Raw genomic sequence first — 48,691 nt, 5'->3', positions numbered from 1 at the left:
TGGCAGTTTTCCTGGAATCGAATGTATCTTTAGAATAAATATCGCCGAAGTGAAGAACTCCCCCGAAGGCCGTCCGTAAAGGACGGGACATCCGGGGGAGTTCTTTTGTATCGGTTCCTGTAGGAGGAAGGCTACCGCTTTAGATTTTGGCTATTTCGTCGGCGGAAAGGCCGGTACACTCTGATATATCATCCATAGGGAAGCCTTTGGCTTTCATCTTTCGGGCAACGTCTATTTTCTCTTGTTTTATTCCTTTTTTCATTCCTTCTTTCATTCCTTCTTTCAATCCTTTTTCCATTCCTTCTTCCAATCCACTGCGTTTCGCACCGTTGAACAGCGTCTTTTCCACACTGATGATGTCCCAGAACTTCTCATACCCCAACAACTGCGCTTCGGTGAATGCAGACTCCTCCAATGCTGTGACTGCTTTCTTCACTTCGGGATTCTCCATCAGTTCCTCAGGCACTTCACGAGTCTGTTCATTAATCTCTGTCAGATACCGAAGCCATAGCACCTGCATTTTCTTCTCACTATAAGTATGTGGATTGAACTTAGGCAACTCCACGAATATCAGGTGCAGGCCGTCTATCACCTTTTCGGTATGTTCGGCATGTACCAGGCGGTAGTAGTGGTAGAACCCTTCCAATGACGGCTCGAAGACCTCGTTCACCAGATTGAGCGAATACACAGGCTGCAGCAGTTCATATTGCTCTCCCGTGCCTATCTGCCGCACATACGCCTTGGAAGCGTTGAACAGCACCCGTTGCCTGAATTCCGGCGACCATATCATCTGCATCTCCACGATGAACTGCCTGCCCGCCTTGTCGCGGCAGCGCACATCGACGATGCTGTTCTTCCGCAGCGGATTGTCCGGCACCATCTCGGCGGGAAGGTATTCTATATCGGTAATCTCCTGCCCGGCATCGAGCGGAAGCAAAGCGTTCAGCAGGCTCATCACCAGGTCGGGATGCTCGCCGAACACACGCTTGAATGTCAGGTCAGCTTTGGGATTTAAGTATCTCATAATCTTGTTGTTTTAGAGTTCCGTATGCAAAGATACGTTTTATCCGGTACTTCGCAAAGAATGGGACATGAATATCTGCAAAGACTCCGGAGACACGCCATGTCCACACGCTCCGGCAGAATATCCGTCCGTATGGTGGAATTGTCCCTCATCGGAGAAGCCGTCATGGAATGGGGCGAGGACAACGGACTCCAATATCACACAAAAAGGATGGAGATAGATAGCCTGCTGTGCGACGGGTTGTTTAGTAATATATTCTAAATTGAAATTGAAATATGATTAATGGTTTGCTTATTTGATAGATATTTGTTTCCTTTGCACATATAATATCAATCATATGGGAAACTGGAGTGAACAACAAGAGGAAAAGAAAGCAATAAAGGAAAATGACAAGACCAGGCGTGAGAAACTTGCCGGGTATTTCTTTGATATATCCAAATTGATATTTGCAGCCCTTGTTTTAGGTAGCATTACTCCTTTATTTACCAATATTTCCAATGAGATTAATTGGGTTACCATCATTTCCGGTATTTTTTCAACTTATATGTTTGCTAATTTTGCTAATCGGATTTTAAAATAAAAAAGATATGGATACATTGACTGCTATATTTTTAATTACGAGTGTTGTGGGAGTTGCATTGGTCTGTTGGTCTCATACCAAATCAGGCAAAAAATGGCTTGCTAATCTCTGACACAATAAACTGTCGCAGCGGATGTTCTTCATCCTTTGCCAACGCAATATATCTTCCATACAGAGGGGCATACGTGTAGGGAAAGAGGCAAAAACGAATGATATGAAAGCCTTGATGCAAAAACATTTGCAAAAGACTCGGCAGAGAATAAGAATTGCCTAATGACTGCACGCTTTAGAATAAGTATCGCTGAAACAAAGAACTCCTCCGGAGGCTGTCCGCAAAGGGCGGGGCACCTGGAGGAGTTCTTTTGTATCGGTTCCTGTAGGGGAAAGGCTACCGCTTTAGATTTTGGCTATTTCGTCAGCGAAAAGGCCGGTATACTTGGAAATGTGTCGGTCGGCAATCCTTCCGACTTCATCTTTCGGGCAACTTCTATTTCCTTTTGTTTCATTCCTTTTTGCATTCTCTGTTTCTGCGCTTCTTCCAATGCGGCGATGGCTTTCTTCACTTCGGGATTCTCCTGCAAGTCGGCAGGCACTTCGCACGCTTGCTCTTTGATTTCGGTTAGATAACGGAGCCACAGCACCTGCATCTTCCTTTTGTTATAAGCCTGCGGATTGAACTTGGGCAACTCCACGAATATCAGGTGCAGGCCGTTTGGCACCGATTTGATAAACACAAGCTTCTGAATCGTGGAGCGACACACTACACTCAAATTCCGGCGACCATATCATCTGCATCTCCACGATGAACTGCCTGCCCGGCATCGAGCGGAAGCAAAGCGTTCAGCAGGCTCATCACCAGGTCGGGATGCTCGCCGAACACATGCTTGAATGTCAGGTCCGCTTTGGGATTTAAGTATCTCATAATCTTGTTGTTTTAGAGTTCCGTATGCAAAGATACGTTTTATCCGGTACTTCGCAAAGGATGCAACATTTATTTGCTCTATCCCGCTTCACTCTATCCCCGTCTTCCCGAATCCGTAAAATTGGTCTTTTCTTCGGTAATCCGTCTATCGCCCGCCCGCAAAAAGCGTTGTACTTTTGTATCGGAAAAAAACACTGATATATGAAACGATTCTTACTTATCCCGTTCATGCTGCTGGCGATGGTGTCGCTGGCGGCATGTGGAGGCTCGGACGACAATCTGCTCCCTCCCGAAGAACCCGAAGTGCCGGTTGAGCCCACTCCCGGCGAAGACCCCGAACAGCCTGCGCCCGGCGGTGGAAGCAATGGCATCGAAACGTTGAGTGTGGCCGGTGATATGGCAGTGAAATTTGAAAAACCATAGTCGTATGAGAAAGTATCTTTTAATCTTTTTATTAGTTTTGATTACATCATTCCAATTATCAGCCCAAACGGAGCCATCTGCCCCGGCAGACGGTATGTTGGTCCGTATTTCTGAAATCGAAGTGCATCCGCAGTATTTAAAGGAGTATTTGGAATATGCCTATACCGTGGGAGCGACGTCAGTCAAGGAGGAATCGGGAGTCATTTGTATCTATCCCATGCAGATGAAGCGTGACTCTACTCAAATCCGCATCCTCGAAATCTATGCTTCGCCGGAAGCCTATCGGCATCACGTCAAGACGGCGCATTTCCAAAAGTACAAGACGGGTACGTTGCACATGGTGAAGCACCTCGACCTGGTGGATATGTACGCCCTCGATCCGGCAAGTATGCCGCGGATATTCCTGAAAATGAAAACAGAAAAATAAGTATAATATGAACTATCTATCAGATTTATTTGTGCGAAGACGGGCTTATAAAGTTATCTCTCTTTCATTTGCCCTGGTGTTGGCATTACTTGTCGCTTGTGGCAGTGATGAGCCATCCAATGATAGCGGCCAAACGCCACCTGCCGAAGGAATCGTCCCTTCTGATTCCGCCACTTCGGTTGTTTATATGACCACCGACATCTCTTCCGAGGGACTCATGGCCATCTATGAAAGGCTGGGAAGAAAACCTTCCGCAGGACAAAAGGTGGGAGTGAAAATCAGTACGGGAGAGGGAACCAATTCCAACTATCTGCGGCCGGCTTTCATAAGACCTCTTGTGGATGCCGTCAATGGAGACATCATAGAATGTAACACAGCCTATGGCGGCAGCCGCTCCAGTACAGCCTTGCACTATCAAGTGGCGCGCGACCGCGGATACACCGAGATTGCCACCGTGGTCATCATGGACGAGAACGGCAGTATGGATATTCCCGTCAGAAGCGGGTCTCACCTGGTAAACAGAAATAACCGTGTCGGCGCTCATTTTGCCGACTATCAATTCCACGTGGTACTTTCTCACTTCAAGGGGCACGCCATGGCAGGCTACGGAGGCGCTTTGAAGAACATGTCCATCGGCTATGCTTCTTCACAAGGCAAGAGTAATATCCACAGTGGCGGCACAAGCTGGTCCGGCTTTTCGGGCAGTCAGAATGCCTTTCTTGAATCCATGGCCGAAGCTGCGAAGTCCATTGTAGACTACGCCGGAAGCGAGAATTTCATTTACATCAACGTGATGAACCGATTGTCTGTGGATTGCGACTGCGATGCCCATCCGTCAGAACCGACAATGGCCGATATAGGCATCCTTGCCTCCCTCGATCCGGTGGCATTGGATAAAGCCTGCCTTGATTTGGTGGATAATGCTTCGGATGGCGCCGATTTAAGAAACCGGATAAGCAGCAGGAACGGGAAATTGTGTCCTACCCATGCCGCGGAATTGGGACTTGGCAAGCTGGAATATCAATTGGTAAGCATAGATTAGGATGTTTGAGATTGTAAGGAGAGAGGGGATTTATCTTTGGTATTACTTCGATATCCAGTTTAACCAAATCGTCTGGTATTGGGTGATAGGCATTCTCATCGGCTCGGCTATTTCGGTCTTCGGGAAGGCAAGGATACACTCCCTTATGGATGCAGTCAGCCGCAAGAATCTTGGCATTTGGGGCTTGGTTCCGGCTGCCGTCATAGGCATCCTGTCGCCTCTGTGTATGTACGGCACCATACCTATAGCCGCTTCTTTCTCCGGAAAAGGCGTAAGGGAAGACTGGCTTGCCGCATTCATGATGAGTTCCATCCTTCTCAATCCCCAGCTCATCATGTACAGTGCCGCATTGGGGCATACCATACTGGTTATTCGCATTGCAAGCTGTTTCCTGTGCGGCATCTTGGCAGGGCTTCTGGTGCATTGGTTCTTCAAGCGGAAATCCTTCTTCAATTTTGAAGGGTTTCAAGAGCCGGCAAGCAGAGACATACACCCTAATCCATTCATCCGGTTCGCGAAGAATGTATGGCGGAACATGAAAGCCACGGGGTTATATTTTCTAATCGGCATCGTGCTGGCTGCGATTTTCCAACGTTATGTGCCTGCCGATTCGTTTGCAACCCTGTTTGGTGGCGGGAACAGGGGATTCGGCCTTCTAATGGCGGCAACCGTTGGCGTTCCTCTCTATATGTGTGGAGGGGGTACGATACCGCTTCTTGCGGCCTGGCTGGAGCACGGCATGAGTTTGGGGTCGGCAACGGCATTCATGATTACAGGCCCTGCAACCAAAATCACCAACCTCGGTGCTGTCAAGATTGTGCTTGGCATGCGGCATTTCATTATCTATCTGATATTCGTCATGCTATTTGCCTTAGTAAACGGATTTCTTGTAAATGTGTTCTTTTAAACAAACTATAAACAGTAATCATCTTTAAAAACAAAATGAATATGGAAGCAACAACATTGAAACTTCAAACATTGGATTACAGTAACCTTAAAACTTATTGGGGCGCATCGCTTTTTATTGTAGGCAATCTACTACTTCCTCAACTTTGTCACCTTGTACCTGACGGCGGAAAAATTCTATTGCCCATCTATTTCTTCACGCTTGTAGGAGCCTATAAATATGGTTGGAAAACAGGATTGCTGATAGCCATTCTCTCCCCGCTAATCAATTCCCTGTTGTTCGGTATGCCGCCTGTAGCCGCACTGCCTGTTATACTTACGAAGTCCGTATTGTTATCCGTGGCTGCGGGATTGGCGGCTTACAAATTCAAGAAAATATCGATTCCTGTCTTTATAGGCATCGTGCTGTCTTATCAGATTGTAGGTTGTGCTGTAGAGTGGGGGCTGACCGGTAGCTTTATTGAAGGCGTGCAGGATTTTCGTCTTGCATTACCCGGCATGTTGATACAGGTTGTTGGAGGATATTTTGCGGTTAAGGTGCTCTCAAAAGTATAAAGACAGATGTCGAAATCATTTAATTTCCCAAATATACAATCAAATGAAAAAAAACTTATTAGCAATAGTGTGTCTTTCTTTTGTCGGCATCGTTCCGATGGTGGGGCAGACCGGAAAGACACCGGAAAAAGAAAAAACAATGGATAGAATTGAACTTTGCAAACAGAACTTCGCCGCGCTCTTTGGCGGAGAAGCATTGAATGGAAAGGGTTCGGACCCCGAGATGATGGAGATTCTTCAGAAATATATCTTTGGAGAGATCTTCCGCACCGGCAGTCTGGATACGAAGACACGCGAGTTGATTACCTGTGTCGTGTTGGCAACCATGCAACAGTTGCCGCAACTGAAGGCGCACTCGGCGGCGGCTCTCAATGTGGGTGTCACCCCGATAGAGCTTCGCGAGGCAATCTATCAGTGTGCCTCCAATATCGGCTTCCCGAAAACACTCAATGCGTTGGGCGCAATCAACGCTGTGTTTGAAGAGGAGAATATCCCGTTGCCTTTGGAGAGCCAAAGCACGGTGACCGAGGAAAACCGCTACGAGAAGGGCTATGCCATTCAGGAACCGCGATACGGAGACCGCATAAAGGAGATGCTGAAAGGACTTCCCGGAGGGATGGAAGAAACAGTGGCGCGCTATCTCACGGAAGTTCATTTCGGGGATTTCCAGACACGTAAAGGGTTGGATTTGAAGACACGCGAACTCCTGACCTTCTGTGTCATCACCACGATGGAGATGGAACCTCAAATGCGTTCGCATCTGACGGGAAACCTGAAGGCCGGGAACAGTATGGAGGATGTGACGGCGGCGGTGATACAATGTATGCCCTATATCGGATTCCCGAAAGCGTTCAAGGCGCTGAAAGTAATCAGGGACGTGGCGACGGAAACCGTTGCCAAGGAACCCTTGTTCGGCTTGGGAGAACCAAGCGACCAATTTACCGGTGCTGCCTGGACTCGGCAGCTTTCAAGCATGAAAGAATCCGATAGCAGGGTATATAATGTGACGTTCGCTCCCGGTTCCCGGAACAATTGGCATTCCCATAAATACGGGCAGGTCTTGTTGTGTACAAATGGTACGGGATATTATCAGGAAAAGGGTAAGGCTGCCCGACGGTTGCAGCCCGGTGATGTCGTGGAGATTCCGGCAGGGATTGTTCATTGGCATGGCGCGGCGCCCGACAGCCAATTCTCCCATGTTGGTTTTACGTCAAAAGCCTCTCTGAATACTTACCAGGATTGCGGGGCGGTAACTGATGAAGAGTATAAATCTGCCGTAACCAAATAATCGCGATGAGAAAATTTATATCCGGAGCATTGACTCTCGCGTTCCTGTTCGGAATGCTTTCAGCCTGCTCAAACGGCGGTAGTAATGATAATCAAATGAATAAAAATATGAAGAAGAATATCGGCAGCGTGTTGGCGCTTTATCCAACTCCGACGGTGGTAGTCGGTACGGTGATAGACGGAAAAGTGAATTGGATGCTGGCAGGGCATGTGGGCATCATGTGTCACGACCACATTATGGTGAGCCTCTTTCAGAAGCATTACACCAACAAGGGAATCAAGGAGAACATGAAGTTCTCGGTAAATATCGTAGACGAAGCGTTGCTTCCCAATGCCGACTATGTGGGCACGGTGAGCGGTGCAAAGACAGACAAGAGCAAAGTCTTCGACTATTTCATGGGCGACGGCGGCACGCCGGTCATCAAAGACGCCCCGGTGGTGATGGAGTGCAAGGTGGAAGACAACTATGTGCTGAACAACTTCGACAACTTCATCTGCTCCATCATCGACACGTATGCCGACGAGGATGTGCTGAACGAGGCGGGAAAGATTGATTATGACGAGCTGAAGCCCGTCCTCTTCGAGATGCCCACCTACACTTATCTGCGCACCGGCGAACGGATAGGGAAGTGCAAGACTATCGGCAAAAGAGGCGAATAATATAAAGAGAACTGTCACCATGGAGCGACGAAAATTCATAAAAAAATCTCTTCTCTCCGTTGCCGGTATCGTCGGGAGCATGTGGGGCGTGGACGCTTTAGCCGAATCCATGTTCAGCGATCATCAGGAAGAGAACATCAAACATCAGACAGAAAAAATGAAAATTGTAGTTTTGACAGGTAGTCCGCGCCGGAATGGGAATACGGCGTTCCTTGCGGACCGGTTTATCAAGGGCGCGACGGAGAGCGGACACGATGTGTTCCGGTTCGACTGCGCATCCCACAAGATTGAAGGGTGCTTAGGCTGCAATGCCTGCGGAATGAATGGCGCATGTGTGCTGAAAGACGATTTCGGGTTGGTACGTCAGCACATTGTTGATGCGGATATGGTGGTGTTCGTAACGCCGATGTATTATTTCGGATTTTCCGCACAACTGAAGAAGGTGGTAGACCGCTTTTATGCCATCAATGGAAAAATTAAAGGCGACAGCAAGAAAGCGGCTTTTATTATGGCGTATGCCAACAGCTCGCCCAAAGACGCGCAGCCGATGATAGTTCATTATCAAACGCTGGTTGATTATATGGGCTGGAAAGACGCGGGGCAGGTAATCGCTCCGGGAATGTGGACGGCCGGTGAGGTGAAGAACACGTCTTTTGCCGACAAGGCTTATCAATTGGGAAAAAAATTATAGTATATAGTTTAATAAAGCGGAATCATGAAAAAGAAAATATCACTTATAGTCATTCTGGCAGCGTTGCTTGCCGGTTGCGCCAGCCGTCAGGCGGCTATCTTTCCCTTGGAGGAACATGCCCCTTCGGCCAACAACACCGGAGAGGTAAGGATCTCCATGCTGAAAAATTCGGGCGAGACAATGATTGTCCACTTCCTGTTTGAAAAGGGAAGCCGCAACTTCTGGCACTATCACCCCGACGCCGAGCAAACTTTACTTGTACTCGATGGCGAGGGCTTCTATCAGGAGGAGGGAACGGAGAAAAGAGTTATCCGCAAGGGCGACGTCATTGTCACTCCTCCCAACGTGCGCCACTGGAACGGGGCCGCCCCCGACAAAAGAATCTATTGCATGACGGTCACCGAACATGCCGTGAAAGACCATGTGGTGCAGCTGCGCGGGGTGACGGACGAGGAATATAACCAGTAAATCGGGATGGCCTTGTCATGACAATGATTATTTCCATGGAAATGGTCCTATGCCGGGTGGTGGAACTGCTTTAGTAGAAAGGGGGAGGATTAGAAATGGGAGAAAGATAAATGTAAAAGAACTAAAAGATTTTATTTTTTCTCTCAAATATTTCATTCAATTTATTCTCGAATATAGCATATCTATAATAAATACTCTTTTTACGGATGTAGAAGGGGAGATGAGATAGAGTTGATATCAAGTTGAGGAAGACACCGTGAAATTCGATACGAACCTCATTTGTTTGTTTATGACTGTTATATATTCTTAGCCAGATTTTCCGGATACGCTGCCATGCTATATTTTTGCCAACGTTTTTTAATATATGAATATATGGCAACGATAAAAGCGAAATTGAATGTATGTAGAGTAACCAAAAGCGGGAAGTATCCGTTGGTTATTCAGTTTATCCACATGGGACAGCGCAGGATGCTGCGTACCGGACTGAAAATCGAACCTGAGTATTTTGACATGAAGCAGGAGTGTATGGTGTATCATCCTGGCTCGCCTTATCGCCGTGACAAGATAAGAGAAATGAATCGCCATTTGCAATCAATCCGGGATACTATTAATAACAGGATTGCCGCGCTTGGAACATCGCTCTATACGGCGGATGATATTGCAATATGGTTCAGGCATTGCAACAGTCGTAATTATCTGTTTCTTTATATGGAGCAGATGATAGAGGAGAAGAAGAACTCTAGAAAGTTCGGAATAGCACGCGCTTACCAATCGACGCTGAACTCTCTAAGGACTTTTTGTTGTTCGGAAGAAATCTCTTTTAAGGATGTCAATTCCCAGTTTGTACGTACTTATGAGCTGTACTTGCAGCAACGGAATGTTTCACAAAATACAATAGCCTACTATATGCGTAATTTTAAGACTGCATATCATAGGGCTGCGTCAGATGGCATCTTTAAGCTTCCGCAACAAGGCTCTCCATTCCAGAATACCAAGGTGTCTCCCGGTAAGACGATTAAACGTGCCTTGACCTCGGAACAGATTCGGGCTATTGTGGATCTGGACCTACATGCGCATCCGGATTTAGGGTTTGCAAGAGATATGTTTATGGCAAGTTTCTATTTACGTGGAATTCCTTTTGTGGATCTGGCACACTTGATGCGTAAAAATATTGTTAATGGAACCATCTATTATCATCGGAAGAAGACTGGGGCGTTGGTTTCGGTAGAGATTATTCTACCATTGCAAGGATTGATGGACAAGTATATTGTGGACGAAAACCCGTATTTATTTCCTGATTTGATGTCATGCAATGACTTGAATGAAGAAGAATCGGATGAAGAAATATTGTATAAAGCTTATCGCAGGTCTTTGTTTTATTATAACCGTCGCCTGAAGAAGATCGGCAAGTTGGCAGGTCTGGATATAACCCTGACTGGTTATGTGGCGCGCCATACCTGGGCAACGCTAGCTAAAAATAAGGGGGCATCTACTGCTGTGATAAGTGAAGGTTTGGGACATTCGTCCGAACGTATCACCCAGGTGTATCTGAAGAGTTTCGATGATCAGGTAATTAATCGTCTGAATCTGATTGTATCGGAGCTTTAACCAGTCTAAATTGTACGGCTTTTTCATTTGAATTTTTATTTAGTGATACGTTAGTGAAGCTTACCGATAGCTCCCTTATTATCCCAGCCGTACCCTTTTGCTTATCTGATATTTTTTTCCTTCTGTTCTTCCGAACGGCAATCAGTGCCAACACCATCCTTCGAATTGTGTCGAGGTTCCTAGCCGCCCGTTCAACCTTACGCTTTATGCTGTCCTGCCGGAGATTGCGTAAGCATTCGGTCTTGTGTGTGTGTTCGTCTTCTTTTACCTTTTATCTTTGCCTCTTCATTTAAATAATCAGTTATGTGTTCAGTTTTAGTATTCAATAATGAAAGTGACAAGTTACGTAGTCTTTTTTCCGAGTCGAATCACTTTGATTCCCTTCTTTTCATATTCGTACCGGGAGTGAGTATCATTTGGAATCCCGTCACCTGAATACAGGTTTGTACCGTCTGCACCGTGAAGAAGTCTCTGCCGGTTTCCTTCCCATCCCATGGAACCGCCTGAATGAGCTTCTGACCTTACACAAGCCTTCCAGAAAACAGGCGCGGTTTGATCCGTAGATAACATGTGGGATTACTTGTCAAATAACATTTATCAATCCCCGGTGTCAGTAAACCGTCCACCCGGCAGGGCTACACCTTTTCCCCCGGATGGCTACACCTTTTGGAGGCGATGGCTACACCATCCGCAGGGAAAGGTGTAGCCCTGGAAAGTAGTACCACAGCTATCTCCTGAGCGGATGCAGAGCTGTTCTACTATATTCCGCCCGACATCCTCATGTAACATTTTCATACTTCCGAAGAAAAAGTCCTATAGCCGCTTCCGCATCGCTGCGCACGAATGTAAGGATTTTTGCTACGACAACAAGCGATGGACAATATTTCTTAAATGAAAAAGCCGTGTTTAGCCAGTCTAAATTGTGTATAATTGGAAACATTCTTAAAGCTAATTGAAAAACAATTCTTAACTTTGCAACCAGATACATATTCAGTCTAGTCGATGCTCCATCTTACTTTCTATTGCATATAGAGCAACACAGAACCCCTCACACATTTTCTTCCAGTAAAGAAGTCATCAGTTTTTTGATGATATTCTTCACACGGCTCATGCATATGGGACAAAAAATGGAAAAAGGTACTATACGAAAATAGAAAAAATATTCTTTTTTGTTTTTTTTGCGTAGTAAAGGGATTTTTGCTGTTTTACTTCACTAAGAATATGAGACTAACAGCTGCTTTGGTAGGACCGAAATAGTGTTTATTGCCGGAATTCATTTTCTCTCCACAATGGTTACATCTGAACTTGTCGTATTTTAAATATGCATATCCGACACCTATTTCGGCTTCCAATTCCCATCGTTTTCCGAGAATCCAGTGATAACCGTAACTAATGCCGCCTCCGGCGAGCCATCCTTCGTAACGGTATTTTTTAGCAGGGGCGATTCCTCCCCAGTTGTATTGGGCATAATGCGTATGAATTCCCCAAAATCTGCCATTGAAGCTGGCGCAGTTCCAGAAACGAAGTTCGGGTTGAATGAGCCAATGCTTCATTTTCCGGTTATCGGGGTATGTCCAGTAATTATAATTTCCGGATACGTCAAGCGTCAAGGACTTTCCCAATCTAAACTCTACGCCCCAATTAAGCGTTGCCGTGGCATCGTACAACAGGTTTGTCTTAATCGCAAATTTCGGCACGGGTATTTCTCTCGAAGGCAATGGCAGTAGGGCTAAAGGCAATTGGGGCGGCATTGCGGTATGCGTCAATGGAATGCCGTTTATCTGGGAGAGGGGCATATGGAGTTTTGCCGTATCTTTGGGAGGTTCCGGCGGCTGTTTTTTTACGACGGGTTTTGTCACAGCTTTGGGAAGCTCCTGCCAATATATATAATAGTATCGCTGATTGACGTGTTTGAAAGCAAGGTTTGTCCCTTCCAATACTTTATTCAACACCTCGTTGAGGTCGCCTTTGATATTTATATTGGGGGGATAAATCTGATTCGTAAGATTCGGGCTAAAAGAAATACGTGTTTTATGCATGACCGACAATTCATTGAGTACGGCTGTCAAGGAGCGCCTGGACTGGCCTGTTTGTGCTTCTATCGGGCACAAGCATAGCAACATAGCTGTCAGAAATGATAGGGCAAACTTATTCATAGCCTTAACGATTCAAGATCAATTGATTATTTTTTTCTACATATTTCAGATTACATGCCCCGAACACGACTTCCAATGCTTCGTTCTTGTTATGCGTCGACACTAACCCGGAGAATAACAATCCGTCGCATAATTCGACATTAACGATTTGTACTCCGTATATTTCTTCGAGCGTCCGAACGATATTGACCAAAGGTTCGTCCGTGTAATCCAGATATTCCGGAGATTCTTTTTTGATTTCGGATTGTTGCATGCCGGCATCGTCACAATCCACTTGTTCTCCAGGGTGCAACGTCACTTTGTCTGACGGTGTTTCCACACGTACAGCCCCTTCGAAACATGCAACATGCAGGTTGTTTTCTTTCTGGGATACAAAAAACCGGGTTCCCAATACAGTGATTGTACCTGCCGGGGTGACCACCATGAAGTTCTTGCCTTTGGTTACATCAAATGTGGCATTTCCGTTTAAGTTCAACTGGCGGTTGAACCACCATTGAATTTTATTATAACGGATGGATGAGTTTGCATCCAGCTCCACGCTTGAGCCGTCCGGCAGTTGGATTGCAAGCAATTCATGGTCGCTTTTGAAGCTTACGCCTGAGTTTAACCCAGAGACCACGCAAATGAGAATGGCAACCGAAGCGGCAATTGAATAGCATATGCGACGCAGTGACTGCCTATGTGCCTTAACCTGTCTTTTCCGGCATATTTCTTCCCATGTCTCAGCTTTCAGATGAAATGTTTCATCCTTTAACGAGACACGTTTTAAAAGATCAATCATATTTTTCTCTTCCATAGTTTCCTTTATACAATATGTTCAACAAATAGGCAAGCTATTGCCAGCAAGAATACTTTTGTCAGCAGTTCGTTCTTTCTCAAACGGGCGATTGCAGTACACGCTACGTTCTTAACAGTCTGATGACTAATCTCCAGTACGGCTGCTGTTTCATCAACACTCAAATTCTTATAATACCTGAGGTAGATCACTTCACGCTGTTGTGGACTGAGTGCATCCAAGGCTGCCTGAAGTGCTTCCAGTTGCTCTTCTCTCAAACCGGTGTCTTCCATTGTCGCCGCCATGTCTATGGACAGGTTGAAAATGTATTTCTTATCTACCTGTTCCGACTCCATGCTTAGAAAAATGGATTCTTGCCGCTGTACCTTATACAACAAGTGTTTCATTGATGACACTAGATAACCGGCAAGATTTTCAGGTATAACCATACTTTTATGTTTATCAAACAGATAAATGAAAACGGATTGTATACATTCCCGGACTACCTGCGGATCGTCAACAATCTTCATTCCATACCCATATAACATATCAGCGTACTGTTTATATATATCGCTAAAAACAGCTTCTTCTCCATTTCTGAATCGTTTCTGAAACTCTTCATTCATATATTTGGGACATTAATATTGTTTGCGTACCATATTTAAAACTACAATGCTGCATTTTCTATTAACTATTAACAAAATTACGTTAGTGTTTAAATCTTGTTGCATACTAAGGACCTGTTTATCAATGGCCTGAAACGACGATCCTGCCCTGCGCCTTTTTTACTTCCTAACGAACTCCTGCATTCTAGTTTTCCTCATGAGCTATAACCATTTGTATATCAATTATTTAATTATAAATATTGTTGCACATATTTTCTCAAAATCATGCAGCCGTTATTCCGTAACATATACTGCTCGTAATCAATATAATCCGACCTGTGTTGCTCTATATGCAATAGAGCAACACAGGTCGGATTAAAAAGCTTGGTTATGTTATCGACTAAAGTGGTATATGCGATAGAAACAATTGCAGAGTTGGCGAGTTGCTTACCTGACAGAACCGGACGCTACGTTATGAAGCGCAGTGATTTGGAACGCAAATGTGAGATGGACCTTTTAATAGGTCGCTCAGTGATGAACGAATTGCATAAATACGGCTATATCTCCCGCAACGCTGTCGGATATACGCTGGTGAAGAAAGCGGAAGAAATATCGCTATATGAACTCGTCGAGCTTTTTCATGGCGGGGTAGTTATCGGCGAACTGCTTGTCTCTATGTTCGGCAGGGGTAATTATCAAGAGAATCCGAGGTACAGAAAACTGGCACGGTTTGAGCAGACACTTGACGAGCAGTTGAAAGAGAGACTCTTGAAAATAAAGGTCTCGGATCTGGTTATGGTGTCCGAATAAGATAAAACTAAAGATAAAATTAGATGAAGAAATTTTTCATACTGGCATTCTGTTTTTTGGGTACTTGTACCGGAGTATTTTCCCAGGAAGTGGCGATCAAGAGTAATTTGCTTTATGATGCTACTACTACTCTCAATCTTGGCGTGGAGGTTGGCTTAGGAAGCCGGACCTCAATAGAAGTCTCCGGAAATTATAACCCATGGACGTTTCCGGGCAACCGGAAAATGAAGCATTGGCTCATTCAACCCGAGTTCCGCTTCTGGACTTGTTCGCGTTTCAGCGGACATTTCTGGGGAATCCATGCACATTACGCGCAATATAATTGGGGCGGTATGTTGCCATGGGGATTTGATTCCGGCAAGATGTTCGGATCAATTGAAAATGAGGATATCATGAACCATCGTTATGAGGGTTGGCTTGCTGGCGGCGGTATCAGCTATGGTTATCACTGGATTATCGGGAAACGATGGGGGCTGGAAGCTGAGATAGGGGCAGGATATGCTTATCTTAAATATGACAAGTTCCGCTGCGAGAAATGCGGAGATAAATTGGGTAACAACCATAAGAATTATTGGGGACCTACCAAAGCTGCCGTTACGTTGATCTACCTTATTAAATAAAGATATATATGAATAAAAGTATATTTTATATAGGAATAGTGACACTTATGTTTCCCGTTCTGGCAGAAGCCCAGCAGGAAACGAATTATGCAGGGAAAGTCAATATTACCCCTAAGGAACTGGTACAACGGGGGGATTCTCTCTATTTGAGTATGAGTATCAACCTGAATGGGGCAAATGTGGAGACACAGAAATCCATGGATATAATTCCTGTACTTACTAACGGGGTACAAGAAAAGAACTTACCGAAGGTTTCAATCCAGGGAAAACGTAAGCATAAGGAGTATATCCGTCAGATGGCATTGATGGGTGAGAAGGAGAGAAGTGCTTATGTCGCTCCGTATGCTATAGAGAAAGGTTATGGAAAATCTGACAGAACACTGGATTACAAATATGTCACACTATTTGAACCATGGATGAAAGACGCTTGGCTGGATGCAAAGACCGACTTATGCGGATGCGGCATAGTTAGCCAGTTCGATGTCAAGCGTTTGGTAGACAATGTGTCACTTGAGGAAAAAGCCGCCTATGAATTTCAACCGGTATTGGCTTATGTGCCGGCTAAAATGGAAAGAACCGAAATGGAGAATGACGGTATGAAACAACGGGCTATGCAGGAAGAGTCGTTCCTTGACTTTGTAGTAAACAAAACCGATATACGTCCGGAGTTTGGCAATAATCCCCGGGAACTGGCAAGGATTCGCAGCATGATTGAAGATATACGCGATGACAGGGGGGTGACGCTCCGGAATATAGATATTACCGGATATGCTTCTCCTGAAGGGGCGCTGGCATTGAACAAGCGCCTGTCGGAAGGCCGTGCCAGAGCTTTACAAAGCTATTTGCAGAGTCATTATGATATTCCGGCCAAAGCTTATACCGTAAACTTTGGTGGAGAAGACTGGGATGGTCTGGTGAAGTTGCTTATCGGTTCTGATTTGGCTGACAAACAAGAGGTGTTGGATATCATTGAAAACTATCCCATTGAGAACGGGCGTGAAAAGAAGATAATGGATTTGGCAAACGGGCGAACGTACCACTATATGCTCAAGGAGATGTTTCCTTCCTTGCGGCGGGTGGTTTGTAAGGTTGATTATGATGTAAAACCGTTCAATGTTGAGGAAGCTAAGGAGGTGATAATGACTCGTCCCCAGAATTTGTCTCTGAATGAAATGTATGCTGTGGCGAATACCTATGAAGAGGGGTCGCAGGAGTTTTGTGACGTGTTTGAAATTGCTGTGAGAATGTTTCCCGAAGATGAGACGGCCAATTTGAATGCTGCCATTGCCGCCCTTTCACGAAAAGATGGAATGTTGGCTAAACGTTATCTGGACAAAATACAATCGACCATACATACGCAACAGTATGATAATGCAATGGGAGTCATGTATATGCTGAAGGGTGATTATAAGAAAGCAGCGGACTATCTTGAAACGGCAGCTGCTGCCGGTCTTTCTGCTGCGAAAGACAATCTGAAGCAGATGCAGGATAACGGATTAATGGATATGAAGAAATAATCATGGCAAGAATGAATAATTTCAGAATTAAGAGATATTATTTCCGGTGCATTACAGTGGCAGGTCTTGTCTTGCTGCTGACCGGATGTGACATGAAGGACGATTATTCAGACTGTCCTACGACCGGAGAGTTTGAGATCAGTGTGGATTACACCCAGAATATTGATAACCGTAACTATTTTGAAGATGAGGTTACGCGATTAGATTTCTTTTTCTTTGATGAGAATGGGTTGTTTAAAGAGCATGTAACAGATTCGGTTGGCCCATTTATTAATGGTTATACGAGGACTTTTAATTTCCCGTCAGGACGATATCAGTCCATCATCTGGGGAAATCTTTATGATGATACCCGCATAACCAGAGATTTGGAGAAGGATATTACTACTATGGACGAAGTACAATTGAAGTTGGTGACGGATGCCGATATAATTGCGGTGCCTGACGTGATGCCCAAACTTGAAAATTTCGTAGCTCCGGTTCCCACTACACTTTTCTGGGGAAAGACGGAATTGGCAGAGGTAATCACTGGACACAATGTGAGACAATCGGTTGATTTGCTGAAAAACACACATGATATTCATGTCACTTTACGGTGGAAGGATTATGATGGATATTACTGTTTTGGTACAGAACATCAGAAGCGGACCCGTGCTTACATTGCCGGAACCAACGGTGACATGACTTTTATGAACGAGCTTCCCCGTCAGCGTAACGTGAGTTATATTCCGATGTATCGCGATCCTGCTCATCCTGATATTTATGCCGGTCAGACGGGTTTAAGTTATATACCGCCCCAGTTGGTGATAGATGACATAGCCGCTGTGATGCCGGATGCACGTACCATGCGTTTGATGGCAGACGGAAGTACTGAGAAGCTGATGATAACTACCGTGCAGGATGACGGAACAGAAAAAGTGATGTATACACGAAGCCTTGTAGATCTGATACGACTGACCGGGCATTACAACACCCAGCAATCATTGGATTGGTGCAATGATTATCATGTAGTGGTGGATTTCCGTTGCATTGATCCCGAACATAATCATGGTTCTACATGGATAGCTATCACTATCTGGATTAATGGTTGGATAGTGAAAGAAATAAATGAAGAAATCTAATAATGAGAGATAATAAACATTTTTAGTAATTAATTTTATTCGAAAGTATGAAAATTAGAAATCTATTTGCGCTGACAGCCATTTCAATGGTGGCATTGACAGCATGTAACAATGATGACGTTGTTGGTGGAGAACCGGATAACGGAACCGAGATTCTCGAAGGCGAGAAGACTTATGCAGTGTTCAATATTGCAATAGGGGAAGGTGGAGAAACTCGTACGGAAACTCCTAGTGCTGGAGAAGAAGGGGCAATACGTAATGAGGCGAAGGTAGACAAGGCTGGTCTTTACATCTTTAAATGGGCAACTGAGAAAACGGGAGAGCCTGAAGTTATGGTAGATGACCTTGCTGCGACTCTTGAAACTTCAGGAGATTGGGATTTTCCGGCAGTCCCTGTCATGTTGACATCCGGAAAGAAACACGTGGTAGTCGTTACCAACATGACTGATGCTATTAAGGCAGAATTGAGGACGGCTTTTAGTGATAAGGCTAACGGATATACCAAGTTCTATCAGGTGGTTGCAAAATTAGGTGATAAGGTTGCTTCAACAGACAACTTTGATATCAGCAACTTGTTTTCTGAAAGTGATACTAAAGATTCGTCTGCCCCTTATATTATCATGTCAGGTGAGACTGATAAGGTTTTGAAGGCTGGTGTGACTCAAAGTGAAGCTGAGTTGGCTTCAAGCGACAACCATGTAATGGTTTTCGTTAATCGTTTCCCGGCAAAGATTGACGTAAAGTTGGGATATTATAACTCTTCTGCAGATCAGGCTATTTATACGGAATTACCTGTTCCCGCAACTGCAAATCAAGTGGGTACGGTTAAAAGTTTTGCTTATGATGTACGTAATCAAAACCGTGGGGAGTATGCGATGAAACACGTTACCGGTACTTTCGTAAACACTTTGTGGAGTGCTCCGGGTACTACTGTTGATGCAGATCGCTATTTCCCAATTGTAGATGAGACTTTAACCTTCCCGGGAAAGTTATTGACAAACGATACTCAAGCTTCAGCTGATAATTACCGGGAATATGTAACTTACATTCCTGAAAATACGAATGAAACAGCTCTTCGTGGAAACACCTCGTATACTGCTCTGAAAGCAAGCTATATTCCGACTGCAGACTGTTATGTGAGTGGCTATACCCATGATGCTAACAGGAAAAATGCTGTGACTTTGACTAAAGAAACATACCCGACTACAATTGCTGAGGGTTCTTACTCTTTGTTTAATTATAATTATAACATAGCATTCAAAATTGAATCTACATCAACTGCAGCTGCCAGCGATGCTAATATGAGAGCTTTGGCCGGTTATCATGTTGCTCAGGTAGCTGATGTTTTAGGTGATATTAAGATTGACAATGTTCAGATTGCAAACGCTGTTGCTGGTTTCCAAACTGGTCAGAAGATCACGACCGATGCCAATCAAAAGGCTTTGGCAGCTGCAACGAAAACTAGAGGTGCTGCAACGCTTTGGATTAAGATTGACCAGACGTTGAATGCAAGTGGAGATCTGGAACAATACATCATTACCGGTGCTTATTATTATTCTCCCAATGCTGACGGTGAGTATACAGTTAATGAAGGTATTAACTTCGGTTCTTTGACTTGTGGTCTTTACACTACCAACACAGAAGGTTTGAAGTGCTATTACCGTGTGAACATTTACGATCCGGCTTTAGGTGTTACCAACATGATGCATTATTCTGTAGTTCGTAACTATTCTTATCACATGACTATCAGCAAAATCAACTCTATCGGTTATCCGACTCAGGTGGACTTGACTGTTGATCCTGATGAACCTTTGACAAACAATACATTTGTTCAGGCTCATATCAAAGTCAACATGTGGACTAGAAAGGCAATGAATAACGTGGAAGTCGGTATGTAATCCCGAATTCTCCATACTACAACAGGCCGGGCGGGGTTGAATGTCCCTTCCCGGTCACTTATAAAAGATGAGAAGAAAGAAAAAAGATAATTTTAGTATGGGAATCAGAAACAACATAAGGTTCGGGTTTATCGTGGCAGTCTTATTGCTGTCGGGAAGTGCATGCTATACTTCCTGTAGCAACGATGAATTTGACGAACGAACATCATCAGAGGAGGAACTGTATCCTGCCGGCACAAACACTTACTACAACTTTGTGCTTCGGCTGGGCGATTCTGCCCAAACTCGCGGCGGTGCAGCGGGCGATACTGATGGAAGTGCAGAGGAGAATGCCGTAAAGAATGTGGCGGTCATTTTCTTTGATAGCAATGACTTGTTTGAGACGGCAGGCTATTTTAATGTTTCCAACCTTACTTCTGAAGATGGCAGTGGCAATCTGGGCAGTGGCATCACCGAAGGCATCACGTTTAAGAAAGCCATGCCTATCATGAGCGGAAGGAAAAGAGTGGTGGTTATAGCCAATTATGACCAGTATTCCGGTGCTTTCGAGAGTCAGCTTAAGGCTTTCTTGGTGAAAGGCGCCACTACGATTGGGGAACTCAACAACTATAAACTGGATTTCTTGTTAGGAACAGCTTCTTATCCCATTCGTCTGGATGTTCCTAAACAAAACTATACCGCTCCTGCGCCTGCAAATTCCATAGATTTGTCTTTGGCAGGAGTGGACTCTCATTTTGTTACAAATCCTGATGATGTCGGCATGCTTCCTCTCTCTACGGGAATGATGATGACCGGTTCCGGAAGTATCACTCTCGAGGCCGGGGTGACAGAAACAGAAGCCACATCCGGCAGCCGTAACCTGGTGACTATCTATGCCGACCGTGTGCTGGCAAAAGCTTCGTTGAAGTTTGATGACAGTATGGTCTATCGTGAGTTTAAAAGTCCCAATCCTTCTGTAGCTACATTGGAGGCTTATGAGGTGGGGACGGATAATATTACTCCAGTGGAATATGCTACTTGGTGGCTTGCCAATGTACCGGCTGAGATGTATCTGATGGAGCGTGAAACCGGAACGCCGCATCCTTATTACAATGAACACGCAGACTTCAGCATGTGGCAGAACAAGATGGCTGATTACTCGTGGAACAAGCCTCGTGTCACTAAGACCAACAGCTCGGTCTATACCACTGAAAATCTTGTCGGGACACCGGTGCGGGGAAATGTAACGTATGCTGTGGTTAAGGCTAAATTCTCTTTATATAATATTGATGAGGATCCGAATATGCCTGGATTTGAAATCATCAGTAACCGGACTTGGAATGGTCAGAAGTGGAGTGGCGTTTCTGTTACGCATCTGCCTTTCAGCAGTATGGACAAGAACCTCTGGATGTTTACGGACAGGGACGGAAAACGAAAATTCATCGCTTGTGACAAAACCATGAACAATCTGGCTCAGAACTTCCAATGGATGCTCTATTATCCGGAGGCTCCGGGTGATGTATTTGCCATTGATATGACAACCTACCAGCGCACCAAGCAAGAGCAGGACAATGCCGCCTTGCGAGGGGGAACCACCATACTTCCCGGCTGGTACATATTCTATTACGATGCGAAGAACCTGCATACCGGAAAGTGGTATGACGAGATGGAATTGTATTACTATAATGGCAATAAGGATGCTTCGGGCACTTGGCAGCGTGGGGAATACAAGTCATATACCGCAGCCTATTATGCAGGATCCTATTGCTATTACCGCATCAATCTGGAAGATGTGGACAGACAACTGGGAGAGACCGGACGTTTTGCGGTACATCGCAATGACTGGTTCCAAATGAATATAAAGAAGATAAAAGAGTTGGGTTATCCCGATGAGGAAGATCTGGCCATGTATCCCGACGATACCCTTTCTGATTCATGGATAGAGGTAGTGATCACCGTGCAGGATTGGCGCGACGGCGGCAGGCAGGAGATAACGATAGGTAATGAATGAGCATATATTTGCTTTTAAAAATATGGTAAGATGAAGAATACGGTGGCATATTTTATATGGGCGTTTGTTAGCCTGCTCTCTTTACATTCGTGTATTGCGGAGGGGGAGATGTCTGATATAGGAGAGGATGCTTATATGAATCTTGTTTTTACACGTAGCACAGCTCTGCCCACGCCGGATGAAAATGGCGAGGCGGGGGTACACAGCTTGCGCGTGTTTGTTTATAACACAGCCGGGGAGTTGGAATTTACCCAGAAATACGTTTCGGGAACAGGACATATAGAGAATCCCATTATCAAGGTGAAAGCAGGCGTGAAAGCTGTTTATGCTATTGTCAATGAAGAGGCTTCCGGAGTGGATGCTACTGATTTGTCCGGCAAGTTGACGGCTGCTTCTACCTTGGGATCATCCTCATCCGATGCGTTGAAGACATTGCTTGTGAAGTATGCTTCGTATCCGCGGGCTTTATCTACCGGATTGCTGATGACGGGGTATGTGGAAAATGTGACGGTGGCGGAAGGCAGGACGCGCAGTAACCCGCAAAAGGTGATTATCGATGTAGTCCGTAATTGCGTGCGGCTTGATTTGAAGATACAAAAGAGCGAGAATGCCGCTTTGGGAACGGTAGTAATTCAGAAGATAGAGTTTGGCAATGGTTGCGACTTGCAGACGCTTTTTGAATCGGGGACGGCTTCTGCAAATCCTGCCGGAGCGGCATACGGTTTATCATATACTCCTTACGAGAGTTCTGCCGGATTTACGATAACCCATTCGCAATCGGCTGCCGGTGATGACCTGCAAGATATAGGAACTTATTACCTTCCTGAGAATGTGGGTAACTATACTGACAGTGATCATGGCAATGCCGAGTTTATCCGGCTGACTTACATGGTCAATGGATTTTCTAAAACAACTAAAATTGACCTGAACCCAGCGGAGGTCTCAGCCAAACACTATAACATTGTCCGGAATACCCGCTATGAACTGGCAGTAACGATTGATGCCGAAAAGCCGGAAATTACATTGAACATTCTGGACTGGGATGAGCAAGAGGTTGTGGGGGATGTTCTCGGAACATATATTTCTGTACCGGGTAAGGTTGTGATGGACTGGTGGAACTTGGGAGAAAGCTACTCTACTAAGGTTTCGTTTAAAGCAGACGGAGATGTCACGTTTTTAGGATATTATGTAAACGGCGTAAGGGTTAATACATTGCCTTCGTGGATTAGTATTACCGCCCCGCAATTTCCGGTAACTTCCGGAACCTTTGAGCTTACCTATACTCCGACGGGTGGTTCGAATGCTTTGGAGAATAATGGAGTGCATGATGATGTGGTGATTCGTCTGAAAAGAGGAAATATTACGAGATATGTTACAGTGGTTTATGATCATGGCTATATACCGAATGAATTTTTGCAGGGGAGGGGATGGAAAACAAACCTTCCGGCTAAGGGAATACATTTGGCAAAAAAGGGGAATAAACTTCCTAATATGGAAGCTGGTACTGATGTAGTATCTAAGTGGTGGAGTAGTCTGATTCGGGAGGATGGACTTATAGAACCCGCATTGATGCAATTCAGGGTATATGAGGATGGGGGGAATACAGTACACTCTCTTAGTGTGGACTTCTCAGAACTCCTTGAGGCAAATAATCCTTCTCCCCAGTTTGGTAATGGCTTGAAAAACACGTTACTGATAAGATCGCATGACTCTTCCTTGGTTACTGAATTGGCAGAGCTAAATATGGACTGGTATATACCATCGGTCGGAGAAATGGCGGTAATAGGACAATATTATAATTATTTGGGAGTGTCTTATAAATATAAGGAGACAGAGTATTATTGTACTTCATCTTTATGTCATCTATATAGTAATAAGAAAGATTTCTATGTGACTTATGTCACCATACCTGGAACACGTATATATGATGCTGGAGCAGTGGAGTCACCTATTCGAGCCGTTGTGAATGTAAATTGAACAATGGAGAATCATTATGATTTATTAGATGTTTAAATGAGTGCAAAAATGAATGATAAAAATAGAAATATTACAGTGCGTATAGCGGTTCTATTTTCTTGTCTTATAGTTTTGGCAGGATGTATGAGCGAAGATATTAGCAATGTTTGTCCGGGGGGCGATGCACAGACTTCAATCCCGCTTTCCATAAGCAACACGGAAGAAGTTGCCGTCCGCAGCATTGCAACAGCCAATGAGCGTGTGATAGAAGACGCTTATGTGCTGGTATTCGACGCTGCTACCAATAAATATAAAGCCGGCGAGAGAGTGGATGTTTCCGCCCAACTGCAAAACAACGGGCAGCAAAAGCCCGTATTGCAGACTAATCTGAATATATACAAGGGTTCGAAGGTAGTGGTGCTTGCCAATACGGGATGCACTTTTACTACTATTCCCTTGACTGAAGGCGTTTCTACTACCGATGATATTAATACAGCCTTTCCTTCCGACGGCTGGAGAATACAACGTAGTCAGCCCAATGAGGGAAGAGCGATGCCGATGAGTGGCATAATGACTTATGGAATTGATACAGAATGCAAGATGATACGTTCGGTTGCCAAAATAGAACTGATTTTCGGTGATAATCTTGCCGCAAACGATGTGACAAAGGAGTTCTTCTGGGGAAATCAGAAGCTGAATTTCGGCCTTTATTATGTACTCGACCCAACAAAGGGATGTATATATGCATCGGCAAATACATCCGCTTGTGTGATACCTTCGGGGATTGTGGATGCTGATTTCCAGCATACTGCATATGTCAATCCGGCTAATACCGGATTGCAGGAGCATTCATGTTTTTATGCGGTGGAGTATCCGTATGCTACAAAGGCAAAGATCAAGACAGTGGCTGATGATAGATTTGCACCGGAACGTATAGGAGTGGGTATTAAGGCAGGTGACAAATATTATCGTATTGATTTCTATGACCATTCAACGGGTAAATACTTGGATATTCGCCGTAATTACCATTATAAGATAATGATTAATAAGGTCAAATCGCAAGGATACAAAAGTTTGCCCGAAGCTTTTGAAAACCCGGCAAGTAATATTGAATATGAGATTCTCGTTACCGATGAAAACGAGAATGTGGTGGTTTCCAACGGGCAGTATGGCATTGTGCTGGATTGTGAGGACTTGCTGCTTTATCATCCGGAGGACGAGGAGTTTGTAGTTGCCAAGGCCCGTTTTGTCGATGCGGCAGGAACCGGACTTCCTTCAACCAACAGCATTACCGCTTCGGAGAACGTGACACTTTCGGGTGCAAGTTCTTTGAGTACAACTGAGCAGGAAATTAAGGCGAGCATGACAGGAACTACCGGCGCAGTAACCATCACGGTGGGCAATATCACCAAGACAATCCACATCACACGCCGCACCGGCGTGGATGCCCATTACGAGAAACTGACAGTTAAGGGTGACTTTTCGAGTGTCCGCTGGACCCGCAATGACAATAATACCGACATTGAACTCAATGGCACTACTTCGATGAATCTTCTGTTTCAGGAGAACGTGACGCCTACCAACATTTCCAGCTTGAGTACCAAGTCTGCCGAACCTGCTTTCGAGAACAAGTATCTCGAAGGATACGTATCGCGCCCGACAGGTCTCATGAAGATACTTGTCATGCAGCTGGCTCCTGAATATATTGGCTGGCTCGGCGGCGACTCAAAACAGACCACCGGAGACTCTTATTACTCGAAACGGTTGATTCTGGAGTCGGTCGAAGAACGTACCGACCTTGTTTGGAGTACTGATCCGTCACTAACAGGAGCCAATAGTTACGAAGATGGAATGTCTAACTGCACACTACTGATGCAGAGAGCCAACCGCACCGATTTTGCGGCAGCGTATTACTGCTATATGAAAAACGATGCTAACGGTAACGGTGTGATAGACGCTGACGAACCGGTAACGTGGTATCTGCCTGCTAAAAAACAACAGATGGGCGTACTGGCTAACTATGCACTGGTCACGCGTACCTTTGCCCCTGAGTGCTATTGGGCATCGACGGAAGCATCGACGGAAGGCAGGGCTTGGTATGTAGGTTTCCGAATTACTCATATAGATGGGAAATTGAGAACCAATATTGACTATGGAGGGCGTGTGCGTTGTGCCAGGGATATTGATTATTAAAACAAAATTCAGAGAAATGAGAAAGATAGCGATATTTGCATTTACCCTCTTATTTGCTTGTCGGCTCGATGCGCAGATAATGAGGCTTCAACAAAAAATAGGTGGAGTGACTTATCCGGTAGTGATAGACAATTCGGCTATGTCGACAAAGACCAAGAAGACGGTTGAAGAGCTGAAACAACAGCGGGTATCAGATACTAACTGGGCAATGAAACCTCATTTGGAATATGAGGAAATCAACCGGAAAGTATCTCCCCGGTATGCTGTATCTCCGAAGGAGATGGGGGGATATACTTGGGTAGATGCTCAAACTGTTTGTGCCAAATATACGGGACCCTCAAATGTACCCTCTGAGGCTGGCAAGTGGCGTCTGCCCACCCAACGGGAGATGATATGGCTTTTTATACTTGGTGCGATGGATAAACTGAATATATCCAATTTCACCTCCTTAACAGAAAAAGTTTATTATTGGTGCGCTACCGAATATTCTGACGACCCTGGTGATGCATGGTATCTGCATAACACTTGGGGCAGTTCTACTAACGGCTGGTCGAAGACGTCCATAGCCCGCGCCCGCTGCATTAGGGATTTGTAACGTCTCATGACGTAGAGAAATATGAAGAAACATCTTTTCAAACATTGCCTGCTGCCCTTAGCTCTTCCGCTGTTATGGATGGGCTGCATTCAGGAAGATTATGAGGGACCTGATCCCGAATCGCCTTCTCGCACTGTATTGGTCTATATTGCCGGAGACAATAATCTCTCTGAATTAGGCAGTGCAGTCGAAGAGATACGCCAGGCATGGACGTATACCGGAAACCACTGCATTGTGTATTACGATGCGGCAGATGCGTCTCCCGTATTGCTATCCCTGCGTGGTGGCTGCCAGGTGACGCCGGTTCCTTATGTAGAGACTATCGCCGAGTATCCGGAAGAGAATTCCGCTTCGGCCGAAGTTTTCGGTCGGGTATTGGGTGATGTCGTGCGGATGTATCCTGCGGATAGTTATGGACTGGTGTATGCTTCTCATGCCACCGGGTGGTTGCCTGAAGGTATGCTGCAAGATCCTGATCGCACTACCGTTTCCCGTTCACTTGGGAAAGATTATCATACGGGAACTTTGGCCAATGGGAGCAGTGAAATGGAATTATGTGACTTTGCGGCAGTTATTCCAGATGGACAGTTTGAGTTCATCATTTTTGAAGCTTGCCTGATGGCAGGGGTGGAGGTGGTCTATGAACTAAGGGATAAGACAAGGTATATCCTTGCATCATCGGCAGAGCTACTGTCTGCCGGTTTCATTCCGGTGTACCGAGAGGCATTCGGGTGCTTGATGGATACGCACTCCAGTACAGAAGAATGCCTGATAAATTTGGCGCAGGATTACCAGAATTACATTAATACACAGAATGGTAGCTATCGGTCAATGACTTTGAGCATTATAAAGACGGAGAGATTGAATGTCCTGGCAACTTTAGTGGAGAAGATACTGTCACGGCCGATTCGTTCGTCGTTTCCGCTTGCTGATATGCAACGCTTTGACCGGCCGGGTTGTTATGGCGACTATCCGATGTCTCCGCGTTATTTCGATCTGGAGGAATATCTGGAGTTGGCATCTTCATCTCTGGATTATAATGAGTTAGTGAAGGAGATGAAAGAGATTGTTCTCTGGAAGGCTGCTAGTCCGGCTTTCATGGCAGGCTCAAGAGGAGGTTTCACAATCGACCGGCATTGCGGTCTGACAACTTATATCGAGCAGGACATATTTCCGGAGTTGAATACCGCTTATCACACGATAGCATGGTATAGAGCTACTCATTCAGGAGATGAACCTATTTAAGAAATAATCATAAATTCATAATACCATGGGAATAACAGAAATAATATTGAGCAATGAGGCCTTCAATGACGGCTGTACGATATACTTGTATAGAAACAATGACTACTGGTGCGCATACGAGATTTCGGCTTTCCTTTTGTATCATCTGGGCGGGGGAATTGCAGTGGACAAACATGTCTTTACGGAATATCAAGTAAGAATGCCGATGGTGACTATAACAGATGAGGAGTTGCAAAAAGTACTGCAATATGCCCATATCAGGGAGAAACTACTGGATTATGAGATAATACATTGCCGCCGTGATGCTGTAGAATTTTCCAACGAGCTGTATGCTTCATGGGCATATGAGAGACTTTCCACAGATAAAGGGTCTGTATCGATTGTCCCATAGATATGAATTGTCGGTTACTCGGGATGTTCAGTGAGAAGAGAAGACAATCCATTATGTCCATAACCGGTTTTTAATGTTAAAAGAGGATGGGCGCTATTTGAAGTGCCACATCCTCTTTCTTCAGATTTAAACAAAATATAAAAGATTATTGTCCGGAGAAATCAACAGTTATCGCATCTCCTATAGCTGTCATTACAAGATGTATCTCACAAGCATCTTGAGTAATGTAGGAGTTGTTCATGCTTACAGAACTGATTGAGATACCTGAGAAACTAACACTTGGATTACTCAAAACACCATTAGCATCAATGGTAGCCGTGATAGTTACTGTACCAGAAAAGATACTGTAACTAAAATTTCGAATTCTAGCAGTGATGGTACCATTCCCGTTGTCAGTAACACTTACCGTTTTTGTTGAACTTGAAATAGTTCCATCGACATTAATATCCAAGGTCCCTGAATAGGAAGATTTGATATTAGCAGCAAATACTGTCAAAACACATGCAAACAGCATCACGAATAAATAAATACTTCTTTTCATTTTGTTTTAGGTTAGATTTATTATTCAAAACATTTTATAGGTTCACTATTGTTTTACCAAGTCCAGTCCGACATTGAATTCTTGAATGACACCTGAATTGAATAGATTGGTAAAATTCTGTAATATAGAGGCAAGCATACTTCCCATTTCCATAGGATCGCTTTCTATAAGAAGTGTATTTAATTTAGGAAACTCTTCAGCCAATATTGCCATCGTTTCTTTATCTAAATATAAATAAGTATGTCCGTCTTCTGATTTTATATTCAGAGGTACACCGTTCTTTACCCATGATAATACAAGATTGATAGTAGCGGGTTCAAGTCTGAACTTTAGAAATCCCTCAAGCAAAGAATTGATTGTGTTTGCAGCATCTTCATTGTTTAGAATTTGATTGACCATTCCAATGATTGCGCTAGCATCACTTTGTCCATTATCTGCCAATACTTGGGTGATGATAGCTGCAATATTTGGTTTTATGTAAATCATGCCATCTTTTTCAAACCAGAAAGCTAGGTTTTTAGGAGAATCTTTCCATGTTTTTGCAGCGGTTAGCTGTTCTATTTCTTCTTGAGTAATTCCAGAGGTAAACCATTTTGTCTCGATTTGTACTGCATCAGACGAGTAGTTGGCTGTGATATTGCCATCGGTTTCCAGCGTTACTGATTGTAATACTTGATATAATAATACACCTGCATTACGAAGCATCAAGGAATGGGTATAAACGTTGTTATTACTATCTATATAGTCTACGTAATCCCAACCGTACGGCCATCTTGTATCATTATAAGCAGGCTGATCAACATCGACTCTAAAATATAAACATGTCAATGGATTTGAAGCTGTGATGCGTTCAATAGTAGGAGGATCATTTCTTGAACCCGCTTCAAAAGCATCATACTCATCCCAATTCCAGTCCCATTTTTCTTCTGTACCCATTCTTGGTCCTCCCAATGCATACTTGCCACTATATATGCTTGTAGCCATTGTCACGTTGATATTTAGTTCCAACTGGCCTTCCTTGATAGAACCGGAATACTCAATTGTACTACTGGCGGTTCGTGTGAAGGCAGACGTGCCGCTAAATGTGTATGTATCTGTGGTTCCGATCAGTTGTACATTATCAATGGTTACTTCGGGTGTTCCCGGAATTACATTCTTCAAGGTCAAACTTGCCGTTTTATTATCGGTCGTTTGAAAACTGACATTACCCCCTATTAAAGGTTCGCCACCATAAGTTAATGCTAATGTTGAAGTTTCAGAACTTCCATCATAGGTCCCATTGATTTTCTCAGCAGGAATTAACGGTTGATCATTATCATCACTACAAGCATGAAACATGCTTAATGAGATAAATGCCATCAGATAAAATAATTTTTTCATTTTCTGCACAATAAAGTTTTATTAGAATGTTCTTATAATATAAGAATGGAACTCTTATATTACTAAGATTGTACAAAATTAGGTGAATTAAAAATGATTATCGGTATCAATTAAGGTAAAAAAGGTGCTGATTTGTAAGGTATATTGGGATATTTATCTTGTATATGTTTTAAGATCCTTACTCAACTGTATTGAATTTAGGTCGTTGTAAAAATGGGTTGAACGAGGTTATATAAATGGAAGTGTATGTTTTTTGTTGTATAGCTGGTGATAGTTAACTACTAATTTTTTTCCAAACTAAAAAGAAAACTGCTACAAAATCAATTGTAACAGCTTCCTTCATATGCAGATTACCAGAACGTTTTTATATTTTCTTTTCTGTTGTCTTATTTTACTTTTGTGACATACGGAAGATTTCTTCTGTGTATATGTTGTGACTGCCATAGAATAATGTACAATCATTTCTGTATTAATATATGATAACATAGAGAATATTGTTGATACTCTAATAGATACGCAAATTTAGGTGAATTAAAGATGGCTGTAGGTGTATATTAAGGCAAAAGTAGTGCTGATTCGAAAAATGTGATGCATCTTTTTGTAGTATTATCTTTTCCATAGATGTAGGGTTGGGGCATAGAGTAAAAAAAGAGTATCTTACTTTTAGATACTCTTTTCGAACTTGTGACTGATTATACTTTTTGCTTCATTTCTTCTCTGATTAATTCAGCTTCGGTAGGAGACACATTAGGCAGTTTAATCCTGTCGGGACATTCTTTTCGATAAGCTTTAAAGTCATCTATCAGCAATTGTAGATCATATAGGAACTCCATACTGCAACCATGTTTTCTGTAGATTTCTATGGATGCTTCCAATATTTCAACTGCACATTCATCATCTCCTTGGAACACAATAGCTGGAATATCATTGTGTATGCAAGTTCTTAATAATTTAAACTGATCTTTCATCTTTTTTTGTTTTAAATGGGTTAATGTAAATAGTCTTCGCTAAGTATCATTGTCCGGATACAAATGTAGCCTTTTTATCGATTTGCCTCTATTTTTTTAGATTTATAAATACCGGAAATCAGTAAAGCTGATATAGGTATGGTATTGGGAGGGACGTATCTTGCCTTTCTTATCTTTAAAGAAGGGAAAGAAGTCATAAGTACAGTCTGTACGGCATTTGTAATATCCACCCCACTTTTTCCATTCGTCGTATTGTGCATAGAACATGTGTACTTCTTCGGAAAGTCTGGCAAGATTTGTCTGCCTGATCGGGATGACTACACCTGCTGTCCCGGCTCTATATCCCATGCGACCGTCATAGTGGATAATATCCTTCAGCAGAACCACCTTTTTGGCTCCTTCTTTGTAGGTCGGTGGTAAGTTGTATAGAGGTTCCAGACCTTCCGACAGCAATAGTGGCAATAGTTTTGGTACTTTCGTTTTCATATTTCAATGCTTTAGTCAATAAAAAATAAAAAATCCATGCAGTCGCCGGCTAAAGTACCGGCATCGTTTCTGTGATAGAAGCCTTCTGTTGAGAAGTCTACGCTTACAGGATGTCCTTCTGCTTTCATAAGGAACTCTTTGATTAGAGAGGCTTCCTCGTCAGTTACACCGGTATAATCATCGTTGATAAGCGGGCAAGCCCAGTAACTGGGTAATCTGTAGATAACTTTTTCCATTTTATGATATGTTATTAGTTGGTTTATCATATTTTATTTCCCTTTATTCAACAGTAGGGGAACTGACTATTTTTTCTGCTTTCTGAATTGGACCATCATTCCGTAAAAACTTTCCTGATAAATACTCTTTTGGGCAAAAAGGAAGATTTATCAAAGGAAAGCTATGCCCGTTTTGCAGGGAATGATGGATGGACAATTTCTTTTGCGGAAAAAGATAGGTGAGTTCCGCTTTGTGTTAGTCATGCTTTGGATAGGAGTGTGGTTATAAAAGGTGTTTATTTGTGGGGTAAAAAGGGAGCGGATGCAGTATAATAAAAATTCTAGTGCCCTTTCGGCTTAGGAAAGGCTGATTGTCAGTTATTTTGTAGAAGCTTCTGTCAGATTTGATAAAACAGGTAGGAAAAGAAGTTGAAAAGGTGGGAGTATAGAGGAGAAAAAAGAAGGGCGAATCAATAAAACATGTATCTTTGCCATAGTTAAAATAAAAAGGTATGGATTATATACAACTTGGGAAAAGACTAAAAGCTGTAAGAGAGATTTATGGATTTAGTCAGGCGGAACTTGCTGAGCGGTTGGGCGTGACACAGACTTATATTACTCGGATTGAGAATGGAAAAGGATCAACCGGGGATTTTCTGGTAAATGTCTTGTCGCTTTATAGCCAATATGTCAGTCTTGACCGATTATTTGATGAGAATTTCTCTATAGTGGAAGCGATGCAAGAGGATCTGCCTTTGGCCACTAGCGAGGTAGTGCGTAAACGTGCCTCTATGGCCCGTCAATCTGTTAATGATTTGTTTGAAAAGTATAAGATTGAGATGGATGAGACATTAACAAAAATGCGGAGACAATTTAATGCGAAGATGGATGCTTTGGAATAGTAGTGGGTGTCTTTCTATTACATTGTATTTTTTAGTAAGGGAAATATGAATATTCAATAGTTTGAGGAGGACTGTTAAAAAGAAGACTTTAATTTAGACAAATAAATTTCTTTGTTCTAATAATTATATTACTTTTGCATTATAGAAAGAGTTATTTGAGAATATAGCTCTGCAAACGGCTGAAATACCCGGGTTTCTGTATCGTCACCTCTGAATTTCGAAAATCTGCAGAAGGTTTATTTATCAATTAGTTGCTTTTAACTGATAAAAAATAGGATACGATTTATTATGGAAACTTTAGTTGGTATTGTAATACTTATAGTTTTGGCATATCTTGTTTTGTGCCTTTTCCTCTATGTCTTACGAATAGTCATAGGAATTATAGTCCTGATTGCTGTGCCTACTTCGCTGTATTTATTTTTTGTAATGGATGAGCATTTTTATGCTATATTGTTGTTTGTTGGTGTCTGTATGTTGGCCGAGTTGGTAGATGGTGACGGTGATGGGCAGAAAAAGGAAGAAAAGAAAGCGGACTATGCCTATAAGGCTGTTGAGCATAAAGAACGGCGTACATCTTCTTCCAGCAATTCTTCGATGAACAAGGCATTGATGTATCTGATACCCATATTTTGGCCGTATCTTATTTTAAAGGCTATCTTTTCAGAGAAACAGGCGAAGACGGACATGTCTCCATATGATTATGAACAACATCTGAAGAGCAATGGTAAATAGCTTATTAATTATTCTTCGTAAAACCAGTTTTTAATTAATATAGTATATATCCTTATCATGGCTTATGGCCAGATAAGGATATTGTTTTCTTGATGCTTTACCTTTATCAGTAGGCAACACTAAGAAAGGGTTCAAACATATGATCGCATTATGAGAGAGGCTATTTTGATCAGAGTCTTTTCCGCTCATTTTTGGATTTGTACTGATACTTTTTCCGATGAATATCCTTTGCGTTTAATGGGGAAAGCCCAAGCATTTTGAATCGGTTACGGATATTCTTCTTAGATTAGCTGCGAGTCCAATAAAAGCAAATATCTCATGGAATGACCATACAATAAATGTACACTATTGGGCTGCCATATCCATGTTGTACACAGTAGGAATAGCATGTGTAAGATATTCAAAGTTTTCATACTTGAGGACATTGTTTCATTTTATGCTTCCTGAACAATCTTTCTTAGGCAGTTCTAGTCGGATATGTTTATTAAGTAAATTATATCCGTGTTATTGTGACAAAGGTCATTTGAATTTTCTTTTATGGAGAATTGTATTTGGGAACTCCCAAAGTTTTAGTTCCCGTGGCAGTGCACTAGGGGGACAGGGAATATTATCTTCAGAGAACTAATCAGGCTATGAAATGTTATTAGATAGATAAAAGCCTAAACAACTAACTTAATTATGAAGAGAATATTTTTTTTATCAGTATTGGCAACGTTTGTTTTTGCCGGCTGTTCGAGTGATGATCTGACGGTGAACAATGGGGGTGGGGAGGATGACCTTGTAACTCCGGAGGTAGAGGTGGCGGTTAATACCCAGGGACCAATGACCGGTACGTTAGAGGTTTTTCCTTGTACTGTTAATTCCTCGATTTATTATGGGAATTACTTCAATAATAAACAGAGTGCTATTCCCGGCATGTATGCTTTGGTAAATGGTACAGTATCCGGGACACCGGTCCGTCCTATTTTGCTTCCTGTTGGCGCTTATAATATGCTTTATTGGGGTACTACCCAAGTGGGTGAGATAATTACATCCAATCCGAGCATAAATGGTCCACAATTTACTCTTGGCGGGGATTTGTCACAGCAGTATTTTAGTCTGGTGCAGAGTCTTTCCGATACCACTTATCTTCCGGTTATAGACTTAGCGTATGCTGTAGTACCTACTTACATCGGTACGGATAAATTAAGTGCTGTTTTAAAACGGCAGACAGCAGGGATGCAGGTGATTGTGAAGAACAGTAATAACACAGTGCTGGATTCTAGCATAGACAGTATGAGTGTCTGGATTGGTGGTATTGCGGAGAAATTGAATATGTATACTGCGGAGCCTGTCAATCAGACAAAGACTGTAGCTTTTCCACTTACTCTCTCAGCGGATGGTATGCAGATGAGTAATATCCCGGTCATGTTGTTCCCTTCCGCTGAGAACCCGTTGTTTCAGTTGATGATTACTTTGAAGAATGGTACAGTGAAGACCTTTAAGCAGGCTTTGAATAATTCACTGAAAACAAATACCCAGCTTACTTTAACATTAACGATAGGTGACCTCTTCTCAGAAGAAAATACAGGAGGTTTCACTGTAGATAGCTGGGAGGCAGAGAGTGAGAGCATTGATATTCCAAGTATAAATTGATTAAGAATGGAGTTGTGAGTTCATATTTGCATTGAACTGATTATTCTGCTTTATTTGTTGCACAAAGGGGTAGAATAAGAAAGAAACATGGAGGAACCGGAGTAAAGATAAACAGCTTTATTCCGGTTTTATATTTATAGCGATTGCTCATATAGCTGGAAAGATACGAAGAAATAATGCGGGAAGTGGACAGGCAGGTGTCGGCCATCGACCTGAACGGGAGGAACATCATCGAAGATTGCAAGACAATCACCGTTTTCCTTAGAGAACAGTTGGCGAAGTTGAAGGTGGTTGTGCAAACCACGCCTTTCGGTGGTGAAGCTGAAGAGATAGCCTTTTTCAAAGATTACAAGCCGATGCTTCTGGGGCGGCTGATTTATTTCCACGAGATACTGCGTATCGAGAGCCGGCGACCGCTCGGTGACGATACGCTGGACGAGTATTACGAGAAAAACAGGAGGAGCAGAAACTGTTCTTCGACCGTCATGTGGCGTTTTTCCAGTATTATCGCAGTGCGGCGACCTACATGGATCATTACTATTTCCTGCGCGGAAAACGGCAGGAGAACATCGTCGGCATAGACGTGTGTCATTGGAAGGATGATTTGGAGTTCAGCACGGGCTATGACCATCTTGTCGCCCGTATCCTCGCGATGGAGATGCTGTACGCCTTTTTGTCGATGAGACGCGCGTGCCTGCTAAGCGGGGATGAGGGATTATCCTCCGAGCTGCTGAAGGTCAAAGGCTCCTACAAGTGGACGGGCAGCGCCATCGAACTGATGGAAATCGTGTACGGGCTGGATGAAATGAAAAGTATCAATAACGGCGAGACTCCGATACATGAATTAGCCACCTTTGTAGGAATGCTGTTGGGAGTGGATATCCGGGATTGTTACAGTGCCTACACCGATATGAAGCGGCGCAAGAACGAGAGCCGTACCTATTTTCTGGACAAGATGTAGGAACGGCTGAACAAACGGATGGACAGGGATGACGAAAAAAGAAGAAGAGAAAATAAATGTTACTCCTATGGTTTTGCCACAAAAATATGACTTCAATAAAGTTTTTTAAAAACTTTATCCCTATTTGAATATACTTTTTAACAAATATTCAACTGACAGACCAATAGAAAAGAGGGATTGCTCTGCCTTAAAACAGGTTTTAGTTTGGTTATAAACACCGGAACATGTAGCCATCTTTACAACACTAGTCGGTCATGAATAGGTCGCACGCTACTTTGCCTAGTCAAAGTAGATTTTCTCAAATTCAGGCAGTTCACAGATTGCTCAAAAAGTTCATAAGCATGCTCCTCGAAAGAACGGATCTGAGTTTGTCCCGAGGTGGCTGGGGAAATACTACTTCCAAAGCATCTATTTTATAATCCTAAAAATGAATGATTAAATAGCAACTTGTGTACGACTGAAAAAGTTAAACTTCAATTAGTTGACCCTTTAATAGTTCAGCGAAATGTATTACCTTTGCAAAAAGGTAGCCATTATTAATAATCGTAAATTTGTTATTTTTAGAGTATGAGTAAGGAATGTTTTGTTATACAGCCAATTAGTGATGAAAAATTCACGAAAAGATATGATGATATATATAAGCCCGCAATAGAAACTGTTGGTCTTTCTGCATATCGAGTTGATTTAGATCCTGCTGTTAAAATCCCCATTGAAGATATTGAATCGAACATTAAAGACTCAATAATATGTTTTGCTGATATTTCTGTTGATAATCCTAATGTTTGGTATGAATTAGGATATGCTTTTGCTTTAGGAAAAGATGTTATCATGGTGTGTGACGAGAGTAGAAAAGATTTTCCTTTTGATGTTAGACATAAAAATATTATTAGGTACAAAACAGAATCCCCCAGCGATTTTAAGGAACTTAAAGAACGAATTATAGAGAAAATAAAGGCATATATTCATTCTCAAAAAACAGCAGTAAAAATACTTAAAAATCCTATTAAGGAAACTGACGGTTTTCAGCCATATGAATTATCTTTATTGGCTTTTATTATTGGAGAACAATATACAGACGAAGAAGTAGCAAATGTTTATGAACTTCGAAATAGGATGACTAAAGCAGGCTTTAATGATACGGCTTTTAGCATTGGAATGCGTCTATTAAAAGCAAAAGGATTTATTACAACAAAAATAAATAGCGATTATAACGGAAATGAATATCCTGTTTGTGCTTTGTCAGATGATGGTGTAAACTTTATCCTCAAAAATACCCATTTATTTGATCTACAACAACCTGCAATAAAAGACGTAGTTCCGACAATAATTTCAAATTCAGATGATTTGCCTTTTTGATATATTCATTTACACATACTTTTATTCAATATTTTAATTAAAATCATACAATTGAAATATGTTTGTAAAAGATTTTATCTCAACTATAAAAGATATATTTGAACTTAAAGAATCAGACAAGTCTGTATTTAACAATTTATCAGAGGAATTGATCCATGAACAATTGAAATATTTACGGAGTAATCTTGAAATTTCAGCTAAGAAGTGTGACATTTACGCATACATAACAAAACATTTTGGGGAAGAAATCACTAGTTTAACTCAAGAAAACCACGCTGATTATGTTACGGAAAAATGGTTATCAATCATTGATATACACAGAAGCATCTATGATACGGTTGGTTATCTAACACTACTTCAGATGGACGCGATGACCACATGTATTAGCTTGTTTGATGCGAAAACAGATACGGAAAGAATCATGCTTTGTAAACATGCTTACACCATCCTGTATGAAGCATTAGAACATAATTTATTCAAAAGAGTATCTCGTGATATGCGGGAATATCCAGAAGTATTGATTACAAGTGACGAGTTAAATGGATTTTGGCAAAATGTAAAAATAAGTCTAAGGGATATTTCAGAAAAGGAAGAAGCTCAGCGTATTCGTAATAACATTGATGCCCATAAGTCCGATTCATTTATGCAGCAGATTGATGTATATAAAACATGTAAATGGGCGCAAAGCATAATTAATCTGTATGTTTTGATACAAATAATTGATGATATTCAAAATTGCATGGATGGTATTAATCAAAATATGAATAAGTTATTAGAAGCGTTTGAAATAGAAGCGAAAGAATACATAAGGAAATTAGATTATATCTGGAAGTCTTTACAATAATCTGATGAAATTCTTCTCAGTTCAAAATAATATAGTATCTTTGCATTCATAATAAGCGTTCTTTTGATTAATGCAGAATTAGGCGGTTTATAGAACTTCGCTCGTTTCTAAATCGTTACCTGATTATTGAAAACATGATGTAATATGTTGATTTTCAATAAGGAATGGATACTTGTGTGATTACCGACATGTAATATACATTATCTCCGTAATATAGGTATGGGAGTATATTCGGTAGATTGTTTTCAATCATGGAACATAGCCGGTTGCGCTGCTTTTCGATGTCTTCAGTAAGAGTGTTTAATCCGGTTTGCAGTTGAATACGTTCATCTTCCTTGACGGACCATGCCACAAGTTCCCGGTATTGTTTTGCTGTGCAAAGTGTATTGTTGCCGTCTAATCTTTTGATAATATCGTCTGTAGAAAGACGGACAATAGAGGTGTTGTCTCTTTGTGGAATGTACAATTCGTCTACGTAGGTTTGGCATTGTTCATGCAGGCTTTCACATTCAAATTCTTTGTCCAGGTTATCTTTTTTGATAACGAGTGTTGGGCAGCCATCGGTCAGCAGCTTACTGTTTCTCATGGCGAAAGCGGAAACAGTGTTGATTTCCTGTGCAGGACATTCGATGATAACTTTTTCTATCAGCTTACCGAAGAGGAGATAGGAGCATATTTTAGCTTTTGGCGCCCAGTCCTGCGTGATCTGTTTGATGTATAATTCTCCTGTGTGTATACCGTTTCGAACCATTTCCCGGTGGGTGGTTCGCTGCTCGTCTATCCAGTTCAACCATTCGTATGGAAGGATGCTGTTGTTAATTACTTCTTCGCGAATCCGAGCTGAACCCCGTCCGGCAATACCTTCCTTTGCTTGTGGATTGGCATAGCTATAACCATCATCTGCCAACCAGGTGTTGTCGTGGTATTGGATGGCAATGATAAAATAAGACATCCAGAGGTGGTGGTCAAGCTTGAGCATAACTGTGATATGGATGTGGTCGTCATCCGGAGTTTTCAGGCCGGAAAGTAGGTTTGAAAGGTTGTCCACATGACGAAAGCGTCGGTGACAACAAAGCCTTCAGATTCGATGGGGATGTTTCCTGTTCCGGCATATCTTCGTACCGGCATATATTTCAGTGTTTTCTCAACTTCGTTCAGATCACGGTGATCGGATTGTTCTGCCTCAATGGTAACCCGTTCGGATTCAGTGAGCAATGGGATGCTTTTGACAAGCTGCATCCATTCTGCACGGTCTTTTATAGCGAACTGATCATAGAAGTTGATCCATTGGGAGGCTTTTAGATAGAAATTACTCACTTCCTCCAAGGATGCAGCATCGAACTCCTTCATTCTGAGGTTACTGATACATTCTTTGAGGAAATCGGCGGATGCGTTTACGGCTCGGTCATATTCTCCACTCATATAGAGGCGGTAAATTTCGAATAGTTCTCGTTTCTGGAACATAGCTCCAATGGTTGAAGGTTCATTTTTCTCTGCGAATAACAGAGCTTCAAGATCGATTCCAGTGGTATTACACAGAAATTTAAAGAATTCGTATGCTTGTTCTTTGGTTGTAATCATGGTGATGCAAATTATATTGATTTAATTTCGGAGATTTGCAGTTAAGGGATGGTTTTATCCATCCCAATCTGTTTCTTATCAGGGCAATAGTTCGGTGGGAATATTTTCATTTATCAGAATATTGCCTTCAGCCACATGGTCGGCGATAGTCTTTTTAAGTACAGCCCGTCCCGAAGGCCTTTTTAAAAGTTCATCCACTCTGTGTTTTTTCCATCCTATTTGGTAATAAGTTCCTTTGGAATTATGGAAGATAAGGTATTGGTCGGTTTTTTTCATCAGCTTTTTGAGCTCTTTTGCTTTGAGTAGTTCATCTACCAGTTCGTTCACGATGTATTCCAATGTCCGGTCAAACTCATAACTCTCATATTTGATTTTCGGTAGACTTTTCAGAAAATCATTTATTTCTCTTTCCATTTCTCTGTATTGTGGGAGAAAGTAAACATCGGTGGGGCCACCTTGACCGGAATTGCCGCAGTCGGCCACCTTCTTGCCATTTGCATAGAGTACTGCACTAAAGCAGTATGTTTCTTCGGAGCGTGACTCCAGATATTTGAAATTTTTTATTTCAAATTTGTAATTTCCCACTTTCATTATTTAAAATATTTTTAAAGGTTAATTTATTCAGTTCTAAAACTTGATGTCTGACTGTTGCTTTCCCTACGGTTGGCTATACATCGTAAAATCAGATTATTTTTTCGGCTTCTCGGATTGTGGGTTTATTCTGACAAGGTTTCTTTGAAAAATACCTTTTTCATGCAGGAAAAGGAAGATTTTTCAAGAGAGAAAGCTGAAAGCGTACCTTGGACCGGAATGTGGAAACCATAATCAATTTTGCGGAAAAAATAGCCGGGATTTACGTATGGTGTACCTCTGTGTATGTTTTATGTGCTTTTTTAAAGGGATAGGAGCTAGCGTTAATAAAAGGGGGAGATGGTTCTTATAAAAGGGAATGATAGTGGAATTTTTATTGAATGGGAGATAGTGGTATCCTTTTAAAAAGATCTGGGAGTAGCGAGTCTGGTAGTGTCCGAGATTAAAAGCAATGGTACAAAAAGACATTTTATTAGATTTTGATCTTTATTTGTGCGAAAGGTTCGAACATAGACAGCCTTTATGTTATACCGACAAGAATGGTTGTTGCGTGGATGTAAACATTATGCCTGTAAAACTTTACATTCGTTTTTGGGAGTACTGTAATGGAGTTAATGAGTTTCCCTGGTGTATCATCCTCGTACACTGCAACTTTGCCAAGGAGCAGAGGCTGGAGTTACAGAAGCTTGTGTAGTTCTTCAAGGGATATGTACCACGATGCAGATTCAAATATATTGAGATTGAAGATAATCCACAGCTTAACTAAACATTAGGATTTCAGTGTATTCAGTCATGCAAAGGACCAAAAAATATTTCGTAATTTCATTTTGCCTATGCGTAAAAAATGGAAAGGCATGATCGCAGATTGTTTTGCCATATTAAGTAGGAGCGTACAGTGCACTCCTACTTAATTGACATTTTTTATTTTTATATTTTATGCTATTACAGAATGTTGAATTCTGTATTCTCGTGGAGTACACCCTACTTGTTTTTTAAAAAAACGCATGAAATGTTGAGGATGCTGGAAGCCCAACATTTCTGCTATCTGCTTAGTATTCAAATTTGGGTCAATTAAAGCGTTTTTCGCAACGTTTACCATCTTCAACTGTATAAACTCTTGCGCAGTTTTCCCGGTTTCCGACTTTACCAAATCACCCAAATAATTAGATGAAAGGCAAATCTTGTCAGCAAAATATTTCACTGTAGGTATTCCATGCTGTGAAGTCTTACCGGAATCCATGTATTCATTAAGTAATTGCTCAAAACGAACAAGGACATCGTTGTTTATTTCTTCACGGGTAATGAATTGACGTTCGTAGAAACGCATACAATAGTTGAGTAATACCTCAATATTCGAGACAATCAACGATTTAGAAAATTTGTCAATAGGATGTTGTAGTTCACGCACAATCTTCTCCATATAGTCTTGTAGAATGATGCGTTCCTCTACTGATAGGTGTAATGCCTCGTTGGAAGCATAGGAGAAAAAAGAGTATTGTTTGATTTTCTGCCCCAATTCCGTTCGATGCAGAAAGTCGGGATGGAACAACAAACCGATAGCTTCGGGAACAACGCCGTCTTCCAAACGGTGAATACCTACAGTCTGTCCCGGAGCAAAACTCACCACTGTTTCATCGTCAAAGTCATAGACTGTCTTACCATAATTAATAATGCACCCGGTTGTCTTTTTCAGAAAAAGCGCATAGAAACCAAGTGTCATTTTATGTGTGGGTTGGGGCACGGACTGGTCAAAATGAACAATGCTTACTAATGGGTGGCGTGTTTCAAAACCAAAGAACTTATTGTACTGCTCGATGGTATCTGCTTTTATAATATCAAGGTTATCTTTCATCTTATTTGAATGTTTATAGTACGCAAATAAATCTTGTAATGCAAAGAAAACACATTTCTTTGTATCACGAAACGGCAGATAGGTAAAAACTGTAATTCAGATACCTTAATCCGTAATTTAGGTACTTTGTTGATTATTAGATATTATCAAAAAATTTATCTTCCGTAATCGAGGTACTTTACCCCGTAAGAAAGGTATCTGACAAATGGATATAACCCCCTAATTTTGCATCGAACAAATAAATTAATTAAAACTGATAGAATATGAAACGTACAGTAATGACAATGATTGCAGGGCTGGCATGTATAACTACCGCTTTTGCACAAATAAGTGAAGAACGTGTCCCGGCAAAAGGTTTTGCCATGTTTTCAGCCAAAGACACTTTCCGACCTTACGAATTTACCCGTCATGCCATTGGAGAAAATGACATTCAAATTGAGATTCTTTATGCTGGAATCTGCCACAGTGACTTGCACGCCGCTTGGGATGAACAGCAGGAACAGGGATTATATGCAGCATATCCGATGGTTCCGGGACATGAGATAGCCGGACGAGTGGCAAAGGTAGGTAAGAATGTAACAAAATTCAAAGTGGGTGACTTAGCAGGTGTAGGCTGCATGGTCAATGCGTGCGGACACTGCCATTCCTGCGAAATGCACAAAGAGCAGTTTTGTGAAAACGGGACTACCTTTACTTACAACTCTCCTGACCGTTATCACAATGGAGAAATGGCAATGGGTGGATATTCCGACAATATCGTGGTTAGTGAAAATTTTGCTATTAAAATACCTGCAAACGCCGATTTGAAACGTGTTGCTCCGTTATTGTGTGCAGGTGTCACCACATGGTCGCCCATACATTTCAGCAATGTAAAGAAAGGTGATAAAGTTGCCGTTGCCGGATATGGCGGTTTAGGACACATGGCTGTTCAATACCTTGTGGATTTGGGAGCCGATGTTACCGTCTTTGACCGTACAGAAGAAAAACGCAATGACGCCGCCCGCATGGGAGCCACCCGGTATGTAAATGTAACGAATGCAAATGAAATGAAAGGTTTGAACAATACGTTCGATTTCATTATCAGTACCATACCTGCCAATTATGAACCAATACAATACGTGGCTATGCTGAAAATGGGTGGAGAAATGGCTATTGTGGGATTGCCCGACAAATCGACACTTAACATCGCTAATATGGCTTTTCTCTCACAGCGTAAAGTTTACGGTTCGCTTATCGGTGGTATAAAGGAAACACAGGAAATGCTGGACTATTCTGTTGCACATGGTATTTATCCCGAAGTGGAAATTATCAAGGCAGATGCCGCAGAAATAGATAAGGCTTGGCGTAACGTATCGGACGGAAAAGTAAAGTTCCGCTATGTGATTGACATGAATACGTTGAGGAAATAAACAGGATGAATAAGATTATCGAAAGAATGCGGAATGGGGAACGGATTACAGAAACGGATGCCGATTTTCCTCTGCTCTGCTCCGAAATAGAGAACACAAAGAAACTTGTTTATGAACTGAACACCCAATACCATTCTCTTGATGAAATAAGGGCGTTGCTCGAACGTATTTGGGGGCAACAGTTGGACGCTTCGGTACGAATGTTTCCACCGTTCTATACAGCTTTCGGCAAACTAACCCGTGTGGGAAAAGAAGTGTTTATCAATTTCGGTTGCACTTTCCTCGACCAAGGTGGTATCACATTAGAGGACGGAGTATTTATCGGACCGGAAGCAAAAATTGTTACCGAGAACCATCCCGAAGAACCAGCTTTGCGACATAGGTTATTAGTAAAACCGATAGTGATAAAGCGCAATGCGTGGATTGGTGCAGGAGCAATCATTCTGCCCGGAGTAACCATAGGAGAAAATACCATTGTAGCCGCCGGAACAGTAGTGACAAAAGATGTACCAGACAATGTCATAGTAGCGGGTGTGCCCGCTAAAACCATTAGAAATATTAAACAGTAATTATATGAAAATGTTGTTATCATCACTTATTCTTTTGTCGGGATTATCTTTTGCTACGGCTGCTTGCAGCCCTACAGAAGAAACGGTTAAAACAGAAGAACCGACACCCACACCGGAACCAACGCCTGAACCACAACCCGGTAACGGACGCACGTTAGTGGTCTATTTTTCTTGCACGAATATAACGAAAGGTATTGCGGAAAAAATTGCAGAAGTCACCAATGGAACACTTCATCGCATCATTCCTGAAACGCCTTACACAAGTGAGGACTTGAATTATAATAATTCCTCGTCCCGTGCAAACCGTGAACAGAACGACCCGGCAGCACGTCCGGCGATAAGCAGTAAAGTCGAAAACTTTTCGGACTATGACGTGGTTTTTCTTGGTTATCCTATTTGGTGGGGAAAAGCTCCTAAAATAATCCATACATTCCTTGAAAGCCTAAATCTGTCGGGCAAAACCATCGTGCCGTTCTGTACTTCACATTCCAGTGGCATCGGTTCAAGCGATACAGATTTGCACGAATCGGCAGAGAAAGCCGTATGGAAACAAGGAAAACGTTTTAATGGAAATGAATCAGCAGGAACAATTAAAGATTGGATTGAAAGTATGAATTTGAATTTGAATCAAAATAGCAATGTAGGCGTGTTCAACCTCTCGAAAGGTGAAAACGGGAAAGCACCTACCGTAAGACTTAGCAGTGGATATGATATGCCTATCGTTGGGCTGGGCACATACAGTCTGCATGGTGATGTCTGTGTAAATTCCGTCAAGGCGGCTCTTGCTTCCGGCTTCCGCAAAATTGATACGGCACACATGTATGATAATGAAGAAGAAGTGGGACAAGGCGTTCGTGAATCGGGCGTGCCACGTGAAGAAATCTTTGTGGCAACCAAACTTTATCCTAATCAATTCAGCAATCCCGAAGCAGCAATAGAAGAATGCTTGCGTAAGCTCGACATCGGTTATATTGACCTGATGCTGTTACACCATCCGGGAACTGACGACGTAAAAGCATATAAAGCAATGGAAAAATATGTGGCGCAGGGCAAGATTCGCTCCATCGGATTATCGAACTACTACATAAAGGAAATGACGGAGTTCCTGCCGCAAGTAAGCACAAAGCCTGTATTGGTACAGAATGAGATACATCCTTATTACCAAGAAAAAGGAATTGTAGAATATATGCACAGCCAAGGTATCGTAGTGGAAGCATGGTATCCGCTCGGCGGCAGAGGTCATACGGCTGCATTGTTAGGAAATGAAATCATCAGTCGGATTGCAGCCGCTCACGGCAAGTCTTCGGCACAGGTCATTCTACGTTGGGATTTACAAAGGGGGGTAATTGTCATTCCCGGTTCAAGCAATCCCGACCATATCAAAGAAAATATATCCATTTTCGATTTTGAACTGACAGATGAAGATATGTCGCAAATTGCCGCACTCGACCGGAACGAAAAGCATGACTGGTATTAAACATTCTGAAACAAACGTACATGAAAAAGGTAAAAATCACAGTGCTACGCACTACTTTTAATGAAGATTTTGCCCGTGATTACGGAATACCGGGAATCAAACCGTGTCCTGTCATGAAAGAAGGTCAGGTATTTTATGCTGGATTAGGAAAGCCCGAAAGTTTTTGCGATGGTGCATGGCGAACCATCCACCAGTATGTATTTGCCCTTGCTAATGGTGTACAGCATTTTTACTTCAATGATTGGGTACGTCAACCGGGAGTGGCAATCACTTGTTGCAATGACGGTTTGCGCCCTGTATTTTTCAAATTGGAAGCCACCGATAAAGAAATTGCTTCTCCTTTTATATAATTAATTTTATAATTTGTAAGACAATGGAAACGAATATGAATTACAATCAGTACATCCCCACCCACATTCTTTTCGGTGCGGGACAGTTGAACAATCTTCACGTACAAACAATGCCGGGCAAAAAGGCATTGATAATTATATCCAATGGTAAATCTACCCGTGTTAATGGTTACTTGGCACGTACAGAGGAACAACTTCATCAAGCTGGAGTGGAAACCGAAGTATTCGATGGAGTTGCACCCAATCCCACGGTTGCCAACTCCGAAGCCGGAGCGGAAGCCGCCCGTGAATTGGGTGCGGATTTTCTTGTAGCATTGGGCGGTGGCAGCGTCATGGACTGTTCGAAAGCCATTGCTCTGCTGGCAACCAATAACGGCGAATTATGGGATTATGTACCTATCGGTACAGGCAAGGGGCAACCGATTGCAAACAAACCGTTACCGATTATTGCTATAACAACCACTGCCGGAACTGGTTCAGAAACGGACGGCTGTGGTGTGATAACCAAAGAAGATATCAACGAAAAAGCATTCATCATGCATCCGGCATTATTTCCATATCTTGCTATAGTCGATGCAGAACTGATGCTTTCCGTTCCACCTCTGTTTACCGCTTTTCAAGGATTTGATGCATTGTTTCATAGCGTAGAGGGATTCATCGCTGCCAGTGCAAACCTTGCCAGCGATATGAACGCACGTGAAGCCATCCGCAATATTGCCGAATATTTGCCCCGTGCCGTTAAGAACGGCTCTGATTTGGAAGCACGTACCCATGTAGCTTTTGCTAATACATTATCGGGAGCAGTAATGACACTTACCTTACTTACCAGCGAACACGGGTTAGAACACGCATTATCAGCTTATCACCCGAATTTACCTCACGGAGCCGGACTGATTATGATAAGTAAGGCGTATTTCAGTTATTTCGTGAACCGCCATGCCTGCGATGACCGTTTTGTAGAACTTGCACGCCTATTAGGTATGTCCAAAGCCAATAAACCCGAAGATTTTATCATTGCACTTGTTCGCCTGCAAGAAGCCTGTGGCGTTGCCGATTTGAAAATGTCTGATTACGGTATAATGCCTAATGAGTTTGAGAAGTTCATGCGCAACTCCCGTGAAGTAATGGGCATCATGTTCACAGCAGACCGTGTGCAAATGTCTGATGAGGATATTGTGCAAATTTTCGCTGAATCATATAGATAAGAATTTAGTATGAACGATAAGAAAAATATATCCCGGCGTGAAGCTCTCAAGACAATGGGAGTTTTTGCCGCAGGCGCAGTATTAAGTGCGAGCGGACTTACAGCTGCAAGTAATCTCAATTTGAAAAGTGACAAGAAAATGAAAGTATTGGCAATTAACGGAAGTTCACGAAAAGACGGCAATACGGCAGATATGCTGAATTTGGTCTTGGCAGAAATAGAAAAAGAGGGGCATGAAACAGAGTTGATTCAGTTGGCAGGCAACACGATAAATCCCTGTAAAGCATGTTTTGCTTGTGCAGGAAAGAATAATTGCGTTTTTGACAATGATATTTTTCGGAAACTCTATACTAAAATGACTGAAGCTGATGCTATAGTGTTAGGTTCCTCTACCTATTCAGCCGATGTTTCCTCCACATTGAAAGCGGTAATTGAAAGAGCAAGTGTAGTAAGTGATACTAATCCGGGAATGTTCCGCCACAAAGTGGCAGGAGCAGTGGCTGTAGCACGGCGTGCAGGAGCAATGAACACCATCGACACAATCAATCACTTCTTTCTAAACAAGGAAATGTATCTTGTTGGCTCTACTTATTGGAACATTGCCTACGGTCGCCTGCCCGGAGAAGCTCTAAAAGATGAAGAAGCAGTTACCAACATGAAAAACCTCGGACAAAATATAGCGTGGCTATTGAATCATTTTAAGTAAAAATGTAACGCAATTATTGAACTGGGAGTCAAGAGAAAAGATACAAGGCTTCTATGGAAAATACTCTTTTACTAAAAGGAAGATTTTTCATATTGAAAGCAATGGCGTGCCTTGTACAGAAACAGAAAGGTACAATTATCTTTGCGGAAAAATAGAGTCAGGATCTGCATGTTGAAAGTACTTACATATACTTTATAAAGGGATAGAGGATTTTTTGTAACTATTATTCTAGTTCGTTTAATTCGTTAAACAGATAACGAATTAAACGAATCCAAATTGAGTCTGGTTAATAGGGCCACATGAAGAATGATCTGATTGATTGTAATATACTTATGGCATTGGAATGCTCAATGACTATTATATCTCCTTTGCGGCTTGTGCACGTTTTTTTCGAACCGAAAAGGAAACGTTCTTTGCACTCATCTTCATAGGTAAGTTCTACGAACTCTCTATTAATAAGTATATGATTT

General features: G+C 42.5%; 49 protein-coding genes and 2 pseudogenes. 35 read left to right on the top strand and 16 right to left on the bottom strand.

All coding sequences use genetic code 11. The features are described 5' to 3' along the window. Positions 1–139: 139 nt before the first annotated feature. Positions 140–1,024 (bottom strand): Rpn family recombination-promoting nuclease/putative transposase, encoded by an 885-nt coding sequence (locus BN161_RS13015; protein ID WP_044266841.1) that lies wholly within the window; start codon positions 1,022–1,024, stop codon positions 140–142. A 24-nt stretch (positions 1,025–1,048) separates the two neighbouring features. Between BN161_RS13015 and BN161_RS29450 the strand changes: the two genes are divergently transcribed. Both BN161_RS29450 and BN161_RS13010 read left to right on the top strand, forming a co-directional pair. Further along, positions 1,049–1,285 carry a hypothetical protein gene (locus BN161_RS29450; protein WP_125910821.1) on the top strand — a complete coding sequence of 79 codons (237 nt, stop codon included), beginning with the start codon at positions 1,049–1,051 and terminating at the stop codon, positions 1,283–1,285. Positions 1,286–1,319: 34 nt separating this feature from the next. After that, positions 1,320–1,604 (top strand): hypothetical protein, encoded by a 285-nt coding sequence (locus tag BN161_RS13010; RefSeq protein WP_244436493.1) that lies wholly within the window; start codon positions 1,320–1,322, stop codon positions 1,602–1,604. 530 nt (positions 1,605–2,134) lie between these two features. Here BN161_RS13010 and BN161_RS31140 read toward each other — a convergent pair. Then, a pseudogene (locus tag BN161_RS31140) lies at positions 2,135–2,526 on the bottom strand (Rpn family recombination-promoting nuclease/putative transposase); the annotation flags it as partial. A gap of 201 nt (positions 2,527–2,727) precedes the next feature. Between BN161_RS31140 and BN161_RS13000 the strand changes: the two are divergent. From BN161_RS13000 to BN161_RS12950, 10 genes are all read left to right on the top strand, one after another. Beyond that, positions 2,728–2,949: a hypothetical protein gene (locus BN161_RS13000; protein ID WP_044266839.1), complete on the top strand. Its 222-nt coding sequence runs from the start codon at positions 2,728–2,730 to the stop codon at positions 2,947–2,949. A 4-nt stretch (positions 2,950–2,953) separates the two neighbouring features. Then, on the top strand, positions 2,954–3,376 hold the full coding sequence (locus BN161_RS12995) for a putative quinol monooxygenase (RefSeq protein ID WP_044266836.1): 423 nt from the start codon (positions 2,954–2,956) through the stop codon (positions 3,374–3,376). A 7-nt stretch (positions 3,377–3,383) separates the two neighbouring features. Beyond that, positions 3,384–4,418: a DUF362 domain-containing protein gene (locus BN161_RS12990; RefSeq protein ID WP_044266831.1), complete on the top strand. Its 1,035-nt coding sequence runs from the start codon at positions 3,384–3,386 to the stop codon at positions 4,416–4,418. Between the two features lies 1 nt (position 4,419). After that, a complete protein-coding gene (locus tag BN161_RS12985) occupies positions 4,420–5,325 on the top strand; it encodes a permease (protein ID WP_044266829.1) in 906 nt (301 codons plus the stop codon). Between the two features lie 41 nt (positions 5,326–5,366). Further along, on the top strand, positions 5,367–5,879 hold the full coding sequence (locus BN161_RS12980; protein ID WP_044266871.1) for a hypothetical protein: 513 nt from the start codon (positions 5,367–5,369) through the stop codon (positions 5,877–5,879). Between the two features lie 43 nt (positions 5,880–5,922). Beyond that, positions 5,923–7,167, top strand: coding sequence for a carboxymuconolactone decarboxylase family protein (locus BN161_RS29180; RefSeq protein WP_081743702.1), 1,245 nt, complete (start codon positions 5,923–5,925; stop codon positions 7,165–7,167). A 5-nt stretch (positions 7,168–7,172) separates the two neighbouring features. After that, positions 7,173–7,826, top strand: coding sequence for a flavin reductase family protein (locus BN161_RS12970; RefSeq protein WP_044266825.1), 654 nt, complete (start codon positions 7,173–7,175; stop codon positions 7,824–7,826). A gap of 157 nt (positions 7,827–7,983) precedes the next feature. Then, positions 7,984–8,517 (top strand): flavodoxin family protein, encoded by a 534-nt coding sequence (locus BN161_RS12965; RefSeq protein ID WP_052356276.1) that lies wholly within the window; start codon positions 7,984–7,986, stop codon positions 8,515–8,517. 24 nt (positions 8,518–8,541) lie between these two features. Continuing rightward, entirely contained in the window at positions 8,542–8,985 is a 444-nt protein-coding gene (locus BN161_RS12960; RefSeq protein ID WP_044266821.1) for a cupin domain-containing protein, read from the top strand. A 372-nt stretch (positions 8,986–9,357) separates the two neighbouring features. Then, positions 9,358–10,593 carry a site-specific integrase gene (locus BN161_RS12950; protein WP_167332535.1) on the top strand — a complete coding sequence of 412 codons (1,236 nt, stop codon included), beginning with the start codon at positions 9,358–9,360 and terminating at the stop codon, positions 10,591–10,593. A gap of 342 nt (positions 10,594–10,935) precedes the next feature. Here the strand turns inward: BN161_RS12950 and BN161_RS29620 are convergent, their stop codons facing one another. From BN161_RS29620 to BN161_RS12930, 5 genes are all read right to left on the bottom strand, one after another. Next, complete coding sequence (locus tag BN161_RS29620; protein ID WP_141651794.1) at positions 10,936–11,163, bottom strand: hypothetical protein; 228 nt, start codon at positions 11,161–11,163, stop codon at positions 10,936–10,938. 87 nt (positions 11,164–11,250) lie between these two features. After that, positions 11,251–11,388 carry a hypothetical protein gene (locus BN161_RS29850; RefSeq protein WP_167332534.1) on the bottom strand — a complete coding sequence of 46 codons (138 nt, stop codon included), beginning with the start codon at positions 11,386–11,388 and terminating at the stop codon, positions 11,251–11,253. 410 nt (positions 11,389–11,798) lie between these two features. Continuing rightward, positions 11,799–12,749, bottom strand: a complete 951-nt coding sequence (locus BN161_RS30535; protein ID WP_244436492.1) for a DUF3575 domain-containing protein — start codon at positions 12,747–12,749, stop codon at positions 11,799–11,801. A 4-nt stretch (positions 12,750–12,753) separates the two neighbouring features. After that, on the bottom strand, positions 12,754–13,545 hold the full coding sequence (locus BN161_RS12935) for a FecR family protein (protein ID WP_052356274.1): 792 nt from the start codon (positions 13,543–13,545) through the stop codon (positions 12,754–12,756). An 8-nt stretch (positions 13,546–13,553) separates the two neighbouring features. Continuing rightward, a complete protein-coding gene (locus BN161_RS12930) occupies positions 13,554–14,150 on the bottom strand; it encodes an RNA polymerase sigma factor (RefSeq protein ID WP_044266813.1) in 597 nt (198 codons plus the stop codon). A 369-nt stretch (positions 14,151–14,519) separates the two neighbouring features. Here BN161_RS12930 and BN161_RS12925 point away from each other — a divergent pair, with 369 nt between their 5' ends. The 11 genes from BN161_RS12925 to BN161_RS12875 all read left to right on the top strand — a co-directional run bounded on the left by BN161_RS12925 (position 14,520) and on the right by BN161_RS12875 (position 28,462). Further along, on the top strand, positions 14,520–14,939 hold the full coding sequence (locus tag BN161_RS12925; protein WP_044266812.1) for an Rrf2 family transcriptional regulator: 420 nt from the start codon (positions 14,520–14,522) through the stop codon (positions 14,937–14,939). A gap of 23 nt (positions 14,940–14,962) precedes the next feature. Next, entirely contained in the window at positions 14,963–15,559 is a 597-nt protein-coding gene (locus BN161_RS12920) for a DUF3575 domain-containing protein (RefSeq protein ID WP_044266811.1), read from the top strand. Between the two features lie 8 nt (positions 15,560–15,567). Beyond that, the gene (locus BN161_RS12915) at positions 15,568–17,076 is read left to right on the top strand and encodes a DUF3868 domain-containing protein (RefSeq protein ID WP_044266809.1); all 1,509 of its coding nucleotides are present in this window, start codon (positions 15,568–15,570) and stop codon (positions 17,074–17,076) included. A 2-nt stretch (positions 17,077–17,078) separates the two neighbouring features. Beyond that, entirely contained in the window at positions 17,079–18,194 is a 1,116-nt protein-coding gene (locus BN161_RS12910) for a FimB/Mfa2 family fimbrial subunit (protein WP_044266807.1), read from the top strand. Between the two features lie 47 nt (positions 18,195–18,241). Further along, positions 18,242–20,092 (top strand): Mfa1 family fimbria major subunit, encoded by a 1,851-nt coding sequence (locus BN161_RS12905; protein WP_081743701.1) that lies wholly within the window; start codon positions 18,242–18,244, stop codon positions 20,090–20,092. A gap of 67 nt (positions 20,093–20,159) precedes the next feature. Continuing rightward, entirely contained in the window at positions 20,160–22,082 is a 1,923-nt protein-coding gene (locus BN161_RS12900) for an Mfa1 family fimbria major subunit (RefSeq protein ID WP_081743700.1), read from the top strand. A gap of 30 nt (positions 22,083–22,112) precedes the next feature. Then, positions 22,113–24,059 carry a fimbrial protein gene (locus BN161_RS12895; protein ID WP_044266797.1) on the top strand — a complete coding sequence of 649 codons (1,947 nt, stop codon included), beginning with the start codon at positions 22,113–22,115 and terminating at the stop codon, positions 24,057–24,059. A 123-nt stretch (positions 24,060–24,182) separates the two neighbouring features. Next, positions 24,183–26,231: a hypothetical protein gene (locus tag BN161_RS12890; RefSeq protein WP_125910818.1), complete on the top strand. Its 2,049-nt coding sequence runs from the start codon at positions 24,183–24,185 to the stop codon at positions 26,229–26,231. 16 nt (positions 26,232–26,247) lie between these two features. Next, on the top strand, positions 26,248–26,826 hold the full coding sequence (locus BN161_RS12885) for an Lcl domain-containing protein (protein WP_167332533.1): 579 nt from the start codon (positions 26,248–26,250) through the stop codon (positions 26,824–26,826). Between the two features lie 21 nt (positions 26,827–26,847). Further along, a complete protein-coding gene (locus BN161_RS12880; RefSeq protein ID WP_052356273.1) occupies positions 26,848–28,071 on the top strand; it encodes a clostripain-related cysteine peptidase in 1,224 nt (407 codons plus the stop codon). Positions 28,072–28,096: 25 nt separating this feature from the next. Beyond that, positions 28,097–28,462 carry a hypothetical protein gene (locus BN161_RS12875; RefSeq protein ID WP_044266792.1) on the top strand — a complete coding sequence of 122 codons (366 nt, stop codon included), beginning with the start codon at positions 28,097–28,099 and terminating at the stop codon, positions 28,460–28,462. Between the two features lie 145 nt (positions 28,463–28,607). On the opposite strand, the gene BN161_RS12870 is transcribed toward BN161_RS12875, so the two are convergent. From BN161_RS12870 to BN161_RS12850, 5 genes are all read right to left on the bottom strand, one after another. Further along, positions 28,608–29,003, bottom strand: coding sequence for a calycin-like domain-containing protein (locus BN161_RS12870; protein WP_044266791.1), 396 nt, complete (start codon positions 29,001–29,003; stop codon positions 28,608–28,610). A 45-nt stretch (positions 29,004–29,048) separates the two neighbouring features. Further along, positions 29,049–30,383: a DUF4925 domain-containing protein gene (locus BN161_RS12865; RefSeq protein ID WP_081743698.1), complete on the bottom strand. Its 1,335-nt coding sequence runs from the start codon at positions 30,381–30,383 to the stop codon at positions 29,049–29,051. A gap of 692 nt (positions 30,384–31,075) precedes the next feature. Then, on the bottom strand, positions 31,076–31,351 hold the full coding sequence (locus BN161_RS12860) for a hypothetical protein (protein ID WP_044266788.1): 276 nt from the start codon (positions 31,349–31,351) through the stop codon (positions 31,076–31,078). Between the two features lie 102 nt (positions 31,352–31,453). Then, entirely contained in the window at positions 31,454–31,837 is a 384-nt protein-coding gene (locus BN161_RS12855) for a hypothetical protein (protein WP_125910817.1), read from the bottom strand. Between the two features lie 11 nt (positions 31,838–31,848). Next, positions 31,849–32,073, bottom strand: a complete 225-nt coding sequence (locus BN161_RS12850) for a DUF6926 domain-containing protein (RefSeq protein WP_044266782.1) — start codon at positions 32,071–32,073, stop codon at positions 31,849–31,851. 491 nt (positions 32,074–32,564) lie between these two features. Between BN161_RS12850 and BN161_RS28120 the strand changes: the two genes are divergently transcribed. The 6 genes and pseudogenes from BN161_RS28120 (at position 32,565) to BN161_RS12815 (ending at position 38,482) form a co-directional block, all read left to right on the top strand. Further along, positions 32,565–32,954, top strand: coding sequence for a helix-turn-helix domain-containing protein (locus BN161_RS28120; RefSeq protein ID WP_052356272.1), 390 nt, complete (start codon positions 32,565–32,567; stop codon positions 32,952–32,954). 426 nt (positions 32,955–33,380) lie between these two features. Next, positions 33,381–33,686, top strand: coding sequence for a hypothetical protein (locus tag BN161_RS12840; RefSeq protein WP_209441900.1), 306 nt, complete (start codon positions 33,381–33,383; stop codon positions 33,684–33,686). Between the two features lie 678 nt (positions 33,687–34,364). Next, complete coding sequence (locus tag BN161_RS12835) at positions 34,365–35,321, top strand: FimB/Mfa2 family fimbrial subunit (protein WP_044266778.1); 957 nt, start codon at positions 34,365–34,367, stop codon at positions 35,319–35,321. A gap of 176 nt (positions 35,322–35,497) precedes the next feature. Next, positions 35,498–36,282: pseudogene (locus tag BN161_RS31025) on the top strand (RteC domain-containing protein). 567 nt (positions 36,283–36,849) lie between these two features. Next, positions 36,850–37,638, top strand: a complete 789-nt coding sequence (locus tag BN161_RS12820) for a hypothetical protein (protein WP_044266776.1) — start codon at positions 36,850–36,852, stop codon at positions 37,636–37,638. Positions 37,639–37,696: 58 nt separating this feature from the next. Next, a complete protein-coding gene (locus tag BN161_RS12815) occupies positions 37,697–38,482 on the top strand; it encodes a hypothetical protein (protein WP_044266775.1) in 786 nt (261 codons plus the stop codon). A gap of 154 nt (positions 38,483–38,636) precedes the next feature. Here BN161_RS12815 and BN161_RS12810 read toward each other — a convergent pair whose 3' ends face one another. From BN161_RS12810 to BN161_RS12790, 4 genes are all read right to left on the bottom strand, one after another. Further along, the gene (locus tag BN161_RS12810; RefSeq protein WP_125910816.1) at positions 38,637–39,530 is read right to left on the bottom strand and encodes a hypothetical protein; all 894 of its coding nucleotides are present in this window, start codon (positions 39,528–39,530) and stop codon (positions 38,637–38,639) included. After that, complete coding sequence (locus BN161_RS12805) at positions 39,497–40,063, bottom strand: hypothetical protein (RefSeq protein WP_044266773.1); 567 nt, start codon at positions 40,061–40,063, stop codon at positions 39,497–39,499. Before BN161_RS12805 ends, BN161_RS12810 begins: the two co-directional genes overlap by 34 nt. Positions 40,064–40,141: 78 nt before the next feature. Then, positions 40,142–40,654, bottom strand: a complete 513-nt coding sequence (locus BN161_RS12800; protein WP_044266772.1) for a hypothetical protein — start codon at positions 40,652–40,654, stop codon at positions 40,142–40,144. A 934-nt stretch (positions 40,655–41,588) separates the two neighbouring features. Further along, positions 41,589–42,506, bottom strand: a complete 918-nt coding sequence (locus BN161_RS12790) for a helix-turn-helix domain-containing protein (protein WP_044266771.1) — start codon at positions 42,504–42,506, stop codon at positions 41,589–41,591. A 263-nt stretch (positions 42,507–42,769) separates the two neighbouring features. Here BN161_RS12790 and BN161_RS12785 point away from each other — a divergent pair, with 263 nt between their 5' ends. From BN161_RS12785 to BN161_RS12760, 6 genes are read left to right on the top strand one after another with little or no spacing between them, the layout of a single operon-like run. Then, a complete protein-coding gene (locus tag BN161_RS12785) occupies positions 42,770–43,915 on the top strand; it encodes an NAD(P)-dependent alcohol dehydrogenase (protein WP_044266769.1) in 1,146 nt (381 codons plus the stop codon). 5 nt (positions 43,916–43,920) lie between these two features. Beyond that, complete coding sequence (locus BN161_RS12780) at positions 43,921–44,484, top strand: sugar O-acetyltransferase (RefSeq protein WP_044266766.1); 564 nt, start codon at positions 43,921–43,923, stop codon at positions 44,482–44,484. Between the two features lie 4 nt (positions 44,485–44,488). After that, a complete protein-coding gene (locus BN161_RS12775; protein ID WP_044266765.1) occupies positions 44,489–45,961 on the top strand; it encodes a flavodoxin in 1,473 nt (490 codons plus the stop codon). Positions 45,962–45,981: 20 nt separating this feature from the next. Further along, positions 45,982–46,311 carry a TIGR04076 family protein gene (locus BN161_RS12770; protein ID WP_044266764.1) on the top strand — a complete coding sequence of 110 codons (330 nt, stop codon included), beginning with the start codon at positions 45,982–45,984 and terminating at the stop codon, positions 46,309–46,311. Between the two features lie 23 nt (positions 46,312–46,334). Beyond that, a complete protein-coding gene (locus BN161_RS12765) occupies positions 46,335–47,516 on the top strand; it encodes an iron-containing alcohol dehydrogenase (protein ID WP_209441899.1) in 1,182 nt (393 codons plus the stop codon). Positions 47,517–47,525: 9 nt separating this feature from the next. Continuing rightward, positions 47,526–48,221, top strand: a complete 696-nt coding sequence (locus BN161_RS12760; protein ID WP_209441898.1) for a flavodoxin family protein — start codon at positions 47,526–47,528, stop codon at positions 48,219–48,221. The last annotated feature ends 470 nt before the right edge of the window (positions 48,222–48,691 follow it).

The sequence above is a fragment of the Bacteroides timonensis genome (genome assembly GCF_000513195.1).
Classification (GTDB): Bacteria; Bacteroidota; Bacteroidia; order Bacteroidales; family Bacteroidaceae; genus Bacteroides; species Bacteroides timonensis.
The sequence above is the reverse complement of the archived record's forward strand: the minus strand, read 5'-3'. Positions and strand labels throughout refer to the sequence as shown.

Bases quoted from the DNA above. Each gene is read 5' to 3' on its own strand.
- BN161_RS13015 (WP_044266841.1), bottom strand. From the start codon at position 1,024: ATGAGATACTTAAATCCCAAAGCTGACCTGACATTCAAGCGTGTGTTC.
- BN161_RS29450 (WP_125910821.1), top strand. From the start codon at position 1,049: ATGCAAAGATACGTTTTATCCGGTACTTCGCAAAGAATGGGACATGAA.
- BN161_RS13000 (WP_044266839.1), top strand. From the start codon at position 2,728: ATGAAACGATTCTTACTTATCCCGTTCATGCTGCTGGCGATGGTGTCG.
- BN161_RS12995 (WP_044266836.1), top strand. From the start codon at position 2,954: ATGAGAAAGTATCTTTTAATCTTTTTATTAGTTTTGATTACATCATTC.
- BN161_RS12990 (WP_044266831.1), top strand. From the start codon at position 3,384: ATGAACTATCTATCAGATTTATTTGTGCGAAGACGGGCTTATAAAGTT.
- BN161_RS12985 (WP_044266829.1), top strand. From the start codon at position 4,420: ATGTTTGAGATTGTAAGGAGAGAGGGGATTTATCTTTGGTATTACTTC.
- BN161_RS12980 (WP_044266871.1), top strand. From the start codon at position 5,367: ATGGAAGCAACAACATTGAAACTTCAAACATTGGATTACAGTAACCTT.
- BN161_RS29180 (WP_081743702.1), top strand. From the start codon at position 5,923: ATGAAAAAAAACTTATTAGCAATAGTGTGTCTTTCTTTTGTCGGCATC.
- BN161_RS12970 (WP_044266825.1), top strand. From the start codon at position 7,173: ATGAGAAAATTTATATCCGGAGCATTGACTCTCGCGTTCCTGTTCGGA.
- BN161_RS12965 (WP_052356276.1), top strand. From the start codon at position 7,984: ATGAAAATTGTAGTTTTGACAGGTAGTCCGCGCCGGAATGGGAATACG.
- BN161_RS12960 (WP_044266821.1), top strand. From the start codon at position 8,542: ATGAAAAAGAAAATATCACTTATAGTCATTCTGGCAGCGTTGCTTGCC.
- BN161_RS12950 (WP_167332535.1), top strand. From the start codon at position 9,358: ATGGCAACGATAAAAGCGAAATTGAATGTATGTAGAGTAACCAAAAGC.
- BN161_RS29620 (WP_141651794.1), bottom strand. From the start codon at position 11,163: ATGTTATCTACGGATCAAACCGCGCCTGTTTTCTGGAAGGCTTGTGTA.
- BN161_RS29850 (WP_167332534.1), bottom strand. From the start codon at position 11,388: ATGAAAATGTTACATGAGGATGTCGGGCGGAATATAGTAGAACAGCTC.
- BN161_RS30535 (WP_244436492.1), bottom strand. From the start codon at position 12,749: ATGAATAAGTTTGCCCTATCATTTCTGACAGCTATGTTGCTATGCTTG.
- BN161_RS12935 (WP_052356274.1), bottom strand. From the start codon at position 13,545: ATGGAAGAGAAAAATATGATTGATCTTTTAAAACGTGTCTCGTTAAAG.
- BN161_RS12930 (WP_044266813.1), bottom strand. From the start codon at position 14,150: ATGAATGAAGAGTTTCAGAAACGATTCAGAAATGGAGAAGAAGCTGTT.
- BN161_RS12925 (WP_044266812.1), top strand. From the start codon at position 14,520: ATGTTATCGACTAAAGTGGTATATGCGATAGAAACAATTGCAGAGTTG.
- BN161_RS12920 (WP_044266811.1), top strand. From the start codon at position 14,963: ATGAAGAAATTTTTCATACTGGCATTCTGTTTTTTGGGTACTTGTACC.
- BN161_RS12915 (WP_044266809.1), top strand. From the start codon at position 15,568: ATGAATAAAAGTATATTTTATATAGGAATAGTGACACTTATGTTTCCC.
- BN161_RS12910 (WP_044266807.1), top strand. From the start codon at position 17,079: ATGGCAAGAATGAATAATTTCAGAATTAAGAGATATTATTTCCGGTGC.
- BN161_RS12905 (WP_081743701.1), top strand. From the start codon at position 18,242: ATGAAAATTAGAAATCTATTTGCGCTGACAGCCATTTCAATGGTGGCA.
- BN161_RS12900 (WP_081743700.1), top strand. From the start codon at position 20,160: ATGAGAAGAAAGAAAAAAGATAATTTTAGTATGGGAATCAGAAACAAC.
- BN161_RS12895 (WP_044266797.1), top strand. From the start codon at position 22,113: ATGAAGAATACGGTGGCATATTTTATATGGGCGTTTGTTAGCCTGCTC.
- BN161_RS12890 (WP_125910818.1), top strand. From the start codon at position 24,183: ATGAGCGAAGATATTAGCAATGTTTGTCCGGGGGGCGATGCACAGACT.
- BN161_RS12885 (WP_167332533.1), top strand. From the start codon at position 26,248: ATGAGAAAGATAGCGATATTTGCATTTACCCTCTTATTTGCTTGTCGG.
- BN161_RS12880 (WP_052356273.1), top strand. From the start codon at position 26,848: ATGAAGAAACATCTTTTCAAACATTGCCTGCTGCCCTTAGCTCTTCCG.
- BN161_RS12875 (WP_044266792.1), top strand. From the start codon at position 28,097: ATGGGAATAACAGAAATAATATTGAGCAATGAGGCCTTCAATGACGGC.
- BN161_RS12870 (WP_044266791.1), bottom strand. From the start codon at position 29,003: ATGAAAAGAAGTATTTATTTATTCGTGATGCTGTTTGCATGTGTTTTG.
- BN161_RS12865 (WP_081743698.1), bottom strand. From the start codon at position 30,383: ATGAAAAAATTATTTTATCTGATGGCATTTATCTCATTAAGCATGTTT.
- BN161_RS12860 (WP_044266788.1), bottom strand. From the start codon at position 31,351: ATGAAAGATCAGTTTAAATTATTAAGAACTTGCATACACAATGATATT.
- BN161_RS12855 (WP_125910817.1), bottom strand. From the start codon at position 31,837: ATGAAAACGAAAGTACCAAAACTATTGCCACTATTGCTGTCGGAAGGT.
- BN161_RS12850 (WP_044266782.1), bottom strand. From the start codon at position 32,073: ATGGAAAAAGTTATCTACAGATTACCCAGTTACTGGGCTTGCCCGCTT.
- BN161_RS28120 (WP_052356272.1), top strand. From the start codon at position 32,565: ATGGATTATATACAACTTGGGAAAAGACTAAAAGCTGTAAGAGAGATT.
- BN161_RS12840 (WP_209441900.1), top strand. From the start codon at position 33,381: ATGGATGAGCATTTTTATGCTATATTGTTGTTTGTTGGTGTCTGTATG.
- BN161_RS12835 (WP_044266778.1), top strand. From the start codon at position 34,365: ATGAAGAGAATATTTTTTTTATCAGTATTGGCAACGTTTGTTTTTGCC.
- BN161_RS12820 (WP_044266776.1), top strand. From the start codon at position 36,850: ATGAGTAAGGAATGTTTTGTTATACAGCCAATTAGTGATGAAAAATTC.
- BN161_RS12815 (WP_044266775.1), top strand. From the start codon at position 37,697: ATGTTTGTAAAAGATTTTATCTCAACTATAAAAGATATATTTGAACTT.
- BN161_RS12805 (WP_044266773.1), bottom strand. From the start codon at position 40,063: ATGATTACAACCAAAGAACAAGCATACGAATTCTTTAAATTTCTGTGT.
- BN161_RS12800 (WP_044266772.1), bottom strand. From the start codon at position 40,654: ATGAAAGTGGGAAATTACAAATTTGAAATAAAAAATTTCAAATATCTG.
- BN161_RS12790 (WP_044266771.1), bottom strand. From the start codon at position 42,506: ATGAAAGATAACCTTGATATTATAAAAGCAGATACCATCGAGCAGTAC.
- BN161_RS12785 (WP_044266769.1), top strand. From the start codon at position 42,770: ATGAAACGTACAGTAATGACAATGATTGCAGGGCTGGCATGTATAACT.
- BN161_RS12780 (WP_044266766.1), top strand. From the start codon at position 43,921: ATGAATAAGATTATCGAAAGAATGCGGAATGGGGAACGGATTACAGAA.
- BN161_RS12775 (WP_044266765.1), top strand. From the start codon at position 44,489: ATGAAAATGTTGTTATCATCACTTATTCTTTTGTCGGGATTATCTTTT.
- BN161_RS12770 (WP_044266764.1), top strand. From the start codon at position 45,982: ATGAAAAAGGTAAAAATCACAGTGCTACGCACTACTTTTAATGAAGAT.
- BN161_RS12765 (WP_209441899.1), top strand. From the start codon at position 46,335: ATGGAAACGAATATGAATTACAATCAGTACATCCCCACCCACATTCTT.
- BN161_RS12760 (WP_209441898.1), top strand. From the start codon at position 47,526: ATGAACGATAAGAAAAATATATCCCGGCGTGAAGCTCTCAAGACAATG.